At 69.1% G+C, this 57,671-nt stretch carries 43 protein-coding genes and 1 pseudogene (2 of these 44 running past the window's edge); 18 read left to right on the top strand and 26 right to left on the bottom strand.

Annotation, left to right across the window (positions count from 1 at the left end; all coding sequences use genetic code 11):
* The 3 genes in view from MLE42_RS11000 to MLE42_RS11010 are tightly spaced (at most 34 nt apart) and all read left to right on the top strand, a layout consistent with a single transcriptional unit that may run on beyond the window.
* On the top strand, window positions 1-848 hold the 3' portion of the coding sequence (locus MLE42_RS11000; RefSeq protein ID WP_243287931.1) for a shikimate kinase. It extends 304 nt beyond the left edge of the window; 848 of the gene's 1,152 nt are visible here — the last part of the coding sequence; the start codon falls outside the window, past its left edge; its stop codon occupies window positions 846-848.
* 34 nt (window positions 849-882) lie between these two features.
* Window positions 883-1,617: a metallophosphoesterase family protein gene (locus MLE42_RS11005; protein WP_243287932.1), complete on the top strand. Its 735-nt coding sequence runs from the start codon at window positions 883-885 to the stop codon at window positions 1,615-1,617.
* Between the two features lie 13 nt (window positions 1,618-1,630).
* Window positions 1,631-2,326: a PilZ domain-containing protein gene (locus MLE42_RS11010; protein ID WP_243287933.1), complete on the top strand. Its 696-nt coding sequence runs from the start codon at window positions 1,631-1,633 to the stop codon at window positions 2,324-2,326.
* 14 nt (window positions 2,327-2,340) lie between these two features.
* Here the strand turns inward: MLE42_RS11010 and MLE42_RS11015 are convergent, their stop codons facing one another.
* From MLE42_RS11015 to MLE42_RS11045, 7 genes are all read right to left on the bottom strand, one after another.
* A complete protein-coding gene (locus MLE42_RS11015; RefSeq protein WP_243287934.1) occupies window positions 2,341-3,813 on the bottom strand; it encodes an MFS transporter in 1,473 nt (490 codons plus the stop codon).
* A 29-nt stretch (window positions 3,814-3,842) separates the two neighbouring features.
* Entirely contained in the window at window positions 3,843-4,127 is a 285-nt protein-coding gene (locus MLE42_RS11020) for a hypothetical protein (protein WP_243287935.1), read from the bottom strand.
* Window positions 4,127-4,381: a MoaD/ThiS family protein gene (locus tag MLE42_RS11025; protein WP_243287936.1), complete on the bottom strand. Its 255-nt coding sequence runs from the start codon at window positions 4,379-4,381 to the stop codon at window positions 4,127-4,129. Before MLE42_RS11025 ends, MLE42_RS11020 begins: the two co-directional genes overlap by 1 nt.
* A complete protein-coding gene (locus MLE42_RS11030; RefSeq protein ID WP_243287937.1) occupies window positions 4,378-5,622 on the bottom strand; it encodes an NAD(P)/FAD-dependent oxidoreductase in 1,245 nt (414 codons plus the stop codon). The genes MLE42_RS11025 and MLE42_RS11030 overlap by 4 nt, the downstream gene beginning before the upstream one ends.
* A gap of 13 nt (window positions 5,623-5,635) precedes the next feature.
* On the bottom strand, window positions 5,636-7,486 hold the full coding sequence (locus MLE42_RS11035; protein WP_243287938.1) for an aldehyde ferredoxin oxidoreductase family protein: 1,851 nt from the start codon (window positions 7,484-7,486) through the stop codon (window positions 5,636-5,638).
* Window positions 7,487-7,498: 12 nt separating this feature from the next.
* Window positions 7,499-7,975, bottom strand: a complete 477-nt coding sequence (locus MLE42_RS11040; protein WP_243287939.1) for a 4Fe-4S dicluster domain-containing protein — start codon at window positions 7,973-7,975, stop codon at window positions 7,499-7,501.
* A gap of 135 nt (window positions 7,976-8,110) precedes the next feature.
* Window positions 8,111-9,094 carry a hypothetical protein gene (locus tag MLE42_RS11045; RefSeq protein WP_243287940.1) on the bottom strand — a complete coding sequence of 328 codons (984 nt, stop codon included), beginning with the start codon at window positions 9,092-9,094 and terminating at the stop codon, window positions 8,111-8,113.
* 122 nt (window positions 9,095-9,216) lie between these two features.
* Here MLE42_RS11045 and MLE42_RS11050 point away from each other — a divergent pair, with 122 nt between their 5' ends.
* Together MLE42_RS11050 and MLE42_RS11055 are read left to right on the top strand one after the other, a co-directional pair.
* A complete protein-coding gene (locus MLE42_RS11050; protein ID WP_243287941.1) occupies window positions 9,217-10,107 on the top strand; it encodes a polysaccharide deacetylase family protein in 891 nt (296 codons plus the stop codon).
* Between the two features lie 69 nt (window positions 10,108-10,176).
* A complete protein-coding gene (locus tag MLE42_RS11055; RefSeq protein ID WP_243287942.1) occupies window positions 10,177-11,193 on the top strand; it encodes an alpha/beta hydrolase family protein in 1,017 nt (338 codons plus the stop codon).
* Window positions 11,194-11,336: 143 nt separating this feature from the next.
* Here the strand turns inward: MLE42_RS11055 and secD are convergent, their stop codons facing one another.
* The 3 genes from secD to tgt are packed head-to-tail and all read right to left on the bottom strand — an operon-like array spanning window position 11,337 to window position 15,701.
* Window positions 11,337-14,183 carry a protein translocase subunit SecD gene (gene secD / locus MLE42_RS11060; RefSeq protein ID WP_243287943.1) on the bottom strand — a complete coding sequence of 949 codons (2,847 nt, stop codon included), beginning with the start codon at window positions 14,181-14,183 and terminating at the stop codon, window positions 11,337-11,339.
* Window positions 14,184-14,240: 57 nt separating this feature from the next.
* The gene (gene yajC / locus MLE42_RS11065) at window positions 14,241-14,552 is read right to left on the bottom strand and encodes a preprotein translocase subunit YajC (RefSeq protein ID WP_243287944.1); all 312 of its coding nucleotides are present in this window, start codon (window positions 14,550-14,552) and stop codon (window positions 14,241-14,243) included.
* Complete coding sequence (gene tgt, locus MLE42_RS11070; RefSeq protein ID WP_275975870.1) at window positions 14,553-15,701, bottom strand: tRNA guanosine(34) transglycosylase Tgt; 1,149 nt, start codon at window positions 15,699-15,701, stop codon at window positions 14,553-14,555.
* A gap of 262 nt (window positions 15,702-15,963) precedes the next feature.
* On the opposite strand from tgt, the gene MLE42_RS11075 reads away from it, so the two are divergent.
* From MLE42_RS11075 to MLE42_RS11090, 4 genes are read left to right on the top strand one after another with little or no spacing between them, the layout of a single operon-like run.
* The gene (locus tag MLE42_RS11075) at window positions 15,964-16,764 is read left to right on the top strand and encodes an energy transducer TonB (RefSeq protein ID WP_243287946.1); all 801 of its coding nucleotides are present in this window, start codon (window positions 15,964-15,966) and stop codon (window positions 16,762-16,764) included.
* A 51-nt stretch (window positions 16,765-16,815) separates the two neighbouring features.
* Complete coding sequence (locus MLE42_RS11080; RefSeq protein WP_243287947.1) at window positions 16,816-17,544, top strand: MotA/TolQ/ExbB proton channel family protein; 729 nt, start codon at window positions 16,816-16,818, stop codon at window positions 17,542-17,544.
* A gap of 59 nt (window positions 17,545-17,603) precedes the next feature.
* Window positions 17,604-18,104 (top strand): ExbD/TolR family protein, encoded by a 501-nt coding sequence (locus MLE42_RS11085; protein WP_243287948.1) that lies wholly within the window; start codon window positions 17,604-17,606, stop codon window positions 18,102-18,104.
* Window positions 18,104-18,598 carry an ExbD/TolR family protein gene (locus MLE42_RS11090; RefSeq protein ID WP_243287949.1) on the top strand — a complete coding sequence of 165 codons (495 nt, stop codon included), beginning with the start codon at window positions 18,104-18,106 and terminating at the stop codon, window positions 18,596-18,598. The genes MLE42_RS11085 and MLE42_RS11090 overlap by 1 nt, the downstream gene beginning before the upstream one ends.
* Before the next feature lie 42 nt (window positions 18,599-18,640).
* On the opposite strand, the gene MLE42_RS11095 is transcribed toward MLE42_RS11090, so the two are convergent.
* The 5 genes from MLE42_RS11095 to MLE42_RS11115 form a co-directional block, all read right to left on the bottom strand.
* Window positions 18,641-19,540 (bottom strand): DMT family transporter, encoded by a 900-nt coding sequence (locus MLE42_RS11095; protein WP_243287950.1) that lies wholly within the window; start codon window positions 19,538-19,540, stop codon window positions 18,641-18,643.
* A 32-nt stretch (window positions 19,541-19,572) separates the two neighbouring features.
* Window positions 19,573-21,069 (bottom strand): DUF512 domain-containing protein, encoded by a 1,497-nt coding sequence (locus tag MLE42_RS11100; protein ID WP_243287951.1) that lies wholly within the window; start codon window positions 21,067-21,069, stop codon window positions 19,573-19,575.
* A gap of 215 nt (window positions 21,070-21,284) precedes the next feature.
* Window positions 21,285-23,324, bottom strand: a complete 2,040-nt coding sequence (locus MLE42_RS11105; protein WP_243287952.1) for an elongation factor G — start codon at window positions 23,322-23,324, stop codon at window positions 21,285-21,287.
* 128 nt (window positions 23,325-23,452) lie between these two features.
* Window positions 23,453-25,816 (bottom strand): 3-hydroxyacyl-CoA dehydrogenase/enoyl-CoA hydratase family protein, encoded by a 2,364-nt coding sequence (locus MLE42_RS11110; protein ID WP_243287953.1) that lies wholly within the window; start codon window positions 25,814-25,816, stop codon window positions 23,453-23,455.
* 34 nt (window positions 25,817-25,850) lie between these two features.
* On the bottom strand, window positions 25,851-26,999 hold the full coding sequence (locus MLE42_RS11115) for a thiolase family protein (RefSeq protein WP_243287954.1): 1,149 nt from the start codon (window positions 26,997-26,999) through the stop codon (window positions 25,851-25,853).
* A 250-nt stretch (window positions 27,000-27,249) separates the two neighbouring features.
* Here MLE42_RS11115 and glgC point away from each other — a divergent pair, with 250 nt between their 5' ends.
* Both glgC and glgA read left to right on the top strand, forming a co-directional pair.
* Window positions 27,250-28,509 carry a glucose-1-phosphate adenylyltransferase gene (gene glgC / locus MLE42_RS11120; protein WP_243287955.1) on the top strand — a complete coding sequence of 420 codons (1,260 nt, stop codon included), beginning with the start codon at window positions 27,250-27,252 and terminating at the stop codon, window positions 28,507-28,509.
* A gap of 3 nt (window positions 28,510-28,512) precedes the next feature.
* The gene (gene glgA, locus MLE42_RS11125; RefSeq protein ID WP_243287956.1) at window positions 28,513-29,946 is read left to right on the top strand and encodes a glycogen synthase GlgA; all 1,434 of its coding nucleotides are present in this window, start codon (window positions 28,513-28,515) and stop codon (window positions 29,944-29,946) included.
* A 4-nt stretch (window positions 29,947-29,950) separates the two neighbouring features.
* Here glgA and glgP read toward each other — a convergent pair whose 3' ends face one another.
* The 3 genes and pseudogenes from glgP to MLE42_RS11140 form a co-directional block, all read right to left on the bottom strand.
* A complete protein-coding gene (gene glgP, locus MLE42_RS11130) occupies window positions 29,951-32,074 on the bottom strand; it encodes an alpha-glucan family phosphorylase (RefSeq protein ID WP_243287957.1) in 2,124 nt (707 codons plus the stop codon).
* Window positions 32,075-32,104: 30 nt separating this feature from the next.
* Window positions 32,105-34,237 carry a 1,4-alpha-glucan branching protein GlgB gene (gene glgB / locus MLE42_RS11135; RefSeq protein ID WP_420843094.1) on the bottom strand — a complete coding sequence of 711 codons (2,133 nt, stop codon included), beginning with the start codon at window positions 34,235-34,237 and terminating at the stop codon, window positions 32,105-32,107.
* Window positions 34,126-38,355: pseudogene (locus tag MLE42_RS11140) on the bottom strand (amylo-alpha-1,6-glucosidase); the annotation flags it as partial. The pseudogene MLE42_RS11140 and the gene glgB, both read right to left, overlap by 112 nt.
* A gap of 83 nt (window positions 38,356-38,438) precedes the next feature.
* On the opposite strand from MLE42_RS11140, the gene MLE42_RS11145 reads away from it, so the two are divergent.
* Complete coding sequence (locus tag MLE42_RS11145) at window positions 38,439-39,389, top strand: AAA family ATPase (RefSeq protein ID WP_243287960.1); 951 nt, start codon at window positions 38,439-38,441, stop codon at window positions 39,387-39,389.
* Window positions 39,390-39,432: 43 nt separating this feature from the next.
* Window positions 39,433-39,786: a hypothetical protein gene (locus MLE42_RS11150; RefSeq protein WP_243287961.1), complete on the top strand. Its 354-nt coding sequence runs from the start codon at window positions 39,433-39,435 to the stop codon at window positions 39,784-39,786.
* On the opposite strand, the gene MLE42_RS11155 is transcribed toward MLE42_RS11150, so the two are convergent.
* On the bottom strand, window positions 39,783-42,941 hold the full coding sequence (locus MLE42_RS11155; protein WP_243287962.1) for a serine/threonine-protein kinase: 3,159 nt from the start codon (window positions 42,939-42,941) through the stop codon (window positions 39,783-39,785). The two genes, MLE42_RS11150 and MLE42_RS11155, sit on opposite strands and share 4 nt — an antisense overlap.
* A gap of 285 nt (window positions 42,942-43,226) precedes the next feature.
* Here MLE42_RS11155 and MLE42_RS11160 point away from each other — a divergent pair, with 285 nt between their 5' ends.
* The 3 genes from MLE42_RS11160 to MLE42_RS11170 are packed head-to-tail and all read left to right on the top strand — an operon-like array spanning window position 43,227 to window position 47,574.
* Window positions 43,227-44,972: an ABC transporter permease gene (locus tag MLE42_RS11160; RefSeq protein WP_243287963.1), complete on the top strand. Its 1,746-nt coding sequence runs from the start codon at window positions 43,227-43,229 to the stop codon at window positions 44,970-44,972.
* A 7-nt stretch (window positions 44,973-44,979) separates the two neighbouring features.
* Window positions 44,980-46,281: an ABC transporter ATP-binding protein gene (locus MLE42_RS11165; protein WP_243287964.1), complete on the top strand. Its 1,302-nt coding sequence runs from the start codon at window positions 44,980-44,982 to the stop codon at window positions 46,279-46,281.
* Between the two features lie 3 nt (window positions 46,282-46,284).
* Window positions 46,285-47,574 (top strand): carbohydrate porin, encoded by a 1,290-nt coding sequence (locus MLE42_RS11170; RefSeq protein ID WP_243287965.1) that lies wholly within the window; start codon window positions 46,285-46,287, stop codon window positions 47,572-47,574.
* 1 nt (window position 47,575) lies between these two features.
* Here MLE42_RS11170 and MLE42_RS11175 read toward each other — a convergent pair whose 3' ends face one another.
* The 5 genes from MLE42_RS11175 to MLE42_RS11195 all read right to left on the bottom strand — a co-directional run bounded on the left by MLE42_RS11175 (window position 47,576) and on the right by MLE42_RS11195 (window position 53,002).
* Window positions 47,576-48,481 (bottom strand): DMT family transporter, encoded by a 906-nt coding sequence (locus tag MLE42_RS11175; protein WP_243287966.1) that lies wholly within the window; start codon window positions 48,479-48,481, stop codon window positions 47,576-47,578.
* Window positions 48,482-48,546: 65 nt separating this feature from the next.
* Window positions 48,547-49,683, bottom strand: coding sequence for a D-alanyl-D-alanine carboxypeptidase/D-alanyl-D-alanine-endopeptidase (locus tag MLE42_RS11180; RefSeq protein ID WP_243287967.1), 1,137 nt, complete (start codon window positions 49,681-49,683; stop codon window positions 48,547-48,549).
* Window positions 49,684-49,693: 10 nt separating this feature from the next.
* Entirely contained in the window at window positions 49,694-50,218 is a 525-nt protein-coding gene (locus MLE42_RS11185) for a type II secretion system protein (RefSeq protein WP_243287968.1), read from the bottom strand.
* Between the two features lie 21 nt (window positions 50,219-50,239).
* Window positions 50,240-52,015: an HD-GYP domain-containing protein gene (locus MLE42_RS11190; protein WP_243287969.1), complete on the bottom strand. Its 1,776-nt coding sequence runs from the start codon at window positions 52,013-52,015 to the stop codon at window positions 50,240-50,242.
* A gap of 87 nt (window positions 52,016-52,102) precedes the next feature.
* A complete protein-coding gene (locus tag MLE42_RS11195) occupies window positions 52,103-53,002 on the bottom strand; it encodes an ACP S-malonyltransferase (protein WP_243287970.1) in 900 nt (299 codons plus the stop codon).
* Between the two features lie 50 nt (window positions 53,003-53,052).
* Between MLE42_RS11195 and MLE42_RS11200 the strand changes: the two genes are divergently transcribed.
* A complete protein-coding gene (locus MLE42_RS11200; RefSeq protein ID WP_243287971.1) occupies window positions 53,053-54,087 on the top strand; it encodes a hypothetical protein in 1,035 nt (344 codons plus the stop codon).
* Between the two features lie 77 nt (window positions 54,088-54,164).
* Here MLE42_RS11200 and MLE42_RS11205 read toward each other — a convergent pair whose 3' ends face one another.
* Window positions 54,165-54,566, bottom strand: coding sequence for a CoA-binding protein (locus tag MLE42_RS11205; protein WP_243287972.1), 402 nt, complete (start codon window positions 54,564-54,566; stop codon window positions 54,165-54,167).
* Window positions 54,567-54,730: 164 nt separating this feature from the next.
* Between MLE42_RS11205 and MLE42_RS11210 the strand changes: the two genes are divergently transcribed.
* Window positions 54,731-55,912, top strand: a complete 1,182-nt coding sequence (locus tag MLE42_RS11210; protein WP_243287973.1) for a tetratricopeptide repeat protein — start codon at window positions 54,731-54,733, stop codon at window positions 55,910-55,912.
* A gap of 24 nt (window positions 55,913-55,936) precedes the next feature.
* Here MLE42_RS11210 and carB read toward each other — a convergent pair whose 3' ends face one another.
* Window positions 55,937-57,671, bottom strand: the 3' portion of a protein-coding gene (gene carB / locus MLE42_RS11215) for a carbamoyl-phosphate synthase large subunit (protein WP_243287974.1). It continues 1,475 nt past the right edge of the window; only the last 1,735 of its 3,210 coding nucleotides appear in the window; its start codon lies beyond the right edge, outside the window — the gene reads right to left on this strand; it ends in the stop codon at window positions 55,937-55,939.

The raw sequence follows: 57,671 nt of genomic DNA on the forward strand, positions 1-57,671 counted from the left end.
GCCTCCCGGGCCTGGGCGGCTGCCATGTCGGCGCCTCGACCCATGGCCCCGCGGAGTGGGAGGCCGTCGACCCGGCCTGTGACCATGCCGGCGTGGGCCCTTTCCGCGGTACGGCCACGAAGTCCGATCACGCCACACCCATCGGCCTCGAAGGACTCCGAGCGGGTTGCGCGGCCCTGCGGGCCCAGGGCCTCGCGCCCATCGCCATCGGCGGCCTGGGGCCCGCGGACGCTTGGACCTGCTTCGAGGCCGGGGCCGAAGCCCTGGCCATGGTGGGCGAGATCCACCGCAGCGCCGACCCCGCCACCCTGGGCTGGGAGGTCCAGCGGGCGCGGTGGCAGGTCCGGCCGCCCTTCCGGCGGGGCCAGGGCGTGGTGCTCCTGGGCGGCAGCGGCGCCGGGAAGAGCACCCTCGGCCAGCTTCTGGCCCGGACGCTGGGCCTGGCCTTCCAGGATCTGGATGACGTGATCGAGGCGGACCAGCGCCTTCCGGTGAGTGCCATCTTCGCTGAACGAGGCGAAAGCGCTTTCCGGGCCTTGGAGACCGCCCTGCTGCCCTCCCTCATGGCCCAGCCCGCCGTGGTGGCCCTGGGGGGCGGCGCCTGGGAGGCCCCGGCCAACCGGGAGGCCGTCGCCGCCGCCGGCTTCGCCCCCCTCTGGCTGGCGGAGCCGCCGTCCCGGGCCTGGGAACGGGTGGGGCGGGATCCCCTGCGCCCCCTGGCCCAGGATCGGAGCGCCTTCATGGCCCGGTGCGCGGCCCGCGCCTCGGCCTGGTCCCTCGCCCCCGCCCTGCTCTCCTTCGGCCGAAATCCCGAGGATCTTGTCTCCGCCATGATGGGGGCTTGTTAGAATGGGGGTCTCCCCCAGGAATATCCCATTGGATTTGATTCTTTCCGATCTGCATTCGAACCTGCACGCCCTCCGGGCCGTGCTGCGGTTCGCGCGGCGGAGGGCCATCCACCGCTTCGTGCTCCTGGGTGACCTGGTGGGCTACGGGGCCCATCCGAACCAGCTGCTGGACAAGGTCCGCGAGCTGCGGCCCCGGTTCATGGTCCGGGGCAACCATGACAAGGTCTGCGCGGGCCTCGAGCCCGACGGCACCTTCAGCCTGCCCGCCCACATGGCCGCAGACTGGACCCGGGAGAAGCTGCGGCAGGACAACTGGCGCTTCCTGGCGGACCTCCCGGTGGGCCCCCAGTGGGTGGGGGACGACTACCAGATCGCCCATGGATCCCCCGTGGATGAGGACGCCTACCTCCTGCACATGCGCGAGATCGGCCAGGCCTTCGACGCCTTCCAGGGGCCCCTTTGCTTCTTCGGCCACACCCACTTGCCCGGCTGCTTCGAGCTGGACGAGGCCCAGGGCAGGCTGAACTGGATCTGCCTCGACCCCGGCGTCTGGTTCGAGATGCAGCCGCACTGCCGCTATCTGGTGAACCCTGGCTCCGTGGGTCAGCCCCGGGATCGCGATCCGAGGGTATCCTTCATGACCTTCGACCCCAGGCGGAAGCGGCTCCGTCTCCACCGCATCGAGTACGACGTGAAAGGCGCGGCCAAGGCCATCCTGGAGGCGGGACTGCACCGCACCCTGGCCGAACGGCTGAGCCAAGGCATTTGAAAGGCATCACCCCATGGGACACTCCACCTTGTCGGCCCCCGTCCTGGAACAGTTCCTCATCCAGGCCCGCCTCACCAAGGCGGTGGCCAGCCTGAGGCTCCAGAGCATCAGTTCCCGGCTGCTGGGGGACCTCCGCCTCCGCAGCTTCCGTCCCGGCTCGACCCTGGAGCTGTCCGGCCTGCATGCCCGGGATGCGATGCCCACCGAGGGCACCGCCGTCACCCTCACCGTGCTGTTGGGCGAGGAAGTGCTCACCCTGGACTCCATCCTGCTGGCCCCCCTCCAGGACGAGGCCGGCGATCCGCTCCTGCGCCTGGACTGGCCCCATGAGTCCGCGCAGCTGCACCGCCGGCGCGACATGCGCGTGGCCGCGCCGGAGCAGGCGCCGCTGAAGGTCCGGGTGGGCCTGGGGGGGCGCACCCTCGACGCCCTGCTGGTGAACCTCACCGAGACCGGCGTGGGACTCGCCCTCGACGAGCCCCTGATGGTCGACCTCTACGCCCCGGTGGAGATCGACGCGAAACTGCCGGACGGGTCAGTCCTCCACTGTCCCGGCGAGGTCCGCCATCTCGCCTACCTCGAAGGCCAGGACTACCCCACGCGCCTTGGCGTGGTGCTGCATCCGGGCCCGGACATGGACCTGGAACCCATCCACCGATTCATCCAGGCGCGGCGCACCGACCGGTCGCAGGGGTTCCGGCAAAGCTGAGCCCAAGCAACGGCTCAGCTCTTGCGCAGGCTGACCACCGTTCCGCCCGCGCCCAAGGCCAGCATGATCACCGCCTGGACCAGGGTTTTGTAGGAGACGGAAGGGCCGGCCACGGCCGACCAGACGAACGCCACGCCCGCGACGAGAAGCAGGACGTAGATCCCCAGCATGATCTTGCGGGCCTTCTCGTTGGTCTCCGGCGTATCCATGGCGAAGAAGCGGTCGTAGAGGACGAGGCCGATGGCAGCCACCACGTTGAGCGCCACGAAGAACAGCCAGAAGGTGCGGGCCGCGGCGGGGCCGCCGGGCTGGCCCACCATGGGCTTCAGCATGGTGCCGTAGAGGGCGCCGCCCAGGCTGGAGCCGATGAGGCTGCCGATGACGCCGTAGAGGAAGGCATAGCCCATGTAGACGGCCTTCTTGTCCGCCGGCGCCACCAGGCCCACGTAGCTGTAGTACTTCGGATGGGCCGTCATCTCGCCGATGGAGAAGACCGAGATGCCCAGGATGAACACCCACACATTGGTGGAGGCCGCCAGGCACAGGAAGCCGAGGGTGCCGATCACGATGCCCGACACCATGGTGGGCAGCGGCCGGATCTTCTTCACGATGCGGCTGACGAGCACCTGCAGCAGGATGATGGTGCCGCCGTTGACCACGGTGACGTGCTCGGCGTCGAACTTGAGGGGCACGCCGAAGGACGCGAAGAAGCGGTTCACGGGCGTGGCGTCCACGAAGTCGCGCAGGTACCAGAGCACGGACCCGAAGTTCTGGAAGTAGAGGATCCAGAAGCCGGAATACACCACGATCATCAGCATGAAGCGCGCGTCGCCCAGCACGAGGGCCGCCCCGTGGGCCACCTCTTTCAGGCTCTTGGTGTTCTCGGGTTTCGGCGGGTCCTTGAACAGGAAGACCGTGGGCACCAGCATGGCCGCGCAGTAGAGCGCGGAGGCGATGAACACGTAGCGCCAGGAGAACCCCTTCAGCACGCTCACCACGAGGGGTGCCAGGAAGGCGCCGATGTTGATCATCCAGTAGTAGATGCCGAAGCCGAATCCGGAGTTCTCCTCCGTGGTGGTGCGGGCCAGGGTGCCGGAGATGATGGGCTTGAACAGGCCGGCGCCCGTCGCCATCACGAGCAGCCCCGCGAAGACGGCGCCGTACGAGGTGACGTTCCCGGCCACGAAATAGCCCGCCGCCAGGATGGAAAAGGCGAAGAGCAGCATGCGCCGGTACCCGTACCGATCCGCCAGGGCTCCGCCGGCGATGGGGATGACGTAGGTGAAGGCGTAGATCAGGCTCTGGAGGAAGCCCACGGACTGCTCCGTGAAGCCCAGACCACCCCTCACGACCTCGTTCGTGAGGTAGACCGCGAGCACCGAGTTGAGGCCGTAGTAGGCTGCCCGCTCGAAGAGCTCCATGACGTTCGCCAGCCAGAAGACGGGCGGGAAGGAGCGGAGGATTCCGGAGGAGCGCTGGGTGGGCATCCGGGGATTATACGGGACCTTGAGGTTTTCTAGCCCCCGCCCCGCATGAAGCCCCGCAGGAGCCGCGCCAGGAAGGCCTCGGCCGTCTCCGCCGGACAGCCCGTGAGGCGGACCTCGACACGGTGCCGAGGCAGGACCACGCTGCCCAGACGGAGATCCGCCAGGGGCACGAGCCGGATGGACCAGCGCCCGGCACCTTCCACGCCCCGGAAGAGTCCCTCCTCCCCTTCAGTGAAGGATCCCGCGGCCCCAGGCAGCAGGCGCAGGAACTCCTCCCGGGAGATGGCCATCTCCAGATCCAGGCGGTGATCCATCAGCCGCCGGCCACCGGGGGCCAGATGGCCACGGCCTGTCCTTCGGTCAAGGTGCGGGAATCCCACTCCGAGGCGGACACCCAGGCGCCGTCCACCAGCACGATGGCGCACTGGGCCGGCGGGACGCGATGGCGGCGGATCACCTCGCCCACCGTGCAACCCGGATCCACCTCCAGGTCGACGCGATGGCGGCTCCGCGCCTCCGGCGGCAGATGAACCGCGAGGGAGGCGAAGAGCTTGAAGGTGATCTTCATGCCACCCGGTGCGCGGCCGCGAGGTAGGCCTGCATGATCCGCGTCGGATCCTCCAGAAGGCGCTGCTTCCAAACGCCCAGGCGGACCCGGCCTTCGATGAGCCCTCGGAAGGCGCCCACGTGGTCGGCGAACCCCACGCAATTGGCGCCCACCAGCCGGTCCCCGTCGAACTGGAGACTCAGGTAGCGGTAGTGGGACTCGTCGAGCACCTCGGTGGATTCCCCGCCCGGCACTCCCTGCCATTCCCCGAAGGAGGAGGACACCAGGCCGAGGGTGGTCAGTACGTTGAAGACGAAGCTGCCGCGGAACTGCGCGGGCTTCCCAGCCATGTTCAGCGCGGCGATCCGGCCCTGCTCCACCGCGTTTGGCTGGATGGCGTTGATCCGCCGCTGGCCCGTGAGGCAGTCGGTCGCCTCGGCCACATCCCCTGCCGCGTAGATGCCGGGGACGCTGGTCTGCATGGCCGCATCCACCAGGATGCCGTGGCCCACCTCGATGCCGCTGCCCTCCAGGAAGCCCAGGTTGGGATCCACGCCCACCACGCTGAGGTAGAGGTCCGCCGGCAGCGTGCGCCCTTCGCCCAGATCCACCTGGAGGGCGCCCTCTTTGGCGGAGATGCCCCGGGGCTGGGTGTGGGTGAGGACCTTCACGCCCTTGGCCTCGCACCACTTGCGGATCAGGCCGCTGGCGGTGGGGTTCATCATGCGGCGCACCATGTAGCCGCTGCGGACGAGGATGGTGAGGTCCACGCCACGGGAGAGCAGGCCCTCCATGATGATGCAGCCCACGAAGCCCGCGCCCATCTGGACGATGCGGGTGCCCGGGCGGGCCTGGGCCAGGATGGTCCGGGCGTCCTCGAGGGTCCAGCAGCTGTGCACGCCCGGAAGGTCCATGCCCGGGATCTTCTCCAGGCTGGGATGGGAGCCCGTGGCGATGAGCAGCCGGTCGAAGGGGAGATGGCGGCCGCCGCCCAGGTCCACGGTGTGGCGCGCCGTGTCGATGCCCTTCGCCCGGGCCTGCACCAGCTGGATCCGCAGGCGGTCGTAGTGGTCGGCGTCCTTCCGGATGTGGGTGCCCGCCTCCTCGATCTCGCCCTTCAGCAGGTAGGGGATGGCCATGCGGGCATAGGGTGGCTCCCCCTCGCCGCAGAGCAGGGTGATCTCTGCGGCGGGGTCGGCCTTGCGCAGGGTCTCCGCGGCGATGACGCCGGCGGGCCCGCTTCCGATGATGAGGTGTTTCATGGGAGGCCTTCGTTCAGACACCGAGGCGCTTGCGCGTTTCGGCGGTGGGGACGCCATCCGGAGTCCAGCCGCGCACCCGATAGTACTCGGGCAGCATGACGTCGAGCTTGGACACGGCGCCCTTCTGGGGACCGGTCTTGGCGGGCTCCTTCATCAGGCGCGGCGGGAGGTTGTCGTCCTTGGCTGTGAAGCCGGCGGCGAGGTTGAACTCCCGCTCCATGTTCCAGATGCGTTCGCCCACCAGCAGCAGCCGTTCCTCGGACCAGTCGCCCTCGCAGGCGGCCTGGATCTGCGGCTGGATGTCCGACAGGCCCCAGGCGAAGGTGGTGAAGAGACAGATGCCGGCGGAATCCACCACGGCCGTGAGGTCCTGGAAGGCCTTCAGCATGGCGGGCTTTCCTTCCGTGGCCTGGGGTTCCATCTTCACGGGGATGCCCAGGACCTCGGGAGAAACCATGTAGCCGCGCAGGTGGCAGGCGCCCCGGTTGTTGGTGGCGTAGGCCAGGCCCATGCCCTGCAGGGCGCGCCCGTCGTAGGCCGGGAACTCCTGGCTCTTGACGGTCATGGACAGCTCGGGATGCCCGTACTTCGTGCAGAGCCGCTTGGAGCCCAGGCCCATGATCTTGCCGAAGCCCTCGCCCTTGGCGGTCAGCTCCGCCAGCTTGACCATGGCCTCCGTGGAGCCGAAGGGTAGCTTGAAGCCCACCTCCTTCTCGGTGAGGACGCCCATCTCATAGAGCTCCATGGCCGCGCCCACGGTGGCCCCGAACGTGATGGGGTCGAAGCCGTCCTCGTTGCAGAGGAAGTTGGCATAGGTCAGGGCCTCGAGGTCGTTCACGCCATTGGCGGCGCCCAGGGCCCAGGCGGCCTCGTACTCCACGCCACCGGAGGCGCCGTGGTACTGGGGCTTGTCCTTGACGCTGAAGTGGCCGGGATCCATGCGGGAGATGCGTCCGCAGGCGATGGTGCAGCCGAAGCAGGCGCCGTTGGTGACGAGGTTGGCCTTGCCGTCCGTGGGCCGCTTCTCGTGCATGGCCTCGCCGGAGATGTCGTGGGCGCCCTCGAACTGCACGTCGCGATGGTTCCGCGTGGGCAGCGCCCCCAGCTCGTTGATGACATTCATGAGCACCTGGGTGCCGTAGGTGGGGAGCCCCTGCCCCGTCACGCCGTTGGCGGCCAGCACCTTCTTGCCGGCCTCCGTGGCCGCGAAGAAGGCCTCGGGGTTGGCCATCTGGTAGGCATCGGTGCGGGTGCCGCGCACGGCCACCGCCTTCAGGTTCTTGGAGCCCATGACGGCGCCCACGCCGGAGCGTCCGGCGGCGCGGTGCAGGTCATTCACGATGGCCGCATAGAGCACGCGGTTCTCCCCGGCGCGGCCGATGGCGGCCACGCGGATCTGAGGATCCTGATGCTGGGCCTTGATGGTCTCCTCGGTCTCCCAGACGGTCTTGCCCCAGAGGTGGGAGGCATCCACCAGCTCGGCCTTGCCGTCGTTGATGAGGAGGTAGACGGGTTTCGGGGAGGCCCCTTCGAAGATCACCATGTCCCAGCCTGCGAACTTCAGCTCGGCGCCGAAGTAGCCGCCGGAGTTCGAGCAGGCGATGGCGCCCGTGAGGGGTCCCTTGGTGACCACGGAATAGCGTCCGCCGGTGGCGGCCATGGTGCCCGTGAGCGGGCCCGTCACGAAGATGAGCTTGTTCTTGGGCGAGAAGGGATCAACCTTCGGGTCGATCTCGGACACGAGGTACTTGGTGGCGAGGCCCCGCTGGCCCAGGTAGTCCTGGGCCCACTGCATGTTCAGCGGCTCCGTGGTGCAGGTGCCGGCCTCGAGGTTCACGCGGAGAACGTTCTTGGTCCATGCCATGGCAGTCGCTCCTCACACCGTCGCCGGGTTGGTGTCGGTCTTGCCGGCCCACTGGCGCATCTTCCCAAGCCCCGTCCAGTCGGCATCCACGTAGGTGATGGCGCCGGTCGGACAGGCCTTGGCACAGGCCGGCTCGCCGTCGCAGAGGTCGCACTTCTGCACCTTGCCGGTGGAGGCCACGTAGTTGATGGTGCCGAACGGACAGGCGATCGTGCAGACCTTGCAGCCCACGCAGGTGGGCTCCAGCACGATCTTCGCGCCGGTGACGGGGTCCAGCCGGATGGCGTCCACAGGGCAGGCCGTCATGCACCAGGCCTCGTCGCACTGCGTGCAGGTGTAGGGCACGAAGCGGCCTTCCTTGTGGAAGGTGAACACCTTGATCCGCGACTTCGCGATGGTGAAGCTGCGGTGGTTCTCCCAGGCGCAGGCCATCTCGCACTGAAGGCAGCCCGTGCACTTGTTGGGATCGATGTGGAGGGACTTCTGCATGGCGGAACCTCCTATGTGATGGGACTGTCGGGAATGGATCGCGATGATCATAGATCGGATAACGGGGGAGGGTGGCGCTCTTTTTCCCCGCCGAGATGGACCAGGAAAAGGGCGCCTCGCGGCGCCCTTTTCCTTTCAGCTCAAAGGCTCGTATTTCACCTGGAATCTCGGCGGACGGTTCACGTAGAGGATGTAACCCGCGCCGATCAGGGCAAATAGAAGGCTCACGTAGCCTGATCCCTCCTGGAAATCCGCCTCGAAGAAATGCTGCGCCGCCAGGAGGGCGAGACGGAGGCTCAGTCCACCTTCCACCTCCCTCGCCGCCGAGAACAGGATGAACAGGTAATCGCCGGCCAGGACCGTGACCACGGTCAGCAGCACCGTCAGGGCCCGGCCGACGTGGTTCACCTTCTCCATGCCCCGGTTGATGGCCCACGCCAGGGCCACGCCGATGCCGATGGCTCCCCACAGGAAGATGCGGTGGATCAGGTACGCGAGGCCGCCCCACAGGACCGCCAGCACCGCTCCAGTGACGGCGCCGTAGAGGAGCCCGGCCATCGGATTGGACACGAGACCGTCGTAGGCCTCCTTGGCCCGTCGCGCCTGCTCATCCTGGGATGCGCGGCAGGGCGTGCAGATCCGCACCGGGACGCCATCCGCCGTCCAGAGTCCCTCGCGAGTCTCCCGTCCACAGCTTTCGCACTGCTCCGCCACGGGTTTCGCCGCCTTCGCCGCGAACCCGACCAGGACCTTCAGCACGCCTGCGACGGCCTCGGGCTTGGGCGCGAACAGCGAAAAGGGCCAGTGGCAGACGATGCCATCCTCCATGAGTGTCAGCGACTTCAGGAGGGCCTTGGGCACGGCCTTCTTGCCCGTGGCCTGCCGGAGATCCTCGGAACCCGCGGCGAAGGCGGCGAGCCCGTCGGGCCCCGCCGACCAGGAGCCCTTGGCGAAGCGCACCAGGAACGAAACCTGTGAATGGTTCTGGTTTCTGCTCCAGGCGGCCGCCACGGGATATCCCTGCATGGACCCCACCGCGGCGGGGTTCTGCCAGGGACCCTTGGCGACAGGTTTCAGACTGGTGAGTTCCGCCAGGCGTACGAGACGTTTCTGGGTCATGGTTTCCTCATATCTAGGGTGGGGTCAGCCCAGGATACCTGGCTGTCGCCATTCCGGAAACCGCCCGCGCGCCTTGCCTCTGCCCAGGTTCGCGGGTGCAATGGGATCGGGAAGGAACCCTCATGAAAGCCATCTCCCTCCGCGTGGACGTCGACACCCTGGAAGGCTCGGTCACGGGCATCCCCACCCTGCTGCGCCTGCTGGACAAGCACCAGATGCGGGCCAGCTTCTACTTCAGCTTCGGCCCCGACAACAGCGGGAAGGCCATCCGGCGCATCTTCCGCAAGGGCTTCCTGGCCAAGATGCGGCGCACCAACGCCACCAAGCTCTATGGCTTCAAGACCATGATGTACGGGGTGCTGCTGCCGGCGCCCATCATCTGGAAGCGCGCCGCCGCCGAGATGCGGGCCGCCAAGGCCGCGGGTCACGAGGTGGGCATCCATGCCTGGGACCATGTGCAGTACCACGACCTGCTGGACCGCAAGTCGCGGAAGTGGCTGTCGGACTGGTACGTGAACGCCCACGAGGCCTTCGGCACGGTCTTCGGCGAGAAGCCCCTGGGCGCCGTGAGCCCCGCCTGGCGCTGCAACGACACCACGCTGGAGCTGCAGGAGGCCTACGGCCTGGCCTACGCCGGCGACTGCCGGGGCTTCGCGCCCTTCTACCCCATCGTGAAGGGGCGGACGCTCAGCACCCTCCAGATCCCCACCACCCTGCCCACCCTCGACGAGCTGCTGGGCCTGGAGGGCCGCACGCCGGGCCAGGTGAACCGCGAGGTCTGGGACCTGGTGCGGGAGGATGCCCTGAACGTCTACGCCCTGCACACGGAGGTCGAGGGCGGGGCCCTGTTCGAGACCTTCGACGCCTTCCTGGGCGGCCTGCGGGAACGCGGCGTCCAGGCCCGCACCCATGCGGACTGGCTGCCGGAGCTGAAGGCGGCCAGCCCACCGGCCAAGGCCGTCTCCCGCCGGGAGATCCCGGGCCGGGCCGGCTGGGTGAGCTGGGAGGGCTAGGCCCCGGGGAAGCCTCGCATGACGATGGCCCTTGCAGTACTCTCGGATCAATCCTTCTCCGAGGTCCCCATGCGCCTTCCGGTCCCGCTCCTGCTCTGCGCCCTGGCCCTGCCCCCCCTCGCGGCCCAGGCTCCCGAAGAGGCGCGCCTGAAGCGGGTGGAATCCCGCGTGAACAGCCTCAACTGGGAACTGGATGCGGTACGGAAGGCCGCGGACGACCAGCTCTGGTTCCTGCGGCTGTCGGACGTGGCCCTGGTGGACAAGGTGACCTACACCGGGCCGCCAAATCCCCGTGGTGAGGAGACCTATGGCATCAAGAACCAGCGGCACCCCTTGAAGATCCAGCAATACGTCTTCGTCCCCCGCAAGGCCGAGAAGGGCCGGAAGCTGCCCCTCATCGTGCTGCCCCACGGAGGCGTCCACGGCGACTTCGGCACCTACCACGCCCACATCGTGCGGGAGATGGTGGAGCGCGGCTACATCGTGATCGCGCCGGACTACCGGGGCTCCACGGGCTACGGCAAGGGTCTGTACGACGCCATCGACTACGGCGGCCTGGAGATCGACGACGTGGTGGCCGGCCGGGACTGGGCCGTGGAGCACCTCCCCGTGGACCCGAATCGCTGCGCCATGGTGGGCTGGAGCCACGGCGGCCTCATCGCCCTCATGGCCGTCTTCGACCATCCGGAGAAGTTCGCCGCCTGCTATGCCGGCGTGCCCGTGTCCGACCTGCTGGCTCGGGTGGGCTACGCCGGCGAAGAGTACCGGGACGACGCCGTGGTCCGGACCATGTTCGCCGGCAAGACTCCCAGCGAGGATGTGGAGATGGTGCGGCGCCGCAGCCCCGTCTGGAACGTCCAGAAGCTCCGCACCCCCCTGCTCATCCACACCAGCACCAACGACCGGGACGTGAACGTGGTGGAGGTCGAGACCCTCATCAACGCGCTCAAGGCCGCCGGCAAGACCTTCGAGCACAAGATCTACCAGGACGCCCCCGGCGGCCACAGCTTCAACCGCATCGACACCACCCTGGCCCTGGAGTCCCGCAGGGAGATCTATCAGTTTTTGGAGAAGCACCTGAAGTAATCCGCAATGCTTATCGGAGAAAACGAAGAAGCCCGGCTACGCCGGGCTTCTTCGTGGGGGTCCGGGGGTGTTCGCGCAGCAAAGCGGAGCGTGGACCTTAGATCCCCGCCACGCAGGCGTGGCGGGGAAACCCCCGGAGTGGATCAAGCGTGCTGCTTGAGCTTGTCCTTGCCGCCGAACCACTGGTCCCAGTACACCACCACGGGGCTGGCGATGTAGATGGACGAGTAGGTGCCAGTGATGACGCCGATGACCAGCGGGAAAGCCAGGTCCTTGAGGGCCGGGCCGCCGAAGAGCCAGAGGCAGACGCTGACGAACAGCACGGACATGGAGGTGAGAATGGTCCGGCCGAGGGTCTGGTTGATGGAGTCGTTCACCAGCTTAGTCACCGTGGCACGGCGGTACTCCGGCCGGTGGCTGTTTTCGCGGATGCGGTCGAACACCACGATGGTGTCGGCCATGGAGTAGCCCATCAGCGTGAGGAAGCTGGCCACCACGGGCACATTGAACTCGTAGCCGAAGGCGGCGAAGAGGGCCAGGGCCATGAGCATGTCGTGGATCAGGGACACGATGCCGCCCACGGCGTAGCTGGCCGTGAACCGGAACATCACGTAGACGAGGATGGCGCCCAGGGCCCAGGCCACGGCGGTGAGGGTCTTGCGCGTCCACTCGCCGGAGATGCTGGGGGAGAAGCTCTCGTCCTTGAGGATGCCCACCGCGCCCAGCCGGTAGCTCTTCTGGACGGTGTCCCGCACGACCTGGGGCAGGTCCTGCGGCAGCTCGGCAAAGCCCTGGTAGAGGCCCGAGGGCAGCCGGTCGCGGCCGGCGATGATCTTCTCCGCGAAGGGGGTGTAGGCGGCCTGCAGCGCCGTCTCGTCCCCGCCGATGCCGGCGGGATTGGCCTTCACCAGCGTGTCCGTCAGCGTCTTGGAGCCTTCGAGGTTGAGGGCCGGCAGCGCGCTGGTCGCGCCTTCGGGATCCAGCTGCTTGAAGATGGCCCGCAGGGCGTTGGCCTGGATGGTGCTGTCCTTCTGGTCCCCTTCCTTCTTGGCCTTCACCTTCACCGCGAAGTCACGGATCGACTTGTCGGGGTTCTCGTAGGCCACCACGGAGGCGTCGGAATAGCCCTGCCGGGCGAGAGCGGCGCGGATGGTCTCGGGTTCCATGGCGCCGCGGAACCGCACGGTCATGTCGTTGCCGCCCACGAACTGCATACCCAGATGGATGCGGTTGCTGTGGGTGAGATTCCAGGGCCGCACATAGAGGAGCGAGATCAGGATGATGCCCCAGCTGATGGCGATGGCGGTGCCCTTGTACTTCATGAAGTCGTAGGACGAGCCCTTGAAGAAGGTGTGGCTGCCCACGGAGAGGGTCTTGGTGCCGGGGTGGTGCTCGAGCACCCAGTCGTAGATGTAGCGGCTGATGTAGATGCTGGTGAACAGCGAGGCCACGACGCCCACGGTGAGGGTCACGGCGAAGCCCTTCACCGGGCCCGTGCCGAAGATGAAGAGCAGCAGGGCCGCGAAGAGCTGAGTCACGTGGCTGTCCACGATGGTCCAGAACACCCGGTCGAAGCCCGCGTCGATGGCCCCGGGCACGCTCTTGCCGAGGCCCAGTTCCTCCTTGATGCGCTCGAAGATGAGGATGTTCGCGTCCACCGCCATGCCCAGGGTGAGCACGAAGCCCGCGATGCCTGGCAGGGTGAGCGTGGCGCGGAAGGAGCCCAGCAGGCCCATCATCACGATCACGTTCACGGTGAGGGCCACGATCGCGTTGACGCCCGACCAGTGGTAGAAGATGACCATGAAGCCGATGATGGCGGCGAAGCCGATGACGGCCGCCCGCACACCGGCGTGGATGGAGTCGCGGCCCAGGCCGGGACCCACGACGCGCTCCTCGAGGAACTTCATGGGGGCGCGGAGGGCGCCGCTGCGGAGCTGGCTGGCCAGGTCGTCGGCTTCCTGGGCGGTGAAGCTGCCGCTGATGCGCACGGCGCCGCCGATGATCTTCTCCTTGGCCGTCAGCTCGGTGACGATCTTCCGGTCGAGCACGATGGCGATGTAGCGGCTCTCTTCCGAAGCGATGCCCGTGAGGCGGGCGAAGTCGTCGTCCCCCTTCTTGTTGAGGGTGAAGTTGACCTCGTTGGCCTCGGTCTGGGAGTTGGAGGCGCGGTGCGAGTCGATGATGTCGGCGCCATCCACGGCCACGCGGCTCTCAAGGAGGACCCACCTGCTGATCTTCTCCTCGCCGGGCTTGGCCTTCGCCACGGACTGGCCGGTGCGGCGCGCCTGGCGCTCGCTCTCGATCTCCGGGAACAGCTCGAATTCAGGCGGGATGGTCCCCTTGAAGAAGGCCAGGGCCTCCTCCTTGGAGTTGAAGTAGACCTGGGGAGCCTTCGCCACCAGGCGCTGCTCCAAGTGGCCCGGCGTGGCCAGCAGCTTCTTGATGCGTTCGCGGTCGCCTTCCTCGATGCCGGGGATCTCCACCACGATGCGGTTGCCCTCGGCACCGCTGGCCGTGATCTCGGGCTCCAGCACGTTGGCGGGGTCGATGTCGCGGATGCGCTTCTCAATGACCTCCAGGGCGCGCTTGTTGGCGTCATCCTTCAGCTGCTTCTGGTAGGAGTCGCGCTGGGTGAGCCGGAAGACGTCCCCTTCGGCGCTGAAGGCGTAGCCGGAGAAGTAGTCCTTGGCGACCTTCTCCACCGTGGCCTTCTGGTCCGCGCCCACGCCGTCGACCCGGAGGGCGTCGCCGTCCACCTGCACCACAGCGCCGGGGAGGCCCTTCTCCTTGAGGCGGGCGGTGAGGCGATCCCGGCTGTCGCGCAGATCAGCCGCGAGGGCTTCCTGGCCCTGGACCTCCAGCTCGAAGTGGACGCCGCCCCGGAGATCGAGGCCCAGCTTCACCTTCGAGAGGGGCGTGAAGAAGTAGCCGCAGCCGAACAGCACGGCGAGAACAATGGCGAGGCGCCAGAGGCTCCGCTTGGTCACGGGGCGCTCCTATACAGAAGGCGGGCCGGCGGATGCCGGCCCGGCAGGTCAGGAAGATCAGTTCTGGGATTCCGGTTCGTTGGCCAGGGCCGCCACGGCGGCGCGCCGGGCCTTGACCACGGAGCCGCCAAGCTTGATCCAGATGTGCTTGTCCTCGACGCGGTCGATGGTCGCGTAGAGGCCGGAGGTCAGGACGACTTCGTCGCCGGCCTTCAGCTTGGACAGGCGGGCCTCCATCTCCTTGCGGGCCTTGCTCTGGGGCCGGATGAGGAGGAAGTAGAACATCAGGGCCATGCCGCCGATGAACACGAACTGGATCCAGGCCGGGCCACCGCCGGCCGCGGGCTGCTGAAGAAGGGCGTAGATCATCTAGGGCTCCTCGGTCTGCCATCGGGCGCGCGCGATCTGGGCGAACGCCGGAAAGCGGTTTTCCAGCAAGGCCTGCCGCGCGTCGCGGGTGAGCCCCACAGTGTAGCTCAGGTTGTGGATCGTGTTCAGCGTGAAGCCCAGCAGCTCGCCGCAGCGGAAGAGATGATGGAGGTAGGCCCGGCTGAAGGTCCGGCAGGTGTAGCAGCCGCAGTCCGGGTCCAGCGGCAGGTCGGTCTCCCGGTGCCGGGCGTTCTTGAGGTTGAGCTTGCCCCGGCTGGTGAGGATGCGGCCGTGGCGGGCCTCCCGGCTGGGCAGCACGCAATCGAAGAGGTCCACCCCCTGCTCGATGCCGAATAGCAGGTCCTCCGGCGTGCCCACGCCCATGAGGTACCGCGGCCGGTCTGCCGGGAGCTCCTTCACGAACTCCGCCAGAACGGCGTTCATCTCGCCCTTGGGCTCCCCCACGCTGAGGCCGCCGACGGCGAAGCCCTGGAAGGGGGTCTTCGCATCGAGCTCCATCGCCTCCGCCAGGTGGCGCCGGCGCAGGTCCAGGTGGGTCCCGCCCTGGTTGATGGCGAAGAGCCCCTGGTGCGGCTGGAGCGGCACCGCCCGGCTGCGGGCCAGCCATCGCGTGGTGCGGGCCATGCTGATTTCAAGCTTGGCGCGCTCCATGCGGCCCGGCGGGCACTCATCCAGGGCCATGCAGATATCCGAGCCCAGGTTCCGCTGGATCTCCATGCTCCGCTCGGGAGACAGGAACTGCGGACTGCCGTCGACGTGGCTCTGGAAGGTGACGCCTTCCTCGGTCATCTTCCGGAGCGAGGCCAGGGAGAAGACCTGGAACCCTCCTGAATCCGTGAGGATGGGCCCATCCCACCCCATGAACCGGTGGAGGCCCCCCAGGCGGGCCACCAGGCTGTCACCGGGGCGCAGTCCCAGATGATAGGTGTTGCCGAGAATCACCTGGGGGCCCACCTCCCGGAGCTGGACCGGCGTGATGCCCTTGACCGTCCCCTGGGTCCCGACGGGCATGAAAGCCGGGGTCAGAACCTCGCCATGCGAGGTATGGAACCCGCCCGCTCTCGCGGGCCCGGAGGGGGGGGTGGAGGCTGGGGCGAATGAAAAATATGGGGTTGTGACCTTCGACATGGGATGCCCGGACCTTCTTAACAAAAATTAACAATTTCATTTGCTTGGGCCGCAGACGGGTGTTGCGAAACCAAGCAAAAAACAGCGAAAGACAGATATGGCGGGGATCAGGCCCGTCTTTCGAGCTTGACCAGCCGTCCGCCCTTTGCCATCTTAGCCGTTGGGCCAGCCCCAGCTCTTTATCCTCACCTTTCGTTGCCGGACCGAAGTTCCCATAGGTCCGGCGCGCTGTTTTTTCCCCTGGATTTTTCAAGGGAGTCGCATGAGCAAAGATCCCAAGAAATCACCCCCCGCCAAGCCGGTGGCTCCCGTGGAGACGCTTGAGGACGCTGTATACAAGTCCTCACTCGTCGCAGGGAATGAGGCGATCAAGCGGGGCAACCCCAAGGTCACCATTCCCACGACGATCGCCATGTACGCGCTCTTCGCGTTCATCGGGTTCCAGCTGGCGAAGCACACCGAGGCCGGGAAGAAGGTGATCAAGACGGTGGGCATCGACCTGGCAGAGCAGGTGGAAGCCGCTCCGCCGCCGCCCCCGCCTCCGCCGCCTCCGCCGCCGCCGCCGCCGCCGCCGCCGATGGCCGTGTCTGCCGGCAAGGTGGACACGACTCCCATCGATCCGCGCCAGGAAGTGGTGCCTGAGCAGGCGCCCAAGGAGCTTCCGAAGCAGGATCACTCCCTTGGTGGCGTCCCCGGCGGCGTCCCCGGTGGTGTTCCCGGCGGCGTCATCGGCGGCGTGGTCGGCGGTGTGGTCGGCGGAGTCGTCGGTGGCACCGGCAAGGTGGTGGACTTCGACTTCAGTCAGATCAAGGTGAAGTACCAGCCCCCCGCCCCTCCTTATCCTCCTCTCGCCAAGATCGCCAAGATCCAGGGCACGGTGGTCGTGGAGATCGTGGTCGGCCCCGATGGTGTGCCCACCTCGGCCGTCGCGAAGGAAGGACCTCCCCAGCTGCGGCCCACGGCTGAAGCCTACGCCATGCAGTGGAAGTTCGAGCCCGCCCTCCTGAACGGCGCACCCCAGTACGCGCGATTCAAGCTCACCATGCCGTTCCGGCTCCGGTAGCCCGCGCCCCTTCCCACGTCCAATCCTCTCTCCATTCCATAAGGAAACCTCATGAACCTGTTCACCACCCCCCTGATGCTCGGTCTTGCCGAAGGCGGCCACGACAGCTTCTCCGCCGCCGAGATCTGGCGTGCGGCCTCCATCGCCAACAAGTTCATCATCTCCGTCCTCTTCATCCTGATGGCCTATCAGATCTATGTGGCCATCGAGCGCTTCGTGACCTACGCGCAGAGCAAGCAGGCCTCCGACAAGTTCCTGAAGCTCTTCATGGACACGCTCCGCCGCGGCGACTTCGAGGCCGCCAAGCGCGCCGCCACCACCCACAACAAGAGCCACATCGCCCTGGTGCTGAAGCACGGCCTGGACATCTTCCAGTACGAGAAGCAGCTCAAGACCATGAACCCGAACCACGACGCCATCCAGCCCGTGGAGCGCGCCATCCAGCGCGGCACCGCCGAAGTGGTGGAGCTCCTCAAGAAGGGCATGAGCGGCCTGGGCACCATCGGCGCCCTGGCCCCCTTCATCGGCCTGCTCGGCACCGTGATCGGCATCATCAAGGTCTTCTCCGACCTGAAGACGAAGGGCGCCGGCGACATCAACGCCCTGGCCGGCTCCATCGGTGAGGCCCTGGCCACCACCGCCCTCGGCCTGTTCGTCGCCATCCCGGCCGTGTGGATCTACAACCTGCTGACCAACAAGCAGGACGTCGTCGTCACCAACATCAACAACGCGGCTTCCCAGATGATCGACGAGTTCATCCGCCGCGAGAGCCAGAGCTAAGGAACCGCCACCCAGCCCGGGGGCGCAAGCTCCCGGGCGATTTCTAAGGAGAACACACCATGGATACAGGTGGTTCCAAGGGTGGGATGAAGTCCGACATCAACGTCACGCCGCTTGTGGACATCGTGCTGGTGCTGTTGATCATCTTCATCGTGATCACCCCCGCCGTGAACAACGCAGTGAAGCTGCCGTTGTCCAAGCATGCTCCGAAGGTGGACCAGCAGCAGGACGCGGGCCAGAAGTACCTGACCCTCATGCTCACCTCGAAGCGCAATGACAAGTACGAAGTGATCGGTCCCGGCGCCGTCCTCATCGACGACAAAGACGCCAAGGACATGCGGTTCTACATCAACGACGAAGGCCAGCGCCAGCAGCTGGAGGACTTCATCAACAAGAACGTCTCGATGCTGAACGACAAGCGCGTGTTCGTGAAGGCCGACGCCGACCTGCCCTTCAAGTACATCAACGAGCTGTTCCAGTCCTGCCGGAAGGGTGGCGCCGACGAGGCGTCCATCGTGACCAGCGAGGACAAGGACACCAAGAAGGAAGGGGGTAACTGATGGATACCGGCGGCGCCAAGGGTAAAGCCAAAACCGATATCAACGTCACCCCGCTGATCGACATCGTGCTGGTGCTCCTCATCGTCTTCATCGTGATGGTGCCCGGTCTCAGCAAGGCCATGAAGGTGGTGGTGCCCCAGGTCGTCCAGACCGCCACCCCTCCCAAGCCCGATCCGAACAACATCCTGATCCAGGTGGATCAGGACGGCACGATGACCCTCCAGCAGGACAAGATCGACGCTCAGGGCCTCAAGGACAAGCTGCCCGACGCCGTGATGTTGCAGCCCCTCAACTACCGGAAGGTCTTCCTGAAGGTGGACGAGGACGTGAAGTTCCAGGCCATGGTGGACGTGCTCGACGCTGTCCGCGTCGCCTCGGAAACCGCCAAGAAGAAGTCCCTCGAGAACCTCGACAAGTTCCAGGGCCAGGATGGCGGCGACGTGAAAGTGGCCGTCTCCCTCAAGAAGCGCATCGTGGCAGCACCCGTCAGCTAGGTGCCCCCGATCCACATGGAAAGGGCCCTCCGGGGCCCTTTTTCATGCCCGCGCCCGGTGGCCCAGCACGGTGCCGTAGGCCACTCCGGCCACGGTGATGAGGACGCCCGCCAGCCCGGCGGCCGTGGCACGCTCGCCCAGCAGCGGCATGGCCAGGAGGTACTGGACGATGGGCAGCAGCTGGAGCCACACCGCCGCCTCCGATACCGACAGGGCCCCGTAGGCCTCCGACATCAGCATCTGCCCGCCGAGCGCGAGCAGGCTCATGAGGATGGCCAGCCCCCAGGCGCCCAGCCCGCCGGGCCATGGGGAGAGGGCGAAGGGCGCCACCACGGGCAGGCCCGCCAGGCAGAAGTAGAAGAAGATGGTCGCGGCATTCTCCGTGTGGCGCGCCGCCCGGATGGCGTTGGCGCTGGTGGCCGCGAAGACCGCCGCTGCCAGGGCCGCCAGCTCCCCCCTGCCCATTCCCACTCCCAGCCCTAGGCCCAGGTGGCCCTGGCTGAGCACCAGGACCACGCCCAGGGAGGCTGCCAGGATCGCCAGCCAGAGATGGATGGTGGGACGTTCCTTGAAGATCGCCAGCGACATCGCCACTGCGATCACCGGGAAGACGTTGTAGAGGATGCCCGCCTCGCCCGCCGGAATGTGGGCCAATGCGTAGAAATAGAGCACCACCACCGCGCCGCCCGAGAGGCCGCGGCTCACCAGCAGCCGGTAGTTGCTCGGCCGGTACAGCCCCGGAATCAGGGCGAAGGCCATGAGGCTCGCCAGGGCGCCCACCACGAAGCGCAAGACGGCCAGGTGGCCCGCCGAGAACCCCATGCCCGGCATCGTGAGCTTCCGCGCCAGGATGGCCATGAGGCCGAAGCAGAGCGCGGAGCCTGCCAACTCGGCACGGGCCACCATGCGGCGGCGGGAGTGGATGGCGGCTGGCGGGAGCATGCCCTCCATCCTGCCGGGAAAACCGCCCCCCGTCAGGGGTTGTAGGCGCCCTGCGGCAGGTTCAGGCCCGCGGTGTGGAAGGCCGAGGTCAGGGCCCCGCCCCGGAAGGCGCCACGGTCCGCCGCCTCCAGATGATCCAACAGGTGGGACAGGTTCGCCCCGCTGGGTACCGCGGGCACGCCCAGGTCCAGGGCCAGCTCGGGCAGGGTCAGGTCGTCCAGGAAGGTTCCCTCCTCCCGCACCACCGCGCCGCGCAGCGTGTACTGGTCGGTGGGTCCCGTGTGGGTGCGGAGGCTGGCGGAAGGCACCACCACCGCGTCCACCCAGTCCGTCCGGCCGCCCCGGTCCTGCCGCGTGGCGTGGGCCTCCCGATCGGCGTGGGCAGCGTACTTCAGGTCCTCACCACAAAGCAGGCCCGCCACGGTGACACTGTCGCCGAAGCTGAAGTTCCGGGCCGGCACCACGCGCAAGTGGCTGCCCACCGCGCGGTTCAGCTCGGCGGCCACGCGCGAGAGCGTGGGCGCGAAGCTCGATCCCGTCAGCAGCAGCACCCGCCGCCCCGCGAAACCCTTCGCCCGGGGGCTCTTGATGAAGCGCCGGCTGTGCTCCAGGAACCGGCGCACCAGGCCCACGCCGTTCTCCAGCTGGGCCCAGGAGCGTGAATAGAAAGCCCGCCCCGGCACCTCGATGCCCGCCCGGGTGAACCACTCGTCCGCCAGCAGCAGCCAGGGCTCGCCGTCGTTGGCCTTGGTGTACTTCCGCACCTCGGGCATCCATCGGGCCACCCACTCCCGCGCGAACTCCGCTTCCACATCCTGCACCACGGGCAGGTTCTCCCGGTGGGCCGTGAGCCCCACGGGGACGCAGGACAGGCTCAGGACGCTGCCCCTGCCCTCCTTCCGGCGCGCCCAGAGATCGTCCACGGTCTGCTGCCAGATGGCCCCATCGTTGAGCCCGGGCGCCACCACGGCCTGGGTGTGGACGTCGATGCCGCCCGCCAGCAGGCGATCGATCTTGCGGAGGATGTGGCCTTCTCTCGGATTGCCCACCACCTTCACCCGGGCCTCGGGATCCGTGGCGTGGACGGAGACGTGGATGGGGCTCAGGCGCTCGCGGATGATGCGATCCAGCTCGGCCTCGTCGCTGCTGGAGAGGGTCGTGAAGTGGCCGTAGAGGAAGGACAGGCGCACATCCTCGTCCTTGAGGTAGAGCGATTTCCGGAAGCCCTTCGGCATCTGGTGCACGAAGCAGAACACGCAGTTCTGCTTGCAGACCTTCACCTCGTCCTGGGCGAGGTCCACGCCGAGCCCTTCCCCGCCGTTCTCCACGACGGCCTCGAAGGTGCTGCCATCCGGACGCTGGACAACCAGGTCCGTCTCGTCCCGCTGGGTCACCAGGAACTGGTAGTTCAGCTGGTCCAGCACGGCCTCGCCGTTGATGGCCACCAGGGTATCCCCGGGCCGCAGACCAGCCTCCTCGGCCAGGCTGCCCGGCTCCACCGCGATGATCTGGACGCCTTTCTGGGCCAAGGGGACTCCATGCTCCGGATTCCCTGGCGGGAATCCGGAGATAGATTGTCTCATTGCGAAGGGATTATGGCTTTTCCTATTCTCCGGCCCGTCAGGCCAAGGCCCCGGTGGACCTGGCGTGAGCACCAAAGAACGAGCCCGGCTTGGCCGGGCTCGTTCGCGGGGGGCCGGGGGTGTTCGCGCAGCGCTGCGAAGCGAGGACCCCGGAGAAACGACTAGGCGGGAGTCTTGGCCTGCTTCCGCGCCTCCACCACCTTGTCGGCGTCCCGGCCCACCAGTTCCTGCAGGTGGTGGAAGGACCAGGTGAAGGAGCCGACACCCATGGTGAGACTGCGGAGCTCCACGATGACGTCGCTCATCTCGGCCTGCGGGATGTAGGCGGAGACCACGTCCCAGCCCTTCCATCCGGGCTTGGCGTCGAAGCCGAGGACTTGGCCTCCACGCCTTCCGGTCACCAGCCGCTGGGCCTTGGGCGTGTACTCGCTGGGGACGCTGATGTGGACCTCGGAGATGGGCTCCAGCAGCACGGGATGGCAGACGGGGGCGGCCTCGGTCATGCCGATGCGGGCGGCGGTCTTGAAGGCCATGTCGGAGCTGTCCACGGTGTGGTAGCTGCCGTCCACCAGGGCCACGTGGATGTCCACGACGGGGAAGCCCAAGGGGCCGCGCTTCATCCAGTCCACGACGCCGTGCTCGATGGCGCCGAAGAAGTTCTTGGGCACCACACCGCCGACGATGCGCTCCTCGAACTGGAAGCCGGTGCCACGCGGCAGGGGCTTGACCTCGAACCACACGTCGCCGAACTGGCCGTGGCCGCCGGTCTGGTGCTTGTGGCGCCCGTGGACCTTCGCGGCCTTCGTGAAGGTCTCGCGGTAGGGGACCATGGGCGGGTGGTGCTGCACATCCAGGCCGAAGCGGCTCTTGAGGCGGTCCAGGGCGCACTTGAGATGGACCTCGCCCTGACCCCAGAGGATGCGCTCCTGGGTCTCGGCGTTCTGCTCCACCTGGAGGGAGGCATCCTCTTCGCAGAGCTTCTGGAGGGCCAGCGACAGCTTCACGTCGTCGCCGCTCTTGGTGGTATGCAGGCTGAGGGCCAGCATGGGCTGGAGGGGCTCCGGCCAATCCAGGGCCACCTTCGCGGCAGGCGTCAAAGCTTCGCTCGTGCGGACCTCGTCCATGCGGCCCAGTGCCACCACCTCGCCGGCGGAGGCTTTCGTCTGCTTGATCTGCTGGGAGCCGAAGAGCTTGTTGATGCCGCTCACGCGGTTGCCCGCCAGGATGGCGCCGTCGGCCACTTCGCCGCGCCACACGCGGGAGATGCTCAGCTTGCCCACATGCTGGGCGTGAACGCTCTTGAACACCTGCACCAGCGTGTCCTTGCCTTCGGGAATGCCCAGTCGGGCCGCCGTGGCCTCCACCCGGGGAGCCTCCTCGCACAGGGCCTGGAAAAGGCGGCGCACACCCGCATCCTTGTCGGCGGAACCAAAATAAACCGGCACCAGCAGGTCGTCCCGCACATCCTTGGCCAGGTCCTCGGAGACTTCCTCCAGCGAAGGCACCACGTCGCCCAGCAGCTCCTCCATGAGGTGGTCGTCGAAGTCGGCGAGCTTCTCCAGCATGATCTGGCGGGTCTCGTGTTCCTCGGGCAGCACGGATTCGGGCATCTGCTTGAGGTCGGCATCCTTGCCCGCTTCGTACTTGTAGGCGTGCTCGCTGATGAGGTCCACATAGCCGGTGACCTGGTCGCCCTCCTTGATGGGGATCTCCACCAGCACCAGCGGGCGCTCGGAGATCTGCTGGAGCGCGTTGAGCACGTCCTTCAGCTTCCCGGCGCTGCCCGCCGCCTCCAGCTTGTTGATGAACATCACGTGGGGGATCTTGTGGTCATCGAGGAACTTCAAGGCGGGGGCGGCCATGAGGGCGCGGGCCGGATCGGGGTCGCACACCACCACGGCGATGTCCGCCGCCATGAGGGCGTGCACCGCCTCCTGGCGGAACTCGACAGAGCCAGGGCAGTCGATGAGAGTCCAGGCCTCGCCCTGGTACTCGCAGGAGGCCAGGCTGGCCTCGACGCTCATCTGGCGGGCCTTGGCTTCCATGGAGGCATCGCCGACGGTGGTCCCCTCCTTGACGGAGCCCTTGCGCGGCAGGGCGCCCGCCACGAAGAGGAGGCTCTCCATCAAGGAGGTCTTTCCGGAGAGGTAGGGGCCCACGATGGCCGCTACGCGTGGAGTTGACTGGGAATTGCCGCTCACAGTGCCTCCTGATTGTGGGTGTTGGATATCGACCGCCCCAAGTGTTCCGACCTGCCTATGCGCTGGCAACCCCAAAAAAAGCCGCCCGGGAAAAGGCGGCTTAAGTCACAACATGGCGGGAGTTCCGTTCAGTTCCGGAGGGGCTTCCCCGTTTTGAGGATGGCGTCCATGCGGGCCTGGGTCTTCTCGTAGCTGCAGAGGCGGGCGAAGGCCTGCCGCTCCAGCTCGAGGATGCGCTCCTCGGTGATCTCCTGGACAAGGCTCACGTCCCCGCCGCACAGGATGTTCGCCAGCTCGCCCATGATGACGGCATCGTGCTCGCTGGCCAGTCCCTGGAGCTGGAAGTCCTGGACGGCCAGCTTGAGGGCCTCGCTGCCGCCCCGGCCCGGCAGGCGCAGGGTGCGCTCCTTCACGGGCTGGAAGCCCGCGGCCATCTTCAGGACCTCCTGCTTGGCCTCATGGAGCAGGAAGGCCTTGTTCATCACGCGGCGGTCCGTGCGGCGCAGGTAGCCGTTGCGCTGGGCCTCGTCGAAGCTGGTGTTCACGTTGGCGGTCCCGATGAACTGGAAGGCGGCCTTCACCTTGGGCATGGGGCCCAGCTGGTTCTTCGCGGCCAGCGCGTCTTCCATCCGCAGCAGCATCTGGAGGCAGCCGCCGCCTGCCGGGATGACGCCCACGCCCACTTCCACCAGGCCGATGTAGAGCTCGGCGTGGCCCACGGCCCGCTGGCAGGCCATGGTCATCTCGCAGCCGCCCCCCAGGGCCAGGTTGAAGGGGGCCGCCACGGTCGGGAACGGCGCGTAGGTGAGCATGCGGCCGGCGTACTGCAGGCGCCGGGCCACTTCCTCGATCTGGTCGAACTGCTTGTCCTTGGCGGCGTTCAGCACCATCACCAGGTTGGCGCCGGCGCTGAAGTGCTGGCCCTGGTTGCCCACCACCAGGCCCTTGAACCGGCCTGGCACGTGCTTCTGGATGGTGTCCTCCATCAGCATGATGATGCCGTCGTCCAGGGCGTTCATCTTGCTGTGGAAGCTCAGGCAGGCCACATCGTCGCCCAGGTCGAAGAGCTGGCAGCTCCCGTTCTCGGCGATCACCTTGCCGCGGCCCTCCTCGCGCTTGAGGATGATCACGCGCTTGTCCTCGAGGATCGCGTCGTAGGCCAGGGTCTTGGGGTTGAGCTGGGCGACGGGGACACCGTGCTCCCAGCGGTAGAAGCTGGTGATGCCCTTGGCCAGCATCTGCTCCACAAGGGGCGGCACGGGCAGTTCCTCGAACGCCATGCGGGCCACGACCCGCTCGACGCCCAGGGTGTCCCAGGTCTCGAAGGGCCCCAGCTCGAAGGCGAAGCCGTTCTTGATGGCGCGATCCACGTTCAGGGGGCCGTCCGTCACTTCGCCCAGGCGGTTCACGGCGTAGATGAGGTTGGGCGCGATGCAGCGCCAGGCCAGGCGCCCGGCCTCGGTGTCGCTGGTGAGCAGCGTCTTCACCTTCTCGGCGGGGTCGTCGATGCCCTTCAGCTCCTTCAGGATCGGCCAGTCCCGCTTCACCTGGGGCACGTACTCGCGAGTGGCGGGGTCGAGCGCCAGGAAGGTCTTCTTGCCCTTGGCGTCCTTCGGGCCTTTCTTGAAGAAGCCCTGCTTCGTCTTGTTGCCCAGGAGCTTGTTGTCCAGCATGTACTGCAGGAACTCCGGGAACTTGAAGACGTCGCGGACCTCATCGTTGGGGCACAGGTCGTAGACGTTCTTGGCCGTGGCGGCCAGGATGTCCACCCCCGCCAGATCCGCCGTGCGGAAGGCGGCGCTCTTCGCCCGGGCGGCGGCATCGCCCAGCACCGAGTCCAGCACCTCGAAGGGGATCTCCTCCTTCAGGGCCAGCTGCAGGGTGGCCATGATGCTGTGGATGCCGATCCGGTTGCCGATGAAGGTGGGGCTGTCGAAGGCCGGTACCACTTCCTTGCCGAGAGCCTCCTCGAGCCAGGTGCGGAAGGCCAGGGCCTCCTTCTCGTCCACCTCGGGGCCCTTCACGAACTCCAGCAGGCGCAGGTACCGCACCGGGTTGAAGAAGTGGGTGATGACGAAGTGCTTGCGGAAGGCGTCGCTGCGGCCCTCCACCAGGAGCTTGAGGGGAATGCCCGAGGTGTTCGAGCTGACCCAGGCGCCGGTCTTGAGCTTGGGTTCCAGACGGCCGTACAGCTCCCGCTTGATGGCCAGGTCCTCCTTGACCACCTCCACCACCCAGTCGCAGTCCGACAGGCGGTCGAGGTGGTCGCGCAGGTTGCCCGGCCGGATCTTCTTGAGGAACGAGGCGTGCATGGCCAGGGCGGGCTTGGACTTCGCGAGGGCCGCCAGGGCCCCTTCCGCCAGCTTGTCCGGCGCCGCGTCGTCGATGACGATGTCCAGCAGCTCCACCTGGCAGCCCGCGGATGCGACGTGCGCCGCGATGCCCGAGCCCATCACGCCGGACCCGAGGACTCCGATCTTCTTGATGTTCATGTCCAACCTCCTGATGTCGATTCGCGTGGTTGGATCAGAGCTTCTCGATGATGGACGCGATGCCCTGGCCGCCGCCGATGCACATGGTGGCGATGCCGTACTTCCCGCCATCGGTCTCGAGGCGGTTCAGCAGGGTCGTCAGGATGCGCGCGCCGCTGGCGCCGAGGGGGTGGCCCACGGCGATGGCGCCGCCCCAGGCATTCACCTTCTTGGGGTCGTAGCCGCCCTCGCGGATCACCGCCAGGCTCTGGGCGGCGAAGGCCTCGTTCAACTCCATGGCGTCGATCTGATCGAGCTTGAGGCCGAAGCGGTCCAGCACCTTCTTCACGGCGGGCACCGGGCCGATGCCCATGCGGTCCGGCTCCACGCCGGCCACGGCCCCGCCGATGATGCGGGCGCGGGCCTTGAGGCCCAGGGACTTCGCCAGCCCCTCCTCCATCACCAGCAGGAAGGCCGCGCCGTCCGTGACGGGGGAGCTGTTGCCCGCGGTGACGTCGCCGCCCGCCAGGAAGGCGGGCTTCAGCTCGCCCAGCTTCTCCAGGCTGGTGTCGGCGCGCACGCACTCGTCCTGCTGGAGCGTGACGGGCTTGCCGTCCAGGCCCTTGGTCTCGAAGCGGACGACCTCCCGCTCGAACTTCCCGGCCTTCCAGGCGGCCGCGGCCTTCTGGTGACTCTGATAGGAGAACTCGTCCTGCTCCTTGCGGCTGATCTTGTATTCCTTGGCCAGGTTCTCGGCCGTGATGCCCATGGAGCAGTAGGCCTCGGGGTAGTGCTCGGTGAGGTAGGGATCCACGCTGGGGTTGAAGCCCATCATGGGCACCTTGGACATGCTCTCCACGCCGCCGGTGAGGAAGAGGTCGCCCTGGTTCGCCATGATGGCCCGGGCGGCCATGAGCATGGTCTCCTGGCTGCTGCCGCAGAAGCGATTGACCGTGGCGGCGCCGGCGGTGATGGGCAGCCCCGCCCGGAAGCAGATGAGACGGGCCAGGTTCATGCCCTGCTCGCCCTCGGGCATGGCACAGCCCACCAGCACGTCCTCCAGGCCCGACCAGTCCTTCAGCAGGGGCTTGATGGCTTCAATGACCACCGACCCGAGCTGCTCGGGTCGGGTGGCGGCGTAGGCGCCCTTGACGCCCCGGCCGATGGGCGTGCGCTTGGCTTCGACGATGACTGCGGATCGCATGGAACCTCCGGATGGGGACTCTCTGAAGAGCTGGGTTTGGGTGAGCCTAGCAGCCATGTGCGCCAGAGAAAGCACCTACCGTAGGTCGGGAATGGTCCTACCGTGGGTCGGGTGATGAGGGGGTCGCCAATCTCATCCCGTCTCCTTGACGGGGTTTGACGATGGACCGACCTTTTCCTGCCGCCGATCACTCGCCATGAGGGGGTCTGCCCCGCGATGGCTTGTGCAGGTTCGCTCCCGGGGAGGTTTCATGCCCCTGAAGGAGTCGTACCTCAGCCCCCGCCGCATCCTGACCGTGATTCTGGCCGGCGGGAGGGGGCGGCGCCTCCACGACCTCACGGACTGGCTCTCCAAGCCCGGTCTCGATTTCGGCGGCCGGTTCAAGATCATCGATTTCACCCTCTCGAACTGCGTCAACTCGGGCTTCCGGAAGATCGCCATCCTCACGCAGTACAACTCCCACCGGCTGCTGGAGCACCTCCACTTCGCCTGGAGCTTCCTCCCGGGGTCCCTCCAGGAGTTCGTCCACATCTGGCCGGCCCAGCAGGACTTGTCCAAGGAGGCCTGGTACAACGGCACCGCGGACGCCGTCTTCCGGAACCTGGACAACATCCGCCGCTACGACCCCCTGCATGTCCTCATCCTGGCGGGCGACCACGTCTACCGGATGGACTACAAGTACTTCCTGGCGGACCACCTGGACCACGACGCGGACCTGACCATCGCCTGCCTGCAGGTGCCACGCGTCTCGGCCAAGGGTTTCGGCATCGTCCAGGTGGACGATGCCGATCGGGTCCATGCCTTCGTCGAGAAGCCGGCGGAGCCGCCGTGCATCCCGCACCACCCCTCCCATTGCCTCGCGAGCATGGGGATCTACCTGTTCAGGGCCCCCTTCCTCTTCGAGGAGCTGGAGCGTGATGCCCGGGAGGAGACCGGCCACGACTTCGGCCACGATCTGATTCCGAGCCTCGTGAGCCGCGCAAAGGTGTTCGCCCACCGGTTCGAACGCAGCTGCGTGCCCAATGAGGCCAGCCCAGAGCCCTACTGGCGGGACGTGGGCACGGTGGATGCCTACTGGGAGGCCAACATGGATCTCGTCTCCGTCCGTCCCGCCTTGAACCTGTACGATGCCTGCTGGCCCATCTTCACCCGCCAGGAGCAGCTGCCCCCGGCCAAGTTCGTCCTCAGCGGCGCCACCCGGCAGGGCTATGCCATCGGAAGCATGGTCTCCACCGGCTGCATCATCTCCGGCGCCCATGTCCGCAACTCCCTGATCTCCACCCAGGTCCGGGTCCACTCGAACAGCCGCGTCGACGAATCCGTGATCCTCCCCTTGGCCGACATCGGCCGCCGCGCGCATCTCAGGCGGGTGGTCGTCGACCGCGGCTGCCACATCCCGGCGGGTCTGACCGTCGGATTCGATCCTGAAGAGGATGGCCGCCGGTTCTACCGAACCCCCAACGGGGTCACGTTGATCTCCCAGGCGATGATCCAGCGGCTGGGGACCTGACGCATGCGGATCCTCTTCTCTGGCACGGAACTCTATCCCCACGTGACGGTCGGCGGGCTGGCGGACGTGATGGCCGCCCTCCCCTTGGCCCTGAGGGCCCGGGGCGCCGATCTGCGCCTGCTGCTCCCGGGATTCCCGGCCCTCCTCCAGGCGGCGGCCCCGCTGGCGCCGATCCGCCAGCTGCCGGACCTCATGGGCGGTGGCGGCGCGCGGCTGCTCCTCGGCCGCACCCCCGCGGGCGTTCCCGTCTACCTGCTGGACCAGCCTGCCTTCTTCGGGAGCGGGCCTCCCTACGAGGATCGGACGGACACGCCCCGGCGGTTCGCGGCACTGTCCTGGGTCGCGGCCCGGCTCGCGAAGGAGGGCGACGACGGCTGGTGCCCGGACATCCTGCACGTCCATGACTGGCCGGTCGCCCTCGCTCCGGCCTACCTGGCCTTTGAATCCGGCCCCCGCCCCTCCGCCCTGCTCACGATCCACAACCTGGCCTACCAGGGCATCTTCCCGAAAACCCTCCTCCCGGACCTGCGGCTTCCCCCGGAACATTTCACTCCGGACGACCTGGAGTACTACGACCAGATCTGCTTCCTGAAAGCAGGACTGGTCCACGCCGACCGCATCGGCACCGTGAGCCCCACCTATGCCCGGGAGATCCAGGATCCGTCGAAGGGCGGGCTCCACGGCCTCCTCGCCTCGCGGGGGCGGGACCTGGTCGGCATCCTGAACGGCGTGGATGGCGGCGTGTGGACGCCCTCCGGAAACCTCCACCTGGCCTTCCCCTACGACCTGGACCGCCTGGACCGGCGGGCGCTCAACAAGGCGGCCCTCCAGCGGGAGCTGGGACTGCGGGAGGATCCGGATGCGCTCCTCCTCGCCATCGTGAGCCGCTTCGCACCCCAGAAGGGGCTCGACCTCGTGCTGGAGGCTCTGCCTCGCCTGGCGCGCCTCGGCGCCCAGCTGGCGGTCCTGGGCCAGGGAGACGGGGCGCTGGAGGCCGCTTTCCGCGCGGCGCCGCGTCGCTACCCAGGACGCGTCGCAGCGCGCATCGGCTACGACACCGGCCTCTCCCACCGCTGCTACGGCGGCGCCGATGCGATCCTCGTCCCCAGCAGAGAGGAGCCCTGCGGCCTCACCCAGCTCTATGCCCAGGCCTATGGGGCCCTGCCCCTGGTGCGGCGCACCGGCGGCCTGGCCGACACCGTCCTGGATCCGGACGACTCGCGACCCGGAGGCCCTCCTGCGACGGGCTTCGTGTTCGAGGAGGCCACGGCCGGGGACCTGGGTGACGCCTTGGACCGGGCCTGCGCCCTGTACCGGAGCGACCCCGCCGCCTGGCGGACCATGCAGCGAGCGGCCATGGGCCAGGACAGGAGCTGGGACCGTCCGGCCCAGGCCTACCTCGATCTCTACGGAGAGATGGCGGCGCGGAGAGGCTGATCCCTCAGACCGGCGGCATCTGGCAGGAGGCGGCCACCGCGGCGGGAAGGTAGCAGTTCCGCACGTAGTCCATCACCATGCGGTCGGAGTTGAAGCGCCAGGCCAGCGTCCGGATGGAGCGCTTCACCCGCTTCACCCAGGCCCGGGGCACGCCGGCGGCATCGCGGTCGTAGTAGCAGGGGACCACCTCCTCCTCCAGCACCCGGAAGAGGGCCTCGGTGTCCCGACGGTTCTGGACTTCCCCGTCGGCATGGGACTCCCCGCTTCCGATGGCGAACCCGTTCTTTCCGTCGAACGCCTCCGCCCACCAGCCGTCGAGGACGGAGATGTGCAGGGCGCCGTTCATGGCCGCCTTCATGCCGCTGGTGCCGCAGGCCTCCAGGGGGCGCACGGGATTGTTGAGCCAGGCGTCCACGCCCTGGTAGAGGTTGCGGCCCACGTGGATGTTGTAGTTCTCCACGAACACGATCCGGTTCCGGAAGCGCGGATCCTCCAGCAGGTGGTTGACCTTCTGGATGAGGCCTTTCCCGCGCTGGTCCGCCGGATGCGCGCGTCCCGCGAAGATGAGGTTCACCGGCCGGGTGGGGTGGTTCACCAGGGCGGCGAGGCGATCCGGGTCCGTGAAGAGGAGGTCCGGGCGCTTGTACGGGACGAACCGGCGGGCGAAGCCGATGGTGAGGGCGTCGGGATCCAGCGGCGGCGGATCGATGGGCGGGAGGCCCAGGCGTGCGCGCGTGGCCGCCACCCGCTCCCGGACGAACCGCAGCGTCCGGGCCTTCAGCACCTGCTTGATCTCCCAGATCTCCGCCGAATCCACGGCCTCGATCTTCGTCCACAGGTCGTGGTGGACCATGCCCTCCAGCCAGTTGATGCCGATGCGCGACTCGAAGAGCTGTTCCATCTCCGTGGCCAGCCAGGTAGAGACGTGCACGCCGTTCGTGATGTGCCCGATGGGTACCTGGGCCTCGGGCCGGCCGGGCCAGAGGCCGGTCCACATGGCCCGCGACACCACCCCGTGAAGGGCCGACACGCCGTTGGCCCGGCTGCACTGCCGGAGGGCCAGCACCGTGGGCATGAAGGGCGACCCGTGGTCCGCGGGGTCCACGCGACCCAGGTTCGCCACCTCCTGGACCGGGAGCTTCAGCCCGTCCGCCAGGGGGCGCAGGTGCTCTTCCGCCAGCTCCACCGGGAACCGGTCGTGGCCCGCATCCACCGAGGTGTGGGTGGTGAACACCGTGGCCGCGGCCGATTCCTTCAGCGCCGTCCAGGGCTCCAGGCCATCGGCCTGCACCCGGTGCCGGGCCCGCTCCAGGATGGCGAAGGCGGTATGCCCCTCGTTGAGATGGAACACGCTGGCGGTGATGCCCAGCTCCCGCAGCGCCCGCGGCCCCCCCACGCCGAGCATCAGCTCCTGCTGGATGCGCATGCGCTGGTCGCCGCCATAGAGGCGCGCCGCGAGGGCCTGGTCCGCCTCGCTGTTCTGGGGATCCCGGGTGTCCAGCAGGATGAGGCGCACGCGGCCCACGCAGGCCTCCAGCACCTGGGCCCAAACGGTCCGCCCGGGCATCTCCACCCCCACCCGGGCGGGTTCGCCCCGGGGCGTGAGCGCCGGCCGCAGGGGCAGATCCTTCAGGTCGAAGGGCTCCAGCACGTCCTGCTGCCAGAAGGACGGATCCAGCACCTGGCTGGTGTAGCCCTGGTGGTACAGGAGGCCGACTCCCACCAGGGGGACGCCCAGGTCGGAGGCCCCCTTCAGATGATCCCCAGCCAGGATGCCGAGGCCGCCCGAGTAGATGGGGATGCACTCGTGGATGCCGAACTCCATGCAGAAGTAGGCCACCGGCCGGGTGCTCAGCGGGCCCGCGTGGAAGAGGCCCCAGGTGGTCACGGGATGCAGGAACTCGTCCAGCTGCCGGAGGGCCCGGTCGATCCGCGCCGGCACGTCCACCTCCATGGCCCGGTTCTCCATCTGCCGCGTGTCGATCTGGCGCAGCACGGAGATGGGGTTGCGGTGGGCGCGCTGGTACAGGTCGAGGTCCAGGTCCCGGAAGATGGACCGCACCTCGGGCCGCCAGGTCCACCAGAGGTTCTGGGTGAGCCGTTCGAGCTTCTGCCGCAGGATTTCCATGGCGCAGGCCTCGATTCTCTGGCGGGTATTCTACGCCTCATCTCCAGGCTCGGCCGCCAGGAAGACCGCGCCGAGGGGTGGGAGGGTCAAGGCCAGCGAGTGGCCGTGCCCGTGCCGTGGGATGGGTTCCGGACGCAGTCTCCCCGGGTTCACAAACCCCTGGCCACCGTAGGTCTGGGCATCGGTGTTCAAGATCTCCCGGCAGTCCCCCTGGAAGGGGACGCCCACCCGGTACTCCCGGTGGACCATCGCCGTGAAATTGAGGATCACGACGGTGGCGTCGCGGGAATCGGCGCCCCTCCGGAGCAGGGAGAGCACGCTGTTGGCGCGGTCGCCGCAATCGATCCAGGTGAAACCCCAGGGTTCGCAGTCGCCCTCGTGGAGGGACGGACGCGCCCGGTGCAGCGTGTTCAGGTCCCGGAGCAGATCGTGGATGCCCTTGGGTTCCGGCTGGTCGAGCCGCTCCCACTCCAGCGCTGTCGAGTGGTTCCACTCCCGCGTCTGGCCGAGCTCCGTGCCCATGAAGACCAGCTTCTTGCCCGGGTGGGCGAAGGCCCAGGCCAGCAGGAGCCGCAGGTTCGCCAGGCGCTCCCACTCGCTGCCCGGCATGCGGCCGAGCAGGCTCCGCTTGCCGTGGACCACCTCGTCGTGGGAGAGCGGCAGCACGTGGTTCTCCGTGCCGTGGTAGAGCATGCTGAAGGTCAGCTCGTCCTGGTGGTACCGCCGGTGGAGCATGGTGCGCGCGAAATAGCCCAGCGTGTCGTGCATCCAGCCCATGTTCCACTTGAAACCGAAGCCCAGGCCGCCGACAGACGTGGGCCGGGAGACCATGGGCCAGGCCGTCGATTCCTCGGCGATGGTGAAGGCGTCCGGATGTTCCGCGTAGATCGTCTCGTTGAAGCGGCGGAGGAAGGACACCGCCTCCAGGTTCTCCCGACCTCCGTAGCGGTTGGGGATCCACTGGCCCGGCTTCCGGCTGTAGTCCAGGTAGAGCATGGAGGCCACCGCGTCCACGCGCAGGCCGTCGATGTGGAAGCGGTCCAGCCAATACAGGGCGTTGGAGATGAGGAAGGTCTGCACCTCCCGCCGCCCGTAGTTGTAGATCAGGGTGCCCCAGTCCATCTGGCGGCCCTGGCGGGGATCGGCGTGCTCGTAGAGGTGCGTCCCATCGAAGAAGGCCAGGCCGTGCGCGTCCCCCGGGAAATGGGCGGGCACCCAGTCCAGCACCACCCCGAGGCCCGCCTGGTGGAAGGCGTCCACGAAGTTCTGGAAGTCCTCGGGCGTGCCGTAGCGCCCCGTGGGCGCGAAGAGGCCCAGCGGCTGATAGCCCCAGGAGCCGTAGAAGGGGTGCTCGCCGACCGGCAGCAGCTCTACGTGGGTGAAGCCCAGGTAGCGCACGTAGGGGATGAGCTGTTCGGCGATCTCGCGGTAGCTCATGTGGCGGCCGTCCGGGCGGCGGCGCCAGGAGCCCAGGTGCACTTCGTAGGCGCTGAACGGCGCCCGGTGGATGGGGACGCGGCCCCGGGCCGCCATCCACTCGGCATCGCCCCAGGCGTAGTCCCCCAGGCCGTGCACCACGGAGGCCGTGCCGGGTGGAACTTCGCAGCGGAACGCGTACGGGTCCGCCTTCAGGGGGAGCAGGTTCCCCCGCGGGCCGTGCAGCTCGAACTTGTAGAGCTCGCCCGGCCCCACGTCCGGGATGAAGCCCTCCCACACGCCGGCATCGCTGGGCCGCATGGGATGCCGGCGGCCGTCCCAGGCGTTGAAGGGCCCCACCACGCTCACCCGGCGGGCATTGGGCGCCCAGACCGCGAAAGCCGTCCCCGCCACGCCGTCCAGGACCATCGGATGGGCCCCCAGCTTCTCGTAGGCCCGGCGGTGCGTGCCTTCGGCGAGCAGGTGGTGGTCCAGCGGCCCCAGCCGCGACGGGAACGGGGTCCGGGGCATCAGCGTCCTCCGCTCCAGAGGCCCCCGGACAGCTGGATCCACACCCGCAGCGCTTCCGTGGCGCTCCAGGCCTGGGCGTCGCAGCCCCGCTGGACGTGCGGGGCGTCGCCTTCCAGCAACTCGGGCAGGTGGCCCACGCAGCCCTCCGCGAGCGGCGTCTCCAGGCTTCCCAGGAGGGCCCGTGCCGCGGCCACGGCCTCGGGCGCCTGGTCCCAGGCGGCGGCGAGGGCCTCGCAGAAGGTGGGCAGCAGCCACACCCAGGCCGTGCCGTTGTGGTAGGCGGGCTTGCGCCGGGTGTCCTCGTCGCCTTCGTAGCGACCCCAGTACGGGTGCCGCGGGTCGTTCAGCAGGTGGCCCGCGGCGTCGCGGATTTCCAGCGGAGCGGTCACGGGAAGCGGCGCCAGGCTCCGCAGCGCGCCGGGCACCAAGAGGTGGCGCTGGGCCGCCGCCACGACCTGGCGGGCGCGGGCCCCCTGCAGGAGCCCCAGGCTCACGAGGAAGAGCTGGTTCGGGCGGAGGTGGTCCTGGGGGATGCCCTGGGCCGCGGGCACCCCCGCCGGCGCGGCCAGCAGGTCCGCGTACCAGCCGGAGGCGGGCAGCCAGAAGCGGTCCAGCGAGGCCTCGGCCTGGAGGGCCAGCGTGTCCCAGGGCCCGGAGGCCGAACCGTCGAGCCGCGCCAGCTGGCGCAGCAGGCGGATCCAGAGGGCCTGCAGCTCCACCGGGTAGCCCTCGCGCGGCGTGCCGGCGGGGTGGGCCGTGTCCATCCAGGTGAAGTGGGCGGGGCTCCAGACCAGGGCGGAGGCCGGATCCACACGGATCCCGTTGGGCGTGCCCGCCAGGTAGCCCGCCGCCAGGCTATGCAGCACCGCCCTCAGGGGCCGCCCTCCCGCGTCGGCCGCATAGGCCTCGGGGCCCAGAACGGCGGCGGCCTCCTCGAGGGCGAGGGCGAACCAGAGCGGCGCATCAGAGGTGTCGCGGTCCCCATCCTCCGAGGCGGCCAGGCGGTTGGGCAGCGTGCCGTGCCGCTCCAGGGCGCCGAAGGTCCGGAGGATCTCCAGGGACTCGCGGATCCAGCCCCCGGCCAGCAGGCCGCGTACGGCGATGAGCGTGTCTCGGCCCCAGTCGAGGAACCAGGGATAGCCCGCGATGACCGTGGTCCCCGTCCCCCGGCGGGCCAGGAACGCCGCGCAGGCGGTCTCCAGCTGCCGGCCGAAGCTGTCCGCCTCGGGCCTCTCGGAGAGGTGTGGTTCCAGGGTGGTCCTCGCGGGCCGCTCTTGCGGATCTGCATCCACGGTGATCGACAGGCTGCCGCCCGGAGGAAGGGGCAGCTCGAACCAGCCGGGGCTCCAGGCATCCCCCTGGGCCCGCATGCCCCGGCCGGCCTCCACGGGATGCGGGATGCCCTGGCACCACTCGGGCTCGGGGTGGTAGGTCCCCCCCTCGCTCCAGGCGCGCAGCTCGTGGTCCGGCGCCAGGCGGACCTGGAACCCCGGACGGCCGGCCAGCGGGGAGGTGGCCGCGGCGAAGCGGCGGTCCAGTCCGGGGTTCCGGACAGTCTCCTCGTGGAAGCTGCGGTCCTCCAGGTCCAGCCGCACCGTGAGGTCCACGCGGACCCCCCCCGCGGGCCCCCCCTTCCCTGCGCCGCGGCTGAACCGCAGCACCACCGCGTTCCGGCCGTCCGGCATCTCCGCGTCGAGGTGGACAGGCACCATGCGTCCGTCCCCGGCGTGGGCCCGGAAGCGCCAGCGGGCCGGCGGGCCGGGCTCGAAGCATTCGAGGTTGTCCGCCCCGAGGGCCGAGAGGAACCCATCGGCGATGACCCAGGCCCGGAGCCGCTTCGCCAGCACCTGGCGATCGCAGGGCAGGTCCGGATGCAGGTTCGCACCCAGCAGGCAGTCGTACTTCGAGGCGATGGTCCCCAGATCCGCGTGCAACCGGGCCATGCCGCCGCGGCCATTGGTGAGCAGGACCAGCCCCTGTTCGCCGTGGCCGGAGAAGCGCGGGAGCGCCGGGCAGAACCGGAGCTGGCCCTGAATCGGGGGTCCTTCCTCGCCGAAGCGGTCCAGGTGGAGGTCCGCCAGGCCGGCCGCGTCGCCCACGCGCGGGGACAGCGCGGCGAGGTACCGGCCTCCGGCCGGGATCGAGCGCAGATTCAGGTCCAGGGCCCCCGCCCTGCGGAGGGTCGCGGAGAACGGCAGGGCATCCTCGATGAGAACCCAGTGCCCCGGCGGCACGGGCTGGACGCGGGCAGCGTCCTCGGGCCCCCAGCGGACCACGGCGGGGTAGCGGTCCCCGCTCGCCGTCGCGTCCAGGGCGCCGAGCAGGTCCGCCGAGGATCGCACCGGGTCCAGGCGCGGGAGGGCCGCCAGGAAGGTCGCGGGATCCCGGTCCACCCGCTCCGCCAGCAGGCGCCAGTCACAGGGCCCGATGGCCTCGACGGGGATGGCCTCGGCCAGCCGCTGGAAGCCCCAGGCGGCCTGGGCCCGCCGGGCGCGATAGGCCTCGCCGGAGAGCCCCGCCGGCGCAGGCCGGTCCACCAGGCAGTGGGCCGCGCCGGGGTGGAGGACGAACCCCACGCGGCCGCCGGAACGCCGGATCTCCGGCGGGGTGCCCAGCAGGTCCCGGCCGGACGCGCCCAGCAGGTCAACGGCGGGCGCGCCCAGGCCGGTCCAGACCGCCTCCGCCAGGACCAGCTCCCGGGGTTCGCGCACGTCCAGGTTCACGAGCACCAGGCAGCGATCCGGGCCCTCGGCGGAGCGGCGGGCCAGCGCCAGCACGGGCGAATCCTCCGGGCTCAGGCGCGCCACCGTCGCGCCGTCGAAGAAGCAGGGATGCTCCGCCAGCAGGCGGTGGAGGGCCGCCAGCTCCGGCACGAGGTTCGGCTCAGCGCCCCAGGCCAGGCCCCGGGCTTCGTGGACATCCAGCTTTTCCGCCGCCAGCCACTCGACCCCGGCGGTGAAGCCGTAAGCACCGCAGTGGCTCGCCAGGCCGCAGAGCCGGGTGCGCATCAAAGACCAGGCGGCCCCTTGAGCGGCCAGGCGGTCGTTGTCATGGGTCTCGCTGTAGTGCACCAGGGGGCCCATCCGCGGCGCCTGGTGGAGGCAGTGGTCCAGGTAGCCCGCCACGGCGCGCGGCTCGTGGTTCTGGAACAGCTCTGAGTAGGCCCACTGCAGGCCGCCCTCGCCCAGGAGGCGCTCGGTCTCCCCCCAGCTTCCGCCCAGGCCCTCGAGGAGAAACGCGCAGTCGGGGAATTCCCGCCGGACCCGGGCGCCGAGGTACTGCCAGACGGGCATGGGCACCAGGTATCCAGCATCGCAGCGGAAGCCGTCCACCCCGCGGCGGCACCAGGTGAGCAGGGACTCGGCGACGGTCTCCCAGAAGGCGGGCGGGCCGCCCTCCAGCTCCGCCAGGTCGCCCCAGGTGACGCCCCAGGCGCCGGGGCTGTGGAAGCTCCCGTCCGGCTCGCGGCGGAACCAGTCCGGATGGGCCTCCATCAGCCGGGAGCCCCAGCCCGTGTGGTTCACCACGATGTCCAGGAGGAGGCTCCCCCCCCGGAGATGCACGCCGTCCGCCAGCTCCCGGAACTGGTCCACGGCCGTCGTGCGCCGGTCGAAGACCACCAGGGCGGGGTCGATGGCCGTGAGGTCCAGCTGGGCGTAGGGGCTGCCGAAGCGCCCCATGCGGGCGAAGGTGGTGGGCACCGGCCCCACCGGCAGCAAGTGCAGGATGCGGCAGCCCAACGTGTCGAAGATGTGGGGCAGGCAGGCCGTGAGGTCTCGCAAGGTGCCCGAAGGCGGGATCACCGTCATCCCCTGCCCGTCGAGTTCCGCCCAGGCGGCCTCCCGGGCGGGATCCCGCGTTTCCCGGAAGGCGCGGGCGGGCCCGAACATCCGGGGGAAGGCGCAGTAGACGAGGTTGGCCGTGCGCAGCCGGTCCGGCAGGACGCTCACGCCCAGGTCATCCCCCACCGGCCAGTGCTGGTAGCCGGCGGGATCCACCGCGTAGGCCTTGGCGCGGAAGGGGCCCGGCTCCGTGAGGACCAGGTCCAGAGACCAGCCGCCCTCTTCGGCCTGGAGCGGCAGGTCCCGCCAGGCGGCCCCGGCGAAGGTGTGGGCCTCGCCAGGGAGGGTGCCGGCCCGGGCCAGGATCTCCTCCCGCGCCCGGTCGCCCCGGGTGAGGTTCGTGCGGAGGAAGGCCCGCCAGCCGGCCTGCCCCGGCGCGGGGTGGGCCAGGTCCACGCGCAGGCGGTCGCCCACGTAGCGCACGACGTGGTCCCCAGGTGCTGGTGTCATGGCGGGTCGGAGCATCGCTCCCCCGGGGCGGACGTCCCCCATGGTACGCCCGACCAGGCCCCTCTGCCGGATCCTCCGATTGCGGGTTCCCAGGCCTGGAGAGGGGCGGTCAGAATGGTCGCATCATGTCCAACGCCTCCGCGACCCTCGAACCGCTCCTCGCCGAATGCCGCAAGGTGATCGTGGGCCAGCCCCAGCTGCTCAGCCGGCTGGTGGTGGCCCTGCTCTGCCGCGGCCACGTGCTGCTGGAGGGCCTGCCAGGCCTGGCGAAGACGCGCACCATCAAGACTCTGGCCTCCGCCAGCCACACCAGCTTCCACCGCATCCAGTTCACGCCGGACCTGCTGCCCAGCGACGTGGTGGGCACCCTGGTCTTCGATCCCAAGCAGCTCACCTTCACGCCCAAGCGGGGCCCCATCTTCGCCAACCTGGTGCTGGCGGACGAGATCAACCGGGCCCCCTCCAAGGTGCAGGCCGCCCTGCTGGAGGCCATGGAGGAACGGCAGGTCACGCTGGGTGAGGAGAGCTTCCGCCTGCCGGATCCCTTCCTGGTGCTGGCCACCCAGAACCCGCTGGAGCAGGAGGGGACCTTCCCCCTGCCCGAGGCCCAGATGGACCGGTTCCTCTTCAAGCTCCGGGTGGACTACCCCAAGCATGAGGATGAGGTGGAGGTCCTCCGCCGCGCCCACCTGAACGGGGACGAGGTGAACCCGGTGGTGGACGGCCCGACCCTGCTGGCGGCGGGCCGCGAAGCCCAGAAGGTGCGCCTGGACGATGCCATCCGGACCTACATCGTGCGGCTGGTGCAGGCCACGCGGCCCGGCCACGGCAAGGTATGGAAGGGCAAGGAGCTGCTGCGCTGCGGGGCCAGCCCCCGGGCCTCGCTCTCGCTGCAGGCCTCCACTCGCGCCCTGGCCTACCTCCAGGGCCGCGACCACGTACTGCCCCAGGACGTGGTGGACCTCGCGCCCGACGTGCTGCGCCACCGCCTGCTGCTCACCTTCGAGAGCGAGGCCGACGGCGCCACCACGGACCAGGTCATCGCCCAGCTGCTCCAGGCCGTGCCCCGCCCTTGAGCCGGACCGGGCCCGCCCTCCGGCTCATCCAACAGGAGGTTCCATGCCCACCGCATCCCGTCCCAAAATCACCGGCATCACCCTGAACCTGCTCATGCCTGACGGCACGACGCGGACCCACACCATCGATCCCGACACCTCCGATGCGCTCGTGTGGAGCGACCGGGCCGTGCAGGTCTTCCGCAAGTTCTACGACAGAGGCGGTCCCGCGGAAGGCAAGCGCATGGCCCGGGAGGATTTCCTCCGGCACTTTCCCCAGGCGGCGAGCCTCATCGGCGACCAGCCCGACATCCTGATGAATCCCGCCGTGGTGGACCAGCTCTGGACCCTGCCCAAACCCGATGGAACCACCCCGGCCTTCCTCTGCAAGAGCATCATGAACCCCACGAACGGCTAGAAGAACCGGCCCTTCGGATTCAGGGCCCTGCCCCGGGCCCGGGCCTGGGCCGCGGCATCGGCGTCGCCGCAGGCCTCGCGGAACTCGGCCAGGGTCATCCAGAAGGACGGATTCACAGGCCGGAGCCGGACCAGCGACCGGGCCACGGCCTCCCCCGAGGCGCGAAGGTCCGTCGAACCCGAGCGCAGCATGAGCACGGTGTAGTGGAGCCGGATGGTGCCCAGTTCCACCGGATCCTCCGAGGTGGATTCCAGGTGGGCGAGCAGCGGGCTTGCCTCATCCAGGTAGCTCCGCCCCTTCCGGCCCTGGGCTCTGGTGGCGGCCGAAAGCAGGGCGTCCATGAAATACGGCGCCAGGGTCGCCAGCGGGAGCTGGGCTTCCCTGGCCCGCTGGAACTCGGTCCGCGCCTGGGCCAGCACAGCCTCGGGATCCCGCCCGTCCCGGGCCATCGCCCGGGCCTGGGCGGCGCGGGCCATGAGGATGCCCCGATGGAACCCCACATGGCGGGACTGGGTCTTCAGGGCGGCCTCGTAGGCCAGGACTGCCTCTTCGGCATCCGCCGAGGGATCCCCGCCGGAATCCACCTCGGCCCTGGCGACGGCCAGGGCCACGCTCCCGAAGTTCGCCTGGAAGTACGCATCGTCCGGGTGTGCCTTCGCCTCCGTCCGGGCCTGCTGAAGGTACGGCAACACGGCGGCGCGCTGGTACATGCCGCTCAGACGGGCATGGTCGATCCAGGCCAGCAGGGCGGAATTGCGGATGTTCATGAGGACGATGTGCGCCGGATCCAGGCGAAGGCCCTGATCGGCGGCGGCCATGGCCTCCTGCAGCCGCGGCGAGGGATCCGCCCCCCGGCTCATCAGACGGTAGCCCTCGGTCCGGAGCACGGAGGCCCGGGCCGTGGAAGCCTCGACTTCGCCGGGATCCCTCCGGAGCGCCTCCTCCGCGTCCGTCTTGGCCCGGGTCAGCCAGGCTCCGGGATCCTTGTCCCGGAAGGCCAGGAACCGCGCCATCTCGCCGCGAGCCCTGGCCCGCCAGGCCAAAGGCCCGGCGGCGGTGGGCTCGAGCCGGGCCCAGCGGTCGGCCACGGCCACCTGGGCCAGGACCGGGATCTCTGGATCCGCTCCGGTCTGCCAGCCCTGCGCCACCGCCTCCTGCCAGCGCCGCAGATCCAGCTCGAGGAGGTCCACGTCGCAGGGGGCCCGGAGCTCCGCCTCCGCGAGGGCCCTGCCCGCGGCCTCCAGGGCCGGCCTGGCGACCGCCGCTTCCTGGGCGAAGCGGGCCTGGACCAGCCAGGCCTCGGCTTCCAGGCGCAGGGCCTCGTAGAACCAGGGAGCCTGCGCCTGGGCCTCCCGCGCCAGCCGGATCGCTTCCTGGGGCTGGCCCTCCATCAGCATGAGCAGGCCCGCCCGGAAGGCCTGGGGCTCGAGGCTGGCGCTGGCGCCCCGGCGGAGCCAATCAGCGGCGGGCACCCTCAGCTTGTCCTTCAGCTCATCGAGCCGGCGGCGCCGCATCTCCGGATCCGGCAGGGCGGAGGCCTTACCCAGCTCTATCTGGTAGGTCGCGGCCAGGGCCCGGCCTTCGGCATGGGCCGCCTCCGGCGTCCGGAACCCCAGGGCCCAGGCCCGCTCCAGCTGGGTCCGGGCCCCGGCGGGATCGTCCAGGGCCAGGCGCGCCCGCCCCAGGGCGTAGGCGCCCGGCGGCGCAGCCAGCGGCCCGGCGGCCTGGACCTCCTGGGACAGCGCCTCGACCCGGGCCCGGAGATCCGCCTGGTCCCGGGTCAGATCCCTCGCCGGCTGGATGCGCAGGTAGCGGGCCAGGGCCTCGATCCGTTCAGCGGCCTGGGCGAACCGCTGAGCGTAGGCGGCCTGGGCCTGGGCCCGCAGCCGCTCTCTCAGGGCGAATCCGCCGAAGACGGCGGCGGTGAGGAAGATCGCCGCCGAAGCCGTCACCAGGGCCTTGTGCTTCCGGATCCAGCGCCCCAGCTGCTCCATGGGCGTGGCCGCGCGGGCCTGGATGGGCTCGCCGTCCAGAATGCGCTGGAGGTCGTCCCCCAGCGCCCGGGCGGTGGGGTACCGGCGGCGCGGATCCTTCTGGAGGCAGGTGAGCACCACCGTGTCGAGGTCGGCCGGGATGGTGGGCACCAGCCGCCGGACCGGCACGGGATCGTCCTTCACGATGCGCGACATCCGCTCGAGCCCTTCCCCTTCGAAGGGCGGGTTCCCGGTCAGCAGCTCGTAGAGGGTGGCGCCCAGGGAGTAGACATCCGTCCGGCGGTCCAGCAGGGCCGTATGCCCGCGAGCCTGCTCGGGCGACATGTAGCTGACGGTGCCCATGACCCGGCCGGTCTCCGTGAGCCGCCCGTCACCGAGGCCCCGGGCCAGGCCGAAGTCGAGCACACTGGCCCGGGTGGATCCGTCCTCCAGCCGCTCCACCATCAGGTTGGCCGGGTTCAGGTCCCGGTGGATGAGCCCCACGCGATGGGCCGCGTGGACCCCTTCGCAGACCTCCTTCATCAGGCGGAGCAGCTCTTCCAGCGAGAGGGTACGTGCGGCCTGGAGAAAGGTCTCGCCGGAGATGAACTGCATGACGATGTAGGGCTGGCCGCGCCATTCGCCGATCTCATGCACCCGGCAGACGTTGGGATGATCGACCCGGGCCTGGAGCTGGGCCTCGTGGACGAACCGGCGGATGAGTTCCGGATCGTCCCGCCGCAGGAGTTTGAGGGCCACCACCCGGCGGAGCCGCGAGTCCGTGGCGCGGAACACCCGGCCCATGCCCCCCTCGCCAAGCAGCTCGAGGGATTCGAAACGGCCCCAGCGCTCCAGGGTCCGGGCCCGGAAGATCCCGCTCTGCCGGTGGGCCGCCGGGGGAAGGACCGATTCGAGGGCGGGGTCCGACGGATCCGCCAGGAGGGCCACCTCCGGCAGGGCCGCGTCCAGCGTCCCCCGCGTCTGGGCCGTGACCTCCAGGGACCAGTGGGTGGCATCCGCGGCTTGCAGATCGGCCAGGTCCTGCTCCAGCATCCGCCGGTCCCCTTCGGCGAGGCGCCCTGCGGCGACCAGCTCGTCGAGCCCGCGGGAGGCGGCATCGGCGGGCTCAAGCAGGCCGCGGGCCACGGCCAAGGCCAGCACGCGCTCCTCAGCGGTCGCCACGACTGCCTTCACGCACGATTCCGCTCCCGTTGGACCGTTCATGGTGCCCCTTTTGGGGCTGCAGGTGAAGCACTTCCCGGGTTGACCCCCCCCATGCCGGGCGGTCAGACTGGCCATGGCCCAGGCGCCGGAAAGGAGGTTCGATGGGACGACAATCCGACCTTTCCGAACCTCCGTCGTGGTGCGCCGCCCGCTGAGGCGGCCATCCCCGGCTCCCCCGAATCCGCACCCTGAATGGGATGGCCGCGCGCTCGTCCGCGCCCCATCCGAGTCTCCGGACCGGCCATGATGCACCGAATCCTCGACACGATGTGGGGCCAGGCCAACGCCCTGTTCGCGCCCTTCCGCCGCCGGCGGTGGGTGGACCTCCTGCTCGTCGCGGCGGCTTTCGGCATGCTCTACGGCCTCATCCTGCTCGGGCACGAATGGACCGCCCTCCAGCGGCCCCAGATCCAGGTGGACCTCTCCCCCCTGGCCCTTCCGAAGTACACCTTCTTCTCGATGATGCGCGGCCTGGCGGCCTACGCCCTGTCCTTCGTGTTCACACTCATGTACGCCTACTGGGCCGCCAAGGACGCCCGGGCGGAGCGCCTCCTGATCCCGCTCCTCGACATCCTCCAGAGCATCCCGGTGCTCACCTTCCTCATGCCCCTGCTGCTGGTGATGGTGGCGCTCTTCCCCCGGAGCAACGTGGGCCTGGAGATCACGGCCATCCTCACGATCTTCACGGGGCAGGTGTGGAACATGACCTTCAGCCTCTACCACAGCCTGAAGAGCGTGCCCTCGGAGTTCCACGAGGCGGGCACGGTCTACCGGTTCAACTGGTGGCAGCGGTTCAAGTGGATCGAACTGCCCTTCGCGACCACCGGCCTGGCCTGGAACTCCATGATGAGCATGGCCGGCGGCTGGTTCTTCCTCATGATCAACGAGTCCCTCACCGTGGGCGACAAGGACTTCCGCCTGCCGGGGCTCGGGTCCTACATGAGCGTGGCCGTCGAGCAGGGGAACGGCCGGGCCCAGATCTACGCCATCCTCGCCATGATCCTCATGATCGTGTTCCTCGATCAGGTCCTGTGGCGGCCCATCGTGGTCTGGGCCCAGCGCTTCAAGGTGGAGGACACGGTCCAGAACGAGGCCCCCTCGAGCTGGTTCCTCGATTTCGTGCGGGGGAGCCGCCTCATCCGGCGCTGGGACCTCTGGCTCGCCCGCCAGCGCCGGGCCCGGGCGCACCGCCTGCGCCACCGCGCCCGCGAGCGGACCGGAGCCCGCAGAGCCGAGCGGGTCGCCCCCTGGATGGCCCTGGGCGCCCTCGCGGTGGTCACGGTCCTCCTGCTGGTGGGGACGGTGGGCGTCTACCACCTCCTGGCCCACCTGCCCGGGAAAGCCTGGATCCGGCTCCTGAAGGCCGACGCGCTGAGCCTCTCGCGCGTGATGATCTCCATGGGCATCGGAGTGGCCTGGGCCCTGCCCGCGGGGCTGGCCATCGGGCTTTCCGACCGCCTGTCCCGGATCTTCCAGCCCGTGGTGCAGGTGGCTGCCTCGTTCCCGGCCCCCATGCTGTTCCCCACCGTCATCGCCCTGCTGGCGACCCTCAAGGTGGGCCTAGGCTGGGGGAGCATCGTGCTGATGCTGCTGGGCACCCAGTGGTACATCCTCTTCAACGTGATCGCCGGCGCCAGCGCGATCCCGAGCGACCTCCGCGAGGTGGCGACATCTTTCAATTTCGGCCGCTGGCAGCGCTTCAAAGAGCTCTATTTCCCCGCCATCTTCCCCTACCTGATCACAGGCTGCCTCACGGCCGCGGGGGGCGCCTGGAACGCCAGCATCGTCTCGGAGTACGTGTCCCTGAAGGGCTACACCTTGCAGACCTTCGGCCTGGGCGCCATCGTCAGCCAGGCCACGGCCGACAAGGACTTCGCCCTCCTGGCGGCCTCCACCCTGGTCCTCGCCGGAACGGTCGTACTCTTCAACCGCATGGTCTGGAAGCCCCTGTACCGGCTGGCCAGCACCCGCTATTCCCTGTCCAAGTGAGGGCGACATGATCCACGCCGTCAACGCCAGCCACGATGTCATCTGCGAGCTGAAGGGGATCCAGAAGTCCTTCGAGCGCGGGACGGGCAAGCCCCTGCGTGTGCTGGAGGACATCAACCTCGACATCCGCGCCAACGAGGTCGCCTGCCTCATCGGGCCGTCCGGCTGCGGGAAATCGACGATCCTCCGGATCTTCGCGGGCCTCATCGAGCCCACGAAGGGACGGACCTACTACCACGGCGAGGAGATGAAGGGCCTGAACCCGGGCGTCGCCATCGTGTTCCAGAATTTCGCGCTCTACCCATGGATGACCGTGGAATCGAACGTGAAGACCGTCCTCCAGGCCAAGGGGTTGGACGAGGAGACCATCAAGGCCAAGGCCAACCGCGCCATCCGCCTTGTGGGCCTGGAGGGATTCGAGGAGGCCTACCCCAGGGAGCTCTCGGGCGGCATGAAGCAGCGGGTGGGCATGGCCCGCGCCCTGAGCGTGGATCCGGAGATCCTGTTCATGGACGAGCCCTTCAGCCACGTGGACGCCCTCACGGCCGAGGGCCTCCGGGCCGAGATCCTGGACATCTGGGACGACGCGGAGCGCAATCCCTCCTCGATCCTCATGGTGAGCCACGACATCAAGGAAGTGGCCTACATGGCCGACCGCATCGTGGTGCTGTCCGCCAACCCTGGACGCGTGCGCACCATCGTCGAGAACCCCCTGCCCCGCCCCCGGGACATGCGGAGCCCCGAGTTCCTGCGCCTGGTCGACCAGCTTCACGACATCATCACCAGCGCGGAGCTGCCGGACGTCGAAGTGAGCGCGCCGGAACCCAGCCTGCTGCCGGACCTCGTCGAGCCCCTGCCCGCCACCTCCTCTTCGGACATCCTCGGCCTGCTGGAGTACCTGGAGACCCAGGGCGGGACTTCGGATCTGTTCCAGGTGGCCGCCGCCACCCACGTGCCCTTCGAGAAAGTGCTGGTCTCCGTGAAGGGAGCGGAGATGCTCGACTTCGTGGACACTCCCAAGCGGCAGGTCATCCTGAACGCCCTGGGCCAGCGTTTCGTGCGCGCCAACATGGATGACCGCAAGGACATCTGGAAGGCCCAGCTCCTGGAGCTCCGGCTCTTCCGGATGGTGATGGAGCTCATCGAGCTGCATCACGGGGAGCTCAAGGAAGACGAGCTTCTTTCGGAACTCCAGCAGCGCCTTCCCATGGAGAATTCGGAACAGACCTTCGACACCCTGGTCACCTGGGGCCGCTTCGGCGAGATCTTCGCCTACCGCGAGGAACGCGGCATCCTCACGCCGGAGTAGCCTGTGCGGATCCAGGCTCGCACCTTCCTGCTGGGCCTCGCCCTGCCCGCCGCGCTCGCCGCGCAGTCGGCCATGCCCCGGCTGCTGGGCCTCCAGGCCACGTTCATCGGCCAGGAGCTGCGGCCCTTCGCCAGCCCCTATGCCGGCCCCAACAGCCTCACGGGGGATGGGGACCGCGCCGTCACGCAGACCTACGGGGCCTACGTCGGATCCCAGCTCACAGAGCGGTTCCAGCTCTACCTGGACGTGGAGCTGTTCCGGGGCTCGGGCGTGGGGCGGACGGTCGGTCTCGCGGGCCTTCCGAATGGCGACGCCATCCGCGCGGGCTCTGCCGATCTCGGGCAGGCGCCCTACCTGGCCCGGCTGTTCGGCCGGTGGACCCTGCCCCTCGGCGGCGGGGGGGAGGCCGTCGAGCGCGGCATGGACCAGCTTCCAGGCCGGGTGCCTGTTCAGCGCCTGGTGGTCACCTTCGGGAAGCTGGCGGCCAACGACCTCTTCGACACCAGCGCCTTCGCCGGAGCCCCCCGGACGCAGTTCATGAACTGGAGTCTGTTCAACGCGCCCGCATGGGACTTCCCGGCGGACACCCGGGGCTACACCCGGGGGGTGGCCGCCGAGCTGCGCCTGGCCGGCTGGGCCCTGGCCCTCGGCCGCTTCCAGATGCCCACCGAGGCCAACGGGAATGTGCTCGACGGCGACCTGGCCCGGGCCCACAGCGACAACCTCCAGCTCACGCTCATGCCCGAAGGCGGCCCCGTGATCCGCCTGCTGGGCTACGTGAACCACGCCCGAATGGGCGACTACGCGGCGGCCCTCGCCCAGGGCGGCACCCCGGACATCACCGCCACCCGCGCCCCGGACCGCGCGAAGCGGGGCTGGGTGCTCAACCTGGAGCAGCCCCTGGCTCCGGACGGCGCCTCGGGCCTCTTCCTGCGGGCTGGCTGGAACGACGGACACACCGAATCCTTCGCCTTCACGGAGGCCGACCGTTCCCTGTCCTTCGGCGGCCAGGGGAGGGGCTGGGGGGCGGAGGACCGCTGGGGCCTGGCCCTGTCCATCCAGGACCTGTCCCGGGAGCACCGGGCCTACCTGGCCGCCGGCGGATCCGGCTTCGTCCTCGGGGACGGCCGGCTGTCCCCGGCCCGGGAGCGGGTGGCCGAGGTCTACTACGCCTGGGCGCCCCGCCCCTGGCTGCGCCTCTCCCCGGACCTGCAGATGATCCACAACCCCGGCTACAACCGCGACCGGGGCCCGGCCTGGGTGTTCGGCCTCCGGCTCCGCCTCAGCGTCTGACCTACGCCTCCGCGGGTCCGGAAGCCACCGGCGGAGCGAAGGCGCAGGCCGCGATGCCTGCCAGCACGAGCAGAGTGCCCAGGCCCTGCAGGGGCTTCACGGATTCCCCGAGTAGCAGCCACCCCAGGATGACCGTGGCCACGGGCTGGGTCATGAGGCCCATGGCGCCCAGGTTCGTGGACACGTGGCCGATGCCCCAGGTGATGAGCCACCAGGCCACGACCTGCACGACGAGGCCCAGGCCGGCCAGGGCCCACCAGGCGCGGGCGGGATAGCCCGTGAAGGCCTCCCCCTGCGCGAGGCCCAGGACCCCGAATCCCGCCGTGCAGCAGAGCACCACCCAGAACAGGGCCTCCGGGGCGCTGAGCTCCTGGCGCGCGCGGCCCAGGGCCAGCGTGAAGGCCCCGTAGGCCAGAGAGGCGAGGGCCCCCAGCAGCTCGCCCAGGCCCGTGCCCCAGCGGGCGCCCTTGGCCAGGCCCAGGATGAGGGCGCCGCCCAGGGCGAACGCCACGCCCAGCCAGAACCGGCGCCGCAGCTTCGCCCCGAGCCAGACCACGGAGACGACAGCCACCCAGATGGGCGCCAGGGTCACCAGCAGCGTGGCGTTGGCGGCGCTCGTGTGATGGAGCGACGAGTGCCACATCCAGAGGTCCCCCACGAAGCAGAGGCCCGCCACGCCGGCCCAGAGACGGGCCTTCCCGGCCTCGCGCCTCGCCGAGTTCCGGGCCCGCCAGGCGAGCCAGGCCACGGGCGGCAGGGCGATGGCCATGCGGTAGAAGCCCACCGCCAGCGGCCCCGCGGGCGCGGCCCAGCGCACGAGCATGGCCGCGAACCCCAGGAGCGAAGCCCCGAGGATCAGGGCCGCCAGGCCTCTCGGATCCGGCGTCCCCGCCCGTGTCCCATCCATGGATCCAGCATCGCCGCCGGATGGCCGGAGGCGCAAGGCTCGGGGTCGAAAGGGGATGGGGTCGCTCAGTTCGCCCAGCGGGAGACCTGTTCCCAGACGTCCTCGTCCCGGGTGGGTCCGTTCAGGAGGATCGCGAACACCCGCACCTTCCCGTCGAAGGTCTGCAGGTAGCCGCACAGGCTGGTGACGCGGTCGAGGTGGCCCGTCTTCACCCGGATCCGCCGCGTGAGGTTGGGATCCTTGATCTTCAGCTTCCAGGGCTCACCGCCGATGATCTTCAGTGAGGAGACGAACTCCGGCCCCACCTCGAAGTCGTGGTAGGCCCCGCGCAGGATGATGGCCAGGGTGCGGGCCGAGAGGCGGTTCTCCTTGCTGAGACCTGAGCCATCCGTGATCCGGATCGCCTCCGGCCCCAGGTTGAAGGCGGACTGGAAGAAGGCCTGGATGCGCTGGACCCCCCGGGGCCACGAGCCTGCGCCGAAGCGACGGGTCAGCATCTCGATCATGAAGTTGTTGGACCATTTGTTGATGTCCTGCACCAGGGCGCGCAAGGGCGGCGAGGTCCAGGTGGCCAGCTTGCGAGGCACATCCGGCGCGCCGGCACCGCCCTCCACCGTGATGCCGGTCTCCCGCAGGATCCTGAGGATGGTCTCCCGGGCCTGGCGGTCGGGATCCTCGAGGATGCGGCCCCGGTCGTCCCGGTTGAAATCCACGGACAGGGCCCGCACCACGGGCAGGGTATCGGCCGAGGTGTTCTCCCAGCCCTGGGGCTCCCGCTGGGCGTCGAAGGCGCTCTGGTCCAGGCGCACGGTGCCGAGGACCCGCCGGAGGCCCTCCTTCTTCAGGGATTGGGCCAGCATCCAGATGCGCTCGCTGGTGAAGAGCGGATCGCCATCCCCCTTGAAGACGAGGTCTCCCTGCAGCACGCCATCCCTCAGGTCGCCCCAGACCTCGGTCTCGATGGTCGTGTCGGGCTTCAGCGTCTTCAGCAGGGCGTAGGTGGTGACCACCTTGGTGGTGCTGGCGGGCACGAGGGCCACGTCGTCATCATGGCGCTCCAGGGCCCTGCCCGTGTCCACGTCCCAGATCCCTGCGGACACCGCGACCCCACGGGCCTCCAGGCCCCTCACCCAGGTCCGGAAGCCCTGGGCGCGGGAGGGGAGCGCGCACAGCAGCAGGAGGAGGAGTAGCCGAACCAGCACGCCCGGGACCTCAGGGCTTCGTGATGGTCGGCGTGGTTCCCCGGAGGCTGCGCCGGGTCCGCTCGTTCTCGGTGGTGTTGCCTCCGAGCAGGTTCTCATCGGCCCTGAACAGCCAGTCCCGCACCAGGGCCTTGCCCTGGTAGGTGTGGATGCTGTCCTTCTCGGAGCGGCTGCGCACCCCCACGATGGGCAGCCCCTGTGTGTCGCCCGAGGCCCCGGGCTGTACCTGCGTGAGGTATTCCCACTCGCCATCGCTGGTCATGGGGTCGCGGTATTTCTGACGCAGGATGTGGGGCCTGACCTTCATCACCTCGTCCAGGTCCGTGGGGTAGCGGTTGTTCTTCGCGAAATAGACCCGCAGGGCCGCGGCGATGGCTTCGCCCCGGAAGATCAGCTCGGCCTCGTTCTCCCGCTGGACCTCCGCGCTGATCACGGGACCGGCTTTCATGAGCATCACGCCCATCACGACGGCCATGGCCAGGGCGAGGGCCATGGTGAAGCCGCGCTGGGTACGGAATGGGGTGGCGGTCCGCATGTATGCTCCAGGCCTAAAATATCAGGCCCGTTCCCCCTTACGTGCCATGAGCTCGCCAAAAGCTTCCACGACCGCGGGATCGAACTGGGAACCCGCCTCGTTCCGAAGCTCCGCCAGCGCCTGGCGGAAACCCTGGGGCCGGCGGTATCCCTTCCCGCTGGTCATGACCTCGTAGGCCTCGATGAGGCCGATGATCCGGCTGCCCATGGGAATGCCCGTCTCCCGCAGGCCGTCCGGGTAGCCCCGGCCGTCCCAGTGCTCGTGGTGATGGCGGATGATGCGGACCACATCGAAGGGGAACCGCAGGTCCTTGAGGAAGACTGCCGCCAGCTCCGGATGGCTGCGGACCTTCTTCATCTCCTCGTCGCTCAGCTTCGGCTTGGCGAGCATCTGGGGGTCCAGCAGCAGCAGGCCCACATCATGGAGCATGGCGGCGATGCTCACCGCCTCCACTTCCTCCGTGGGCAGGTCGAGCATCAGGGCCAGGTCCCTCGCCAGGCGCGCGGTGGCCAGGCTGTGGGGCCGGAGGTTGGGCACGCGGATCTCGCTGGACTGCAGGATGCGGTGGCTCACGGACAGGAAGGCCTGGTGGTAGCGCTCATGGAGCCGCGCCTCCTGGAGATGGAGGGCCAGCACGCGGCTCAGCTGCCGGATGGCCTCGATCTCGGCAAGGGAGAAGGACTGGTCCTCCAGGCGGAACACCATCACCAGGTCGTGTCCCTGGGGCGTCTCGTTGAGCAGGAGGGGCATGTAGGTGGCGAAGGCGCCGGTCAGCGGTGGCACTTCCGGCATCTCGGTCCGGGTGATGAGGCGCAGGTCCGGCTCCCTCACCGTGGGAAGGTGGAAGGTGGCGTGGGCCAGGATCTGCTGCTGCAGGTCCGGCGACAGGGGCAGCGTGCTGAAGGCCAGGATGGGCCGGATCTCCTCGGGGTCCTCGATCCAGAGCGCCACGGCGGTGGCCGGCAGGATCTGGCTGATGAGCCCGGCGATCTCCCAGAAGAAGGTCCGCTCCTCGGGCCGCACCATGCCCTTCTGGCGATCGGGATTCGCGGGGGCGGGAGCCACCCAGCCGCTGAGGGAGCGGTCCGGCTCCCAGGGAAGCGAGCCGTAGCCGTCCTTGCCGCCGGGGAATCCGTAGAGGCGTTCCCTGGCCGAAGGACCGGCGGAATGGACCCCCGGTCCCGGGGTGCGCGGGTGCTCGGTGGGCCGGGCCGGCGCCAGGAGCGGCTCTGGCGCGGGCGCGAGTTCCTCGAGGAGGTCGGCGGCGGTGGGCAGGCCTTCCGGCACCACGCCCGGGCCGATGGGAGGCGCGGGGTTGACGGCGCGGGCTCCACCGAAGAAGTGGAATTCCTTCAGCGCCCCCACCAGGTCCCCGCAGATGGCCAGGGTGGGCGGCTCGTCCCGCTCCACCTCGAAGGTCCCGCCCTTGATGCGGTCCCGCTGGATCAGAAGGCCCACCCAGTCGCCCTGGAGGTACACCGGCGTGATGAGGTAGCGGGGCCATTCCCCGCCCTGGCCGAAGGCGGACAGCTCCGGCGATTCCGACGCATCGTTCACCACGTAGGTCCGGCGCGACCGCTGGGTCCTCACCAGGAGCGGGTGGCCCTCTGGGATCGATACGGGCGGACGGGTGCCCCGGGGCCATCCGTAGAAGCTCACCACCTCGAAGGCGCCCTGTCCGGGCACACGGAGGTAGAGGGCGCCCTTGGTACTGCCCACCTCCTCCATGCAGCGGTAGAGCACCTGGGAGCAGCGATTCGCCAGTGCTTCACCGAGGATGAGGGGGGACACCGGCATGGGACGCATCCAGACCGAAGGAAGGCCCATCATGGCAGACCCCCGCCCTGCAGATCTAGATGCATGGATGATTGTCGAAACGTTTTTTTACGACCTCGGAATCACCTGGAGCGAGGTCACCGTCAGGTCCCGGGCCGCCCAGCGGGTCAGCCCCGCCAGCTGCCGGCCGTGGCCGCACTCGGCAAGGGGCGCGCCCAGCGCCTTCAGCCGGGCCACCACCGCCAGCCAGTCCACGGGCAGGGCCACGGAGGCGATGCCCTCGTCCCAGGCCGCCGTGCCCGTGCCCAGGATCCGTCCATCGAAGTGGGAGATCAGGGGGAACGCGGGTTCCGCCGGTGCCACCGCCGCCAGCCTCCGGGTGATGGCGGGCAGCAGGGCCGCCATGTGGGGACCATGCAGGGGATGGCGCACCGGCAGCAGCCCCGCCTTCAGGGCTGAGGGGCCGAGCGCCTCCACCAGCGCCTCCAGCGCGGGCACAGGCCCCGAGACCGTGAACTGGGCCTGGCCGTTGCGGTTGGAGAGCACCAGCTCCGGGTAGCCGGCCAGGGCCCGCCGCAGCTCCAGCTCCGGCACGCCGATGAGGAAGGCCATGCCCATGGTCCCTGGGCCGAAGGTGGCCTCGCTCAGGTCCTCCACCGCCGAGATGAGGTCGAGGGCCGCCTCGAGGGGCACCACCTCCGCCGCCACGAGGGCGGAATAAAAGCCCATGCTGTGCCCCGTGGCGGCGGCGGGTAGGGGCAGACCCGCCGCGCGCCAGGCCCGGTAGACACCCACGGAATGGGCCAGCACGGCGCAAGGCGCCAACCGCTGGGACCGCAGCAGGTCCAGGGGGCCCTCCGCCATGGCCTGCCGCAGAGGCCTGCCCGTGCGGACCTCCGCGGCCGCCAGGGTCTCCATCCAGGCTTCGTGAACCTCCCATCCCCGGGACATGCCCACGGCCTCGGTGCCCTGGCCGGGAAACAGGAGGATCGAGGCGGGCGCGGACATGGTCTCGAGGATAGGGTGCCGGATCCCCCGTCATCCAGTAGGCTGGGGCCATGTCCCCCCTTCCCTCTTCGGCCCCGCTGCCCTGGCAGCAGGTCCCCTGGCACGAGCGCCGCTCCTACTGGGAGCTGGACGATGGCCGGAGGAAGGAGCTGCGCGAAGCCCTGGAGACCGAGGCCGCGGACCTGGCCCGCCACGCCGGCCCGGCCCTCGACGACTACGCGGCGCGGCCCGGCACCCTCAAGGGCCAGCTGGTGAATGGCGACCTGCTCGCCACCCTGCTGCCCACCCTCCGCCAGAACCCCACCCAGGGTTACGAGGCCCTGGAAGATCCCGCCGGCCGGGCCGCCGTGCACCTGAACGCCCTCGGCAAGCGCCTCCGGGACCGGGCCCTCGCCCAGGCCCAGGGCGGGCCGGTGATCATCTTCATGGGCGGCCAGGCCACGGGGAAGACCACCAACGCCCTGGCGCTCGGCTCCGCCTTCGGCGCCGTGTTCGACGCGCCCCACACGGATCCCGATGGCGTGGCCTTCCTCCTGGACCGCATCCGGAGCGCGGGCAGCCACGAAGTCCACCTCGCCTACACCGACCGCGATCCCGGCGGCGCCCTCAAGGCCATGCTCGCCCGCTCCGAGCGCGAAGGGCGCTACGTGCCCCTGGACCGCATGGCCCGGGCCCACGCCTGGGCCCCCTTCACCTTCCTGGGCTTCGCCCCGCGGGCGGGCCGCTCCCTGCGGCTCTACCACGTGCGCGTGGAGGACGAGGGCCCGGATCTCATGACCACGGGGCATGAAGCCATCGCCGCCGTGCGGGCCCGCCCCAAGCCCGTCGATTCCGTGGTTGCCTACCAGCTCCAGACCGCTTACCTTTCCCTACTGAGGATCCAAACCCATGACCCCCGAACCTGGTACCCGCGGGACGTACTCGCAGGACTCAACCGAACCCTCGACCCCTGGCGCCGAAGCGAAGCCGACCATCTCCTTCGCCGATTTATCGAAGCTGTGGCGGAACGAAGTGCCCAAGCTGATCCAGGCCCACGAGGCGGACCGGCTGGAGGTCCGGAGGAGTCTGGGGCTGGCCTAGGCTGAATCCGCTACGCGGATTCAGATAAGAACTCGCTTCGCGAATTCAAAAAGCCTTCCTCAGGTGAATTCGCGCAGCGAATTCACTCGTGATAGCCCATCACCACCAGCAGGCAGGGCCCCCCGGCGATGACGTTCATGCCCAGGGATTCCGCCGCGCGGACGGCCTCGTCGCTCTCGGCGCCGGGCTGCATCCAGATGTGCTTCACGCCCGCGGCCGCGGCCTCGCGCACCACCTGCTCCGTGGCCGCCGGCGGCGTGATGACCGAGATGGCCGCCACCTTCACCGGCAGCGCCGCCAGCGAGGGGTAGGCCTTCAGGCCTTCCACTTCGGGCGCCTTGGGGTTGATGGGATAGACCTCGTGCCCGTGCTGCTGGTAGCAGCGCAGCACCTTGTTGCCGTACTTCGACCGGTCCGTGCTGGCCCCCACCACCGCGAAGGGCCCGGATGCGAGGAACGACTGGATGCGGTCTTGGACGGACATGGCACCTCCGGAATCAGAAGAAGGGACATGATGCCCGGGCCCTCGCGCGGAAAAGCCACGAAATCGTCGCCGCGCCTTCCACGGCGCTGGCCGCTCAGGCCGCACTGGCGGGACTTGACCCCATTCAGCTGGGCCGGAATCCTTGAGCATTCCCAGGATTCTCCATGGCCCTTCCCCTCCTCGTCCCGGCGATCCTCGCCTTGGCTCCGCCCTCGCCCCCTGCCCTGGTCCCGGTCCTGCCCACCCAGAAGGCCCTCGACCTCCTGAAGGAGGGCAAGGTCGACGCCGCGCTGGCCCAGCTGGACGAGGCCATCGCTCGGGATCCCAAGGACATCCAGCCCTTCTGGATCAAGGCCCAGGTCCACCGGGAACTGGCGAAGCAGACCAAGGGCTGGGCCTCGGCCTGGCACAAGGAATGCGCCGAGGAAAGCGCGGAGTCCCTGCTGGACCTCGGTCCGGATCGGAACGCCATCAGCCAGGCGATGTCATTCCTCCAGCACCTCCGGGACGACGAACGGCCCGTCCCCCCCGAGCCCACGGCGGCTGCCCTCAAGGCCTTCGACGAGGGCGAAGCGGCCTTCGGCAAGGAGGACTGGACAAGCGCCCGGACCGGATACGCAAAGGCCCTGAAGGAGAGCCCGGCTTTCGCCAAGGCAGCCCTCTACCTCGGCGATACCTGGTTCGCGGAAAAGCGCATGGAGGAAGCCATCCCCTGGTTCCGCAGGGCCGCGGAGCTGGATCCCTCGGACCCACGAGCTTGGAGGTTCCTGGCAGACGCCGAGACGGCCCTGGGCCGGAAGAAGGAGGCCGAGGCCACGATGATCGCGGCCATTCGGGTCTTCCCCGCCAACCGAGCGAGCTGGCAACCCCTCTCCTGGCGCCGGACCTCGGAGGGCCGGCCCATGGCTCGCCTGGCCTTCAAGCCCGGCGTCGTGGTCGGATGGGACCGGAACGGCAAGCAAACCATCAGCCTGGCCTCTTCCGAGGACCCTCAGGCCACCGCCATCTGGCTGGTCCTGGCCAGCGCCGTACTGGACACGATCACCGTCTCCGGCGACACGGCCGGATCCGGCGACCTCCCAGAGCTGAAGACCCGATTCCAGCAGGAGCGGTTCTACTGGAACCTGGCCCTCAAGGCCTACCGCGAGGCCTGTGCGCAGGCGAAGACCGAGCCCAGGGACCGCATCCTCAAACAGTTCCTCGCGTTCCAGCAGGAGGGTCAGCTCGACGCCGCGCTCTTCCTGCTCCGCTACCGGGAGGCCTTCCGCCCCGACTACGAAGCCTGGGTGAAGGCGAACCCTGGAGCCATCGAGAGGTTCATCAACCGCTATAACCTGCGGCCCTGAACACCCGGAGGAGACGAGCCTGGATCAAGTCAATGCCTGGATCGCCCGCACCTTCATCTCCCCGCGCAGGGTCTCGACGGCTTCGCAGGCGGCGAGGGCGGCGCTGAGGTTGGTGAGGCAGGGGATCTTCAGGCGCAGGGCCTCGCGGCGGATGGCGCTCTCGTCGAAGAAGGCATCGCGGCCCAGGGGCGTGTTGATCACCCACTGCACCTCGCCGTTCTTCAGGAGGTCCACCGCGTTGGGCCGGCCCTCGTTCACCTTGAAGATCTTCCGCACCTTGAGGCCCACGGACTCCAGCGTGCGGGCGGTGCCTTCCGTGGCGCACAGGCCGAAGCCCAGGGCCACCAGCTTGTGGGCCAGCTCCGGCAGGCGGGCCTTGTCCCGGTCGTTGACCGTGAGGAACACCGTGCCCGACAGCGGGAGGGGGATGCCCGCCGCCAGCAGGGCCTTGGCGTAGGCCTCACCGAAGCCCTCCCCGATGCCCATGACCTCGCCGGTGCTCTTCATCTCGGGGCCCAGCACCGGATCCACGCCCGGGAACTTGGCGAAGGGGAAGACCACGCCCTTGACCGACACGGCGCGGGGCACACCGTCGGTGACGCCCTGCTGCCTGAGGCTCTGGCCCAGGCCGATGCGGGCGGCCACGCCGGCCCAGTCCACGCCCGTGGCCTTGCTCACGAACGGCACCGTGCGACTGGCCCGGGGGTTGGCCTCCAGGCAGTAGGCGACACCATCCTTCACGGCGAACTGCAGGTTCATGAGGCCCTTCACGCCCAGGTCCAGGGCCAGCTTGCGGGCGTAGCCCTTCACGGTCTCCAGGATGTCCTCGGGCACGCCCAGGGCCGGGATCACGGCGTAGCTGTCGCCGCTGTGGATGCCGGCCTCCTCGATGTGGGCCAGCAGGCCCGCGATGGCCACCTCCTCACCGTCGCAGACCACGTCGATGTCCAGCTCCTGGGCGCCGTCCAGGAAGCGGTCCAGCAGCACGGGCTGGTCGTTGCTCACCGCCACGGCCTCCCGCATGTACTTCTCCAGGCCCTTGTCGTCGAAGACCACGGCCATGGCCCGGCCGCCCAGCACGAAGCTGGGGCGCACCATCACCGGGTAGGCCAGGCGCTGGGCGATGTCCTTGGCCTGCTCGAAGCTGGTGGCCATGCCCCAGGCGGGCGCGGGGATGCCCAGGCGCTTGAGGGCGCGCCCGAAGCGCTCGCGGTCCTCGGCATCGAGGATGGTGTTGAGGGGCGTGCCCAGCAGCTTCACGCCCGCGGCGTCCAGGGGCGAGGCCAGCTTCAGGGGCGTCTGGCCGCCGAACTGGGCGAAGACGCCGAGGAGCTTCCCGCCGGCGGCCTCGCGGTCCACCACGGCCTTCACGTGCTCGAAGGTGAGGGGCTCGAAGTAGAGCCGATCGCTGGTGTCGAAGTCCGTGCTGACGGTCTCGGGGTTGCAGTTGATGAGGATGGCCTCCACCCCGCTGGCGCGGATGGCCTCCACCGCCTGCACGCAGCAGCAGTCAAACTCCACGCCCTGGCCGATGCGGTTGGGGCCGCTGCCCAGCACGATGGCCTTGGGGCGGTCCGTGGGTTCCGCTTCGCTGTGATCCTCCCAGGTGCCATAGAGGTAGGGTGTCTCGGCCTGGAACTCGCCCGCGCAGGTATCCACCCGCTTGTAGGCGGGGCGCAGGCCCAGGGCCTCGCGGCGGGCGGCGACCTCCGCTTCAGTGCCAGAGCAGAATACGGAGATCTGGTCGTCGGCGAACCCG

The organism is Geothrix terrae (genome assembly GCF_022808775.1).
Lineage (GTDB): Bacteria > Acidobacteriota > Holophagae > Holophagales > Holophagaceae > Geothrix > Geothrix terrae.

Excerpts from the sequence above, each read along its gene's own strand:
- MLE42_RS11075 (WP_243287946.1), top strand. The coding sequence starts at position 15,964 with ATGAGCAAAGATCCCAAGAAATCACCCCCCGCCAAGCCGGTGGCTCCC.
- tgt (WP_275975870.1), bottom strand. The coding sequence starts at position 15,701 with ATGTCGAAGGTCACAACCCCATATTTTTCATTCGCCCCAGCCTCCACC.
- glgC (WP_243287955.1), top strand. The coding sequence starts at position 27,250 with ATGCCCCTGAAGGAGTCGTACCTCAGCCCCCGCCGCATCCTGACCGTG.
- MLE42_RS11200 (WP_243287971.1), top strand. The coding sequence starts at position 53,053 with ATGTCCCCCCTTCCCTCTTCGGCCCCGCTGCCCTGGCAGCAGGTCCCC.
- MLE42_RS11045 (WP_243287940.1), bottom strand. The coding sequence starts at position 9,094 with ATGACCCAGAAACGTCTCGTACGCCTGGCGGAACTCACCAGTCTGAAA.
- MLE42_RS11025 (WP_243287936.1), bottom strand. The coding sequence starts at position 4,381 with ATGAAGATCACCTTCAAGCTCTTCGCCTCCCTCGCGGTTCATCTGCCG.
- MLE42_RS11205 (WP_243287972.1), bottom strand. The coding sequence starts at position 54,566 with ATGTCCGTCCAAGACCGCATCCAGTCGTTCCTCGCATCCGGGCCCTTC.
- yajC (WP_243287944.1), bottom strand. The coding sequence starts at position 14,552 with ATGATCTACGCCCTTCTTCAGCAGCCCGCGGCCGGCGGTGGCCCGGCC.
- MLE42_RS11095 (WP_243287950.1), bottom strand. The coding sequence starts at position 19,540 with ATGCTCCCGCCAGCCGCCATCCACTCCCGCCGCCGCATGGTGGCCCGT.
- MLE42_RS11050 (WP_243287941.1), top strand. The coding sequence starts at position 9,217 with ATGAAAGCCATCTCCCTCCGCGTGGACGTCGACACCCTGGAAGGCTCG.
- MLE42_RS11110 (WP_243287953.1), bottom strand. The coding sequence starts at position 25,816 with ATGAACATCAAGAAGATCGGAGTCCTCGGGTCCGGCGTGATGGGCTCG.
- MLE42_RS11010 (WP_243287933.1), top strand. The coding sequence starts at position 1,631 with ATGGGACACTCCACCTTGTCGGCCCCCGTCCTGGAACAGTTCCTCATC.
- MLE42_RS11175 (WP_243287966.1), bottom strand. The coding sequence starts at position 48,481 with ATGGATGGGACACGGGCGGGGACGCCGGATCCGAGAGGCCTGGCGGCC.
- MLE42_RS11160 (WP_243287963.1), top strand. The coding sequence starts at position 43,227 with ATGATGCACCGAATCCTCGACACGATGTGGGGCCAGGCCAACGCCCTG.
- glgA (WP_243287956.1), top strand. The coding sequence starts at position 28,513 with ATGCGGATCCTCTTCTCTGGCACGGAACTCTATCCCCACGTGACGGTC.
- MLE42_RS11190 (WP_243287969.1), bottom strand. The coding sequence starts at position 52,015 with ATGCCGGTGTCCCCCCTCATCCTCGGTGAAGCACTGGCGAATCGCTGC.
- MLE42_RS11210 (WP_243287973.1), top strand. The coding sequence starts at position 54,731 with ATGGCCCTTCCCCTCCTCGTCCCGGCGATCCTCGCCTTGGCTCCGCCC.
- MLE42_RS11145 (WP_243287960.1), top strand. The coding sequence starts at position 38,439 with ATGTCCAACGCCTCCGCGACCCTCGAACCGCTCCTCGCCGAATGCCGC.
- MLE42_RS11185 (WP_243287968.1), bottom strand. The coding sequence starts at position 50,218 with ATGCGGACCGCCACCCCATTCCGTACCCAGCGCGGCTTCACCATGGCC.
- MLE42_RS11055 (WP_243287942.1), top strand. The coding sequence starts at position 10,177 with ATGCGCCTTCCGGTCCCGCTCCTGCTCTGCGCCCTGGCCCTGCCCCCC.
- MLE42_RS11015 (WP_243287934.1), bottom strand. The coding sequence starts at position 3,813 with ATGCCCACCCAGCGCTCCTCCGGAATCCTCCGCTCCTTCCCGCCCGTC.
- MLE42_RS11115 (WP_243287954.1), bottom strand. The coding sequence starts at position 26,999 with ATGCGATCCGCAGTCATCGTCGAAGCCAAGCGCACGCCCATCGGCCGG.
- MLE42_RS11080 (WP_243287947.1), top strand. The coding sequence starts at position 16,816 with ATGAACCTGTTCACCACCCCCCTGATGCTCGGTCTTGCCGAAGGCGGC.
- MLE42_RS11040 (WP_243287939.1), bottom strand. The coding sequence starts at position 7,975 with ATGCAGAAGTCCCTCCACATCGATCCCAACAAGTGCACGGGCTGCCTT.
- MLE42_RS11150 (WP_243287961.1), top strand. The coding sequence starts at position 39,433 with ATGCCCACCGCATCCCGTCCCAAAATCACCGGCATCACCCTGAACCTG.
- MLE42_RS11020 (WP_243287935.1), bottom strand. The coding sequence starts at position 4,127 with ATGGATCACCGCCTGGATCTGGAGATGGCCATCTCCCGGGAGGAGTTC.
- MLE42_RS11090 (WP_243287949.1), top strand. The coding sequence starts at position 18,104 with ATGGATACCGGCGGCGCCAAGGGTAAAGCCAAAACCGATATCAACGTC.
- MLE42_RS11195 (WP_243287970.1), bottom strand. The coding sequence starts at position 53,002 with ATGTCCGCGCCCGCCTCGATCCTCCTGTTTCCCGGCCAGGGCACCGAG.
- MLE42_RS11035 (WP_243287938.1), bottom strand. The coding sequence starts at position 7,486 with ATGGCATGGACCAAGAACGTTCTCCGCGTGAACCTCGAGGCCGGCACC.
- glgP (WP_243287957.1), bottom strand. The coding sequence starts at position 32,074 with ATGGAAATCCTGCGGCAGAAGCTCGAACGGCTCACCCAGAACCTCTGG.
- MLE42_RS11030 (WP_243287937.1), bottom strand. The coding sequence starts at position 5,622 with ATGAAACACCTCATCATCGGAAGCGGGCCCGCCGGCGTCATCGCCGCG.
- MLE42_RS11165 (WP_243287964.1), top strand. The coding sequence starts at position 44,980 with ATGATCCACGCCGTCAACGCCAGCCACGATGTCATCTGCGAGCTGAAG.
- MLE42_RS11085 (WP_243287948.1), top strand. The coding sequence starts at position 17,604 with ATGGATACAGGTGGTTCCAAGGGTGGGATGAAGTCCGACATCAACGTC.